General features: G+C 66.6%; 47 protein-coding genes, 2 tRNA genes and 1 other RNA gene (2 of these 50 cut by a window edge). 29 read left to right on the top strand and 21 right to left on the bottom strand.

Annotation, left to right across the window (positions count from 1 at the left end; all coding sequences use genetic code 11):
* Positions 1–65: the 3' portion of a 2OG-Fe(II) oxygenase gene (locus ABL843_RS13500; protein ID WP_418120189.1), read on the top strand. It extends 823 nt beyond the left edge of the window; the window shows 65 of its 888 coding nt (coding positions 824–888); its start codon lies off the left edge, out of view; it ends in the stop codon at positions 63–65.
* A 410-nt stretch (positions 66–475) separates the two neighbouring features.
* Here the strand turns inward: ABL843_RS13500 and ABL843_RS13505 are convergent.
* From ABL843_RS13505 to ABL843_RS13530, 6 genes are all read right to left on the bottom strand, one after another.
* Positions 476–552 (bottom strand) — tRNA-Arg (locus tag ABL843_RS13505).
* A 169-nt stretch (positions 553–721) separates the two neighbouring features.
* Entirely contained in the window at positions 722–4,006 is a 3,285-nt protein-coding gene (locus ABL843_RS13510; protein WP_418120190.1) for an autotransporter outer membrane beta-barrel domain-containing protein, read from the bottom strand.
* Positions 4,007–4,293: 287 nt separating this feature from the next.
* A tRNA-Pro gene (locus tag ABL843_RS13515) sits at positions 4,294–4,370 on the bottom strand.
* Between the two features lie 34 nt (positions 4,371–4,404).
* Positions 4,405–5,109 (bottom strand): glutathione binding-like protein, encoded by a 705-nt coding sequence (locus tag ABL843_RS13520; RefSeq protein WP_369658363.1) that lies wholly within the window; start codon positions 5,107–5,109, stop codon positions 4,405–4,407.
* A gap of 119 nt (positions 5,110–5,228) precedes the next feature.
* Complete coding sequence (locus tag ABL843_RS13525; RefSeq protein ID WP_126019022.1) at positions 5,229–5,498, bottom strand: UBP-type zinc finger domain-containing protein; 270 nt, start codon at positions 5,496–5,498, stop codon at positions 5,229–5,231.
* A 35-nt stretch (positions 5,499–5,533) separates the two neighbouring features.
* Positions 5,534–7,216, bottom strand: a complete 1,683-nt coding sequence (locus ABL843_RS13530) for an FAD-dependent oxidoreductase (RefSeq protein ID WP_221297484.1) — start codon at positions 7,214–7,216, stop codon at positions 5,534–5,536.
* Between the two features lie 172 nt (positions 7,217–7,388).
* Between ABL843_RS13530 and ABL843_RS13535 the strand changes: the two genes are divergently transcribed.
* Genes ABL843_RS13535 through ABL843_RS13545 form a run of 3 tightly spaced genes read left to right on the top strand, consistent with a single transcriptional unit; the run spans position 7,389 to position 11,069 of the window.
* Entirely contained in the window at positions 7,389–8,270 is an 882-nt protein-coding gene (locus ABL843_RS13535) for a GNAT family N-acetyltransferase (RefSeq protein ID WP_418120191.1), read from the top strand.
* Positions 8,267–10,588, top strand: a complete 2,322-nt coding sequence (gene ppk1 / locus ABL843_RS13540; RefSeq protein ID WP_418120192.1) for a polyphosphate kinase 1 — start codon at positions 8,267–8,269, stop codon at positions 10,586–10,588. Before ABL843_RS13535 ends, ppk1 begins: the two co-directional genes overlap by 4 nt.
* Before the next feature lie 19 nt (positions 10,589–10,607).
* A complete protein-coding gene (locus ABL843_RS13545) occupies positions 10,608–11,069 on the top strand; it encodes a SixA phosphatase family protein (RefSeq protein ID WP_171022539.1) in 462 nt (153 codons plus the stop codon).
* Positions 11,070–11,102: 33 nt separating this feature from the next.
* Here the strand turns inward: ABL843_RS13545 and ABL843_RS13550 are convergent, their stop codons facing one another.
* Positions 11,103–12,623 (bottom strand): exopolyphosphatase, encoded by a 1,521-nt coding sequence (locus ABL843_RS13550; protein WP_418120193.1) that lies wholly within the window; start codon positions 12,621–12,623, stop codon positions 11,103–11,105.
* Between the two features lie 260 nt (positions 12,624–12,883).
* Here ABL843_RS13550 and pstS point away from each other — a divergent pair, with 260 nt between their 5' ends.
* From pstS to phoR, 7 genes are read left to right on the top strand one after another with little or no spacing between them, the layout of a single operon-like run.
* The gene (gene pstS / locus ABL843_RS13555) at positions 12,884–13,918 is read left to right on the top strand and encodes a phosphate ABC transporter substrate-binding protein PstS (RefSeq protein ID WP_184638461.1); all 1,035 of its coding nucleotides are present in this window, start codon (positions 12,884–12,886) and stop codon (positions 13,916–13,918) included.
* A 30-nt stretch (positions 13,919–13,948) separates the two neighbouring features.
* Positions 13,949–15,031, top strand: coding sequence for a phosphate ABC transporter permease subunit PstC (gene pstC, locus ABL843_RS13560; protein ID WP_126019034.1), 1,083 nt, complete (start codon positions 13,949–13,951; stop codon positions 15,029–15,031).
* Positions 15,028–15,912, top strand: coding sequence for a phosphate ABC transporter permease PstA (gene pstA / locus ABL843_RS13565; protein WP_019653049.1), 885 nt, complete (start codon positions 15,028–15,030; stop codon positions 15,910–15,912). The genes pstC and pstA overlap by 4 nt, the downstream gene beginning before the upstream one ends.
* A gap of 20 nt (positions 15,913–15,932) precedes the next feature.
* Entirely contained in the window at positions 15,933–16,712 is a 780-nt protein-coding gene (pstB, locus tag ABL843_RS13570) for a phosphate ABC transporter ATP-binding protein PstB (protein WP_021007056.1), read from the top strand.
* A gap of 19 nt (positions 16,713–16,731) precedes the next feature.
* A complete protein-coding gene (gene phoU, locus ABL843_RS13575; protein ID WP_126019038.1) occupies positions 16,732–17,433 on the top strand; it encodes a phosphate signaling complex protein PhoU in 702 nt (233 codons plus the stop codon).
* A 27-nt stretch (positions 17,434–17,460) separates the two neighbouring features.
* Entirely contained in the window at positions 17,461–18,153 is a 693-nt protein-coding gene (gene phoB, locus ABL843_RS13580; protein ID WP_007836652.1) for a phosphate regulon transcriptional regulator PhoB, read from the top strand.
* Between the two features lie 44 nt (positions 18,154–18,197).
* A complete protein-coding gene (gene phoR, locus ABL843_RS13585; RefSeq protein ID WP_369658361.1) occupies positions 18,198–19,535 on the top strand; it encodes a phosphate regulon sensor histidine kinase PhoR in 1,338 nt (445 codons plus the stop codon).
* Positions 19,536–19,554: 19 nt separating this feature from the next.
* Here phoR and ABL843_RS13590 read toward each other — a convergent pair whose 3' ends face one another.
* The 3 genes from ABL843_RS13590 to ABL843_RS13600 all read right to left on the bottom strand — a co-directional run bounded on the left by ABL843_RS13590 (position 19,555) and on the right by ABL843_RS13600 (position 22,983).
* Complete coding sequence (locus ABL843_RS13590) at positions 19,555–20,898, bottom strand: MATE family efflux transporter (protein WP_418120194.1); 1,344 nt, start codon at positions 20,896–20,898, stop codon at positions 19,555–19,557.
* Positions 20,895–22,634, bottom strand: coding sequence for a hypothetical protein (locus ABL843_RS13595; RefSeq protein WP_418120195.1), 1,740 nt, complete (start codon positions 22,632–22,634; stop codon positions 20,895–20,897). Before ABL843_RS13595 ends, ABL843_RS13590 begins: the two co-directional genes overlap by 4 nt.
* A 79-nt stretch (positions 22,635–22,713) precedes the next feature.
* Positions 22,714–22,983, bottom strand: a complete 270-nt coding sequence (locus ABL843_RS13600) for a type B 50S ribosomal protein L31 (RefSeq protein ID WP_126019047.1) — start codon at positions 22,981–22,983, stop codon at positions 22,714–22,716.
* A 183-nt stretch (positions 22,984–23,166) separates the two neighbouring features.
* Between ABL843_RS13600 and ABL843_RS13605 the strand changes: the two genes are divergently transcribed.
* Positions 23,167–24,225 carry an oxidoreductase gene (locus tag ABL843_RS13605; protein WP_418120196.1) on the top strand — a complete coding sequence of 353 codons (1,059 nt, stop codon included), beginning with the start codon at positions 23,167–23,169 and terminating at the stop codon, positions 24,223–24,225.
* Positions 24,226–24,357: 132 nt separating this feature from the next.
* Here the strand turns inward: ABL843_RS13605 and rho are convergent, their stop codons facing one another.
* A complete protein-coding gene (gene rho / locus ABL843_RS13610; RefSeq protein WP_126019051.1) occupies positions 24,358–25,623 on the bottom strand; it encodes a transcription termination factor Rho in 1,266 nt (421 codons plus the stop codon).
* A 187-nt stretch (positions 25,624–25,810) separates the two neighbouring features.
* Positions 25,811–26,143: a thioredoxin TrxA gene (gene trxA, locus ABL843_RS13615; RefSeq protein ID WP_418120197.1), complete on the bottom strand. Its 333-nt coding sequence runs from the start codon at positions 26,141–26,143 to the stop codon at positions 25,811–25,813.
* Between the two features lie 150 nt (positions 26,144–26,293).
* On the opposite strand from trxA, the gene ABL843_RS13620 reads away from it, so the two are divergent.
* The 3 genes from ABL843_RS13620 to ABL843_RS13630 are packed head-to-tail and all read left to right on the top strand — an operon-like array spanning position 26,294 to position 33,386.
* Positions 26,294–28,891, top strand: a complete 2,598-nt coding sequence (locus tag ABL843_RS13620) for a PD-(D/E)XK nuclease family protein (RefSeq protein WP_418120198.1) — start codon at positions 26,294–26,296, stop codon at positions 28,889–28,891.
* Positions 28,888–32,151, top strand: a complete 3,264-nt coding sequence (locus ABL843_RS13625; RefSeq protein WP_418120199.1) for a UvrD-helicase domain-containing protein — start codon at positions 28,888–28,890, stop codon at positions 32,149–32,151. Before ABL843_RS13620 ends, ABL843_RS13625 begins: the two co-directional genes overlap by 4 nt.
* The gene (locus ABL843_RS13630; protein WP_418120200.1) at positions 32,148–33,386 is read left to right on the top strand and encodes a TIGR03862 family flavoprotein; all 1,239 of its coding nucleotides are present in this window, start codon (positions 32,148–32,150) and stop codon (positions 33,384–33,386) included. Before ABL843_RS13625 ends, ABL843_RS13630 begins: the two co-directional genes overlap by 4 nt.
* A gap of 91 nt (positions 33,387–33,477) precedes the next feature.
* On the opposite strand, the gene ffs is transcribed toward ABL843_RS13630, so the two are convergent.
* Positions 33,478–33,574: signal recognition particle sRNA small type (gene ffs, locus ABL843_RS13635), an RNA gene on the bottom strand.
* Positions 33,575–33,737: 163 nt separating this feature from the next.
* On the opposite strand from ffs, the gene dnaX reads away from it, so the two are divergent.
* The 8 genes from dnaX to ABL843_RS13675 all read left to right on the top strand — a co-directional run bounded on the left by dnaX (position 33,738) and on the right by ABL843_RS13675 (position 41,183).
* On the top strand, positions 33,738–35,609 hold the full coding sequence (gene dnaX / locus ABL843_RS13640; protein WP_126019060.1) for a DNA polymerase III subunit gamma/tau: 1,872 nt from the start codon (positions 33,738–33,740) through the stop codon (positions 35,607–35,609).
* 56 nt (positions 35,610–35,665) lie between these two features.
* Complete coding sequence (locus ABL843_RS13645) at positions 35,666–35,998, top strand: YbaB/EbfC family nucleoid-associated protein (RefSeq protein WP_012747441.1); 333 nt, start codon at positions 35,666–35,668, stop codon at positions 35,996–35,998.
* A gap of 17 nt (positions 35,999–36,015) precedes the next feature.
* Positions 36,016–36,606 carry a recombination mediator RecR gene (gene recR, locus ABL843_RS13650; RefSeq protein WP_184638442.1) on the top strand — a complete coding sequence of 197 codons (591 nt, stop codon included), beginning with the start codon at positions 36,016–36,018 and terminating at the stop codon, positions 36,604–36,606.
* An 11-nt stretch (positions 36,607–36,617) separates the two neighbouring features.
* Complete coding sequence (locus tag ABL843_RS13655) at positions 36,618–37,010, top strand: MAPEG family protein (RefSeq protein ID WP_418120201.1); 393 nt, start codon at positions 36,618–36,620, stop codon at positions 37,008–37,010.
* Positions 37,011–37,187: 177 nt separating this feature from the next.
* On the top strand, positions 37,188–38,225 hold the full coding sequence (locus ABL843_RS13660; RefSeq protein ID WP_126019066.1) for an ABC transporter substrate-binding protein: 1,038 nt from the start codon (positions 37,188–37,190) through the stop codon (positions 38,223–38,225).
* 45 nt (positions 38,226–38,270) lie between these two features.
* On the top strand, positions 38,271–39,086 hold the full coding sequence (locus tag ABL843_RS13665; protein WP_184638440.1) for an ABC transporter ATP-binding protein: 816 nt from the start codon (positions 38,271–38,273) through the stop codon (positions 39,084–39,086).
* Positions 39,086–39,922: an ABC transporter permease gene (locus ABL843_RS13670; protein WP_019653029.1), complete on the top strand. Its 837-nt coding sequence runs from the start codon at positions 39,086–39,088 to the stop codon at positions 39,920–39,922. Before ABL843_RS13665 ends, ABL843_RS13670 begins: the two co-directional genes overlap by 1 nt.
* 70 nt (positions 39,923–39,992) lie before the next feature.
* Positions 39,993–41,183, top strand: coding sequence for a low temperature requirement protein A (locus ABL843_RS13675; protein WP_418120202.1), 1,191 nt, complete (start codon positions 39,993–39,995; stop codon positions 41,181–41,183).
* 19 nt (positions 41,184–41,202) lie between these two features.
* On the opposite strand, the gene ABL843_RS13680 is transcribed toward ABL843_RS13675, so the two are convergent.
* Complete coding sequence (locus tag ABL843_RS13680; protein WP_126019075.1) at positions 41,203–42,831, bottom strand: transglycosylase SLT domain-containing protein; 1,629 nt, start codon at positions 42,829–42,831, stop codon at positions 41,203–41,205.
* Complete coding sequence (gloB, locus tag ABL843_RS13685) at positions 42,828–43,616, bottom strand: hydroxyacylglutathione hydrolase (RefSeq protein WP_369658351.1); 789 nt, start codon at positions 43,614–43,616, stop codon at positions 42,828–42,830. Before gloB ends, ABL843_RS13680 begins: the two co-directional genes overlap by 4 nt.
* A 19-nt stretch (positions 43,617–43,635) precedes the next feature.
* On the opposite strand from gloB, the gene ABL843_RS13690 reads away from it, so the two are divergent.
* Positions 43,636–44,394: a class I SAM-dependent methyltransferase gene (locus ABL843_RS13690; protein WP_369662450.1), complete on the top strand. Its 759-nt coding sequence runs from the start codon at positions 43,636–43,638 to the stop codon at positions 44,392–44,394.
* Between the two features lie 40 nt (positions 44,395–44,434).
* Positions 44,435–44,884 (top strand): ribonuclease HI, encoded by a 450-nt coding sequence (gene rnhA / locus ABL843_RS13695; protein WP_126019079.1) that lies wholly within the window; start codon positions 44,435–44,437, stop codon positions 44,882–44,884.
* 22 nt (positions 44,885–44,906) lie between these two features.
* On the opposite strand, the gene glp is transcribed toward rnhA, so the two are convergent.
* From glp to ABL843_RS13720, 5 genes are all read right to left on the bottom strand, one after another.
* Positions 44,907–46,223, bottom strand: coding sequence for a gephyrin-like molybdotransferase Glp (glp, locus tag ABL843_RS13700; protein ID WP_418120203.1), 1,317 nt, complete (start codon positions 46,221–46,223; stop codon positions 44,907–44,909).
* Position 46,224: 1 nt separating this feature from the next.
* Positions 46,225–46,866: a molybdenum cofactor guanylyltransferase MobA gene (gene mobA / locus ABL843_RS13705; protein WP_418120204.1), complete on the bottom strand. Its 642-nt coding sequence runs from the start codon at positions 46,864–46,866 to the stop codon at positions 46,225–46,227.
* 14 nt (positions 46,867–46,880) lie between these two features.
* Positions 46,881–48,038 carry a GTP 3',8-cyclase MoaA gene (gene moaA / locus ABL843_RS13710; protein WP_369658349.1) on the bottom strand — a complete coding sequence of 386 codons (1,158 nt, stop codon included), beginning with the start codon at positions 48,036–48,038 and terminating at the stop codon, positions 46,881–46,883.
* A gap of 58 nt (positions 48,039–48,096) precedes the next feature.
* The gene (locus ABL843_RS13715) at positions 48,097–49,380 is read right to left on the bottom strand and encodes a serine hydrolase domain-containing protein (RefSeq protein ID WP_418120205.1); all 1,284 of its coding nucleotides are present in this window, start codon (positions 49,378–49,380) and stop codon (positions 48,097–48,099) included.
* A gap of 88 nt (positions 49,381–49,468) precedes the next feature.
* The gene (locus tag ABL843_RS13720; RefSeq protein ID WP_418120206.1) at positions 49,469–50,167 is read right to left on the bottom strand and encodes a hypothetical protein; all 699 of its coding nucleotides are present in this window, start codon (positions 50,165–50,167) and stop codon (positions 49,469–49,471) included.
* A 195-nt stretch (positions 50,168–50,362) separates the two neighbouring features.
* Here ABL843_RS13720 and ABL843_RS13725 point away from each other — a divergent pair, with 195 nt between their 5' ends.
* On the top strand, positions 50,363–50,998 hold the full coding sequence (locus ABL843_RS13725; RefSeq protein WP_126019091.1) for a superoxide dismutase: 636 nt from the start codon (positions 50,363–50,365) through the stop codon (positions 50,996–50,998).
* Between the two features lie 70 nt (positions 50,999–51,068).
* Positions 51,069–51,932 carry a ZIP family metal transporter gene (locus tag ABL843_RS13730; protein ID WP_418120468.1) on the top strand — a complete coding sequence of 288 codons (864 nt, stop codon included), beginning with the start codon at positions 51,069–51,071 and terminating at the stop codon, positions 51,930–51,932.
* Positions 51,933–51,966: 34 nt separating this feature from the next.
* Here the strand turns inward: ABL843_RS13730 and ABL843_RS13735 are convergent, their stop codons facing one another.
* Entirely contained in the window at positions 51,967–53,400 is a 1,434-nt protein-coding gene (locus tag ABL843_RS13735) for an aldehyde dehydrogenase family protein (protein ID WP_418120207.1), read from the bottom strand.
* Positions 53,401–53,682: 282 nt separating this feature from the next.
* On the opposite strand from ABL843_RS13735, the gene ABL843_RS13740 reads away from it, so the two are divergent.
* Positions 53,683–55,233: a DUF4214 domain-containing protein gene (locus ABL843_RS13740; RefSeq protein ID WP_418120208.1), complete on the top strand. Its 1,551-nt coding sequence runs from the start codon at positions 53,683–53,685 to the stop codon at positions 55,231–55,233.
* 406 nt (positions 55,234–55,639) lie between these two features.
* On the top strand, positions 55,640–57,671 hold the 5' portion of the coding sequence (locus ABL843_RS13745) for a peptidase domain-containing ABC transporter (RefSeq protein WP_418120209.1). It continues 44 nt past the right edge of the window; only the first 2,032 of its 2,076 coding nucleotides appear in the window; its start codon is at positions 55,640–55,642; the stop codon falls past the right edge of the window.

Here is a 57,671-nt window from a genome sequence, read left to right on the forward strand (position 1 = left end):
ACAAGTGGGTCATGACGAAATGGATGCGGGAGCGGCGGTTCGTGGCTGCAGGAGAGGGCGCTTGACGGCTCCGGGTGGGCTTCGGTCGACCAATAGCGCTCGAGGCGCTGGCGCCGCGAGCCCGTCGCATCAAAAAGAAAACCCGCCGAAGCGGGCTAAATGAGCAGCCATAGGAGGAGGGTAGAGGGAGAGATTGGCTGCCCGGGTGCAGTGTAGCCCTTTTGTTTTCATTGTTGGGCGGCCAAAAAGTGACAGCATGTTGCGCGCTGATGATCAACCCGCAACAGGCGCTGGCCAGGGCTCCGATCGCCTTGGGCTCGGCATCCTTTGCTCGACCGGGATCGAGTGCCGTTGCGCGAAAGCTGCGGGTTGTTATCTCGGCGTTTTCAAGGCCCATCCGGCGCACGGCGGCATGAGACCGTCCGGGACCGCGCCGGCCAGCTTATATCTTGCGAGGCTGCGCGAAGGACTGGATTGGCCTGCCCGGAGGGGATCGAACCCCCGACAACCTGCTTAGAAGGCAGGTGCTCTATCCAACTGAGCTACGGGCAGATTCCAGGCTGAAGAGATGCCTGGAAAATCAATGACTTGAGTGCGATTGCTCTCAAGCGGCAGCGGCGGATTCTACCGAGTTCCGCGTCCTGATTTGGCGTGCGGGGCGGTTTCGAGGCAGGCGACAGACCGCAGTCATGCGTGTCCGACCGCCTGCATCTCCCGGCTCTTACCAGAGCACCTTCACACCCACGCTGGCGTTGATGCCGCTGCTGTTGCGTGCATCGCCGCTCATGTCCCACAGCTTGCCAAGTTCGCCGTACAGGCTGGTGCTGCGGCTCAACTGCCAGGATGCGCCCGCCGCCAGCTCGCCGCTGCTTCCACCAGTGCGCGTGGCGATGTCGGCGAAGCCGGCCGGACCGATGAAGCGCGCCACATCGGTGCCACTGCCCGTGTGATAGAGGTTCAGCCGCGCATAGGGTTGCAGCGGGCCCGCGCTGGTGTCGATCTCGCCCTTGACCCGCACGCCGGCGCGCACCAGCCAGCCGCTGTCACTGTCCTGGCGGATCAGTGCACCGACGATGCTCGCGTCGTCCAGGCTCACGCGCTGGTGCACCAGCTGCAGCTGCGGCTCGATGGTCCAGCCGGCAGCGATGCCGAAGGACTGGCCTACTTCGACGGAGGCCAGCAGGCTGCTGCCCTTGCCACCGCTGCCCAGACCCAGCACCGGCGATGCCGTATAGCGGTGGCGGCCGCCCTGCAGCACACCGTCGATGTAGAGGCCGCTGTCGTTCTTCCAGGTGCCGTAGACGCCGAAGTATTGATTCTTGAGGTCGTTGATGCCGACGCCGAGATCGAGCAGGCCGCTGGCGAAACCGTTGACGCGCATGTCACCGTCGAGCTGACCGACATAGACGCCGGCGCGCCAGTGGGTATCGGCCCAGAGGTCGGTGCCGGCCTGGACGCCGGTGAGGCGGCCCCTGCTGGTAGGGCTCACGGTACCGGTCTGGCTGGTGGTGCGGTCGGTGCTGATGAGGCGGCCCCACGCCTGGCGGTAGCTCTGGCCGGCGACGGCAGGGCCTGCGTCGTTGGCGGCGGGGCGGACGTTATCCCCCATGCGCATGTGCAGGCTGCCGAGCATCGACAGGTTGGCCTGGCGGAACTGCTCGGGAAGCACTGCGTAGAGTGGAACCTCGGTACGGTAGGCCGGCACGACCACGCCGCCGCCTGTGCCACCTCCGTTGGTCGGAGGCACCGCCGCGACGGTCGAGCGCAGATACCAGTTCTCGCCCGCGCCGCTCGCGTCGGCGGCGTACAGCCGGTACTCGTAGGCGCCGGCGTCGACGTGGCCGCCCGCGAGCGCAAAGGCGTTCTTCGTGGTCTGCGCGGTGGTGGTGGCGCCGTTGATCGCGCTGACGACCTCGATGCCGTTGCCGGTGGTCAGCGCGCCGAGGCCGCCGAGGTTGGTGATCTGCACGTTGGTCGTGCCGCTGGCGATGGCGGTCGCGCCGCTGAGCACGAGCTTGTCGCTCGCGCTGCTGCTGTCGCCGAGTGCAGTGCCCAGCCGGAGCGTGCCGCCGTTGCCCACCCACGGGCCGGTGACGGTCAGCGTGGTGCCAGGCGCTGCGCCGGCGAGACTCACCGTGCCGCTGTTGTTCACGGATGCCAGAGTCTGGTTGTGGCCCGCCAGGTCGAGCGTCGCGCCATTGGCGACAACGGTCGCGCTCTTCGAACTGAAGGTGCTCACAGCCCCGGCGCGCACGGTGCCTTGCGTCACGAAGGTGTTGCCGCTGTAGCTGTTCGTACCGGAGAGCGTCAGCACGCCGGCCCCGGACTTGACGACGCCGCCCGTGCCCGTGATGGCGCCGGCGTAGGTGCTGTCGCCGGCCTGGTTGGCGGTGAGGGTCTGGGCGTTCAGCGCCACGGTGCCGCCGGTGCCGGAGAGGTTGGAGGTGGTGAGGTCCCAGATGCCCAGGTCGAGCGTGCCGCCGTTGACCGTGTAGGCGGTGTTCTGCACGAACGCGCCCGCGCTGCCGGCCAGCAGCCGGCCGGCCTGCACCACAGTGCCGCCCGTGTAGGTGTTGGTTCCGCTCAGCGTCGTGGTGCCCGTGCCCCGTTGCTGGACGACACCGCTGCCGCTGATGGCGTCGGGGAAGCTGACGGCATTCGAGCGGTTGATGGCCAGCGTGGCGTTGTTGACGACAGCGCTGGAGATCGAGCCGGTGGTGCCTCCGTTGCCCAGCTGCAGCGTGCCCGCGGTGATCGTGGTGCCGCCGCTGTAGTTGTTGTCCCCCGTCAGCGTGGTCGTGCCGCTGCCGATCTGGTTGACGATGGCATTTCCGCCGATCGGCACCGCGAATTCGTAGCTGCTCGCGTTGTGGTTGAAGTTGATCGTCGACTGGCCGCTGCTGGAGGTGATGTTCTTCGCCGTCACGGCACCGGGGGCGGCAGGCGCACTCCCGACCGGTGCACCGATGTTCAAGGTTGCCACGCCGGTCGCCGTGTTGGCCAGGGAGAGCGTATTGGTGCCGCTGGTGCCTGAAGTCAGCAGGGCGCCGTCGGCCACGGTGACCGTGGCAGTTCCTCCTCCACCGATGGTCAGATTGTTGTTGACGCTGCCGAAGACGGACCCGGGCCCCGTCACGGTCGCGGTAAACACGTCACCCGGTCTGAAACCCACCTGCACCGTGTTGGCCCCGACGAAGCCGCCAGCGGAGACTTCGAGCGTGCCGGCATGGTGGTAGTAGCCGCTGGCCCCGCCGAACTGAATGGCGGAGCCGGTGCCGCTCACCACGACGTCCGTGATGCCTCCGTTCGGGGCGCCGTTGCCGCCCCCCAGGTTGGCGTTGGTGCCGACCGTGATCTTTCCGCCACCCGTCACGTTGATCGCGGTCTGGCCGATGCCCGAATTCAGGTTGCCTACCGACATCGAGGCGCCTTTGCCCACGTTGATGGTGGCCGATCCAGCTCCGGTATTCAGATTGCCGGTGAAGACGGCGGAAGCGCCGTCCAGAACGCTGACCGTGCTCTGACCTGCCCCGGTCGTGAGGGCAATGCCCGACAGCGCGGTGCCGCTGCCCTGGGCCACCACGATCCCGGTCGTGTTGGGGGCGATGCCCACTTGGGTTGCGGCGGCCGTCTGATAGGTTGCGCCAGCTCGGAGGTCCAGCGTTGCCCCGCCGGCCGACCCGACACTGACTGCCACTTTCGACGAGATCTGTGGCAACTGCGTCGTGACCGTGAAGGCCTTGGTGACGGTGATGGTGGAACTCGAGTCGAGGCTGGCATTGGCGTCGTTGATGGCCGTGATCAGTTCCGCCTCGCTGGCGGCGGTGAAGGTCGCTGCCTGTGCGGCTCCGCCGGCGGCCAATGCGGCCAGCGCCAAGGCCGCGCTCGCAGTAACTGTGCGCCTTGAGCCGCTCGCCTTGCCGCCCCGCTTCGAAGACACGTTCTCTGCTGCTGCTACACAGGCGCCCAGTGTCGCATTCCACACCGTTTTGTAACACGAATTCATCCAATCACTCCTTGTTCTAATGGCAGGTTTCCCCAATGAGAAGCCAGAAAGCAATGCTTCTTGAGGCTGGAAAAATCTTACATATGAAACAAGATGTGTGAATCCGGTTTCAGCAGTCTCCCGCAGTGGTCGTGGGTCTTTCTGCCTGCGGGCTGCCCTCACGCGATCTGGGTGTAGGAAGTCGATAGGGGGCTCGGCGCATCGGCCCGCGAACTGTCCGCGTGTCAGGTGACGCAGAATGCAAAACGGTGACAGCAGCTCGAGCCACTGTCACCGTTCACATTTTTTGGTCGGGGCGAAAGGATTCGAACCTTCGACCCTCTGGTCCCAAACCAGATGCGCTACCAGGCTGCGCTACACCCCGACAAGCCTTCTATTCTAGCCCGGATAAAAGGGCCTCAGCGTTTCTCGTACTGGGTCTTGCCGAAAAGAATCTCTCGCTCCTTGTCGCCGGTGATCGGCTGGCGCAGATCGGCAAGCACTTTCACGCCGCGCTGTACGGCCGGGCGGGCGGAAATGCCGTCGAACCAGTCCTTCAGATGGGGGAAATCGGTGAGGGTGATTCCCTGATTTTCCCAACTGCGCAGCCACGGGAAGATGGCGATGTCGGCGATCGAATAGCTCTTGCCTGCGATGAACCTGTTCTTCGACAGCTGCTTGTCGATCACGCCGTAAAGGCGCTTGGCTTCGTTGCTGTAGCGGTCGATGGCGTAGGCGATCTTCTCGGGCGCGTACAGGCGGAAGTGGTGCGCCTGGCCGAGCATGGGGCCGACGCCACCCATCTGGAACATCAGCCACTGCAGCACGTCGTAGCGCTCGCGGTCGCCGGTGGGCAGGAACTTGCCTGTCTTGCCCGCGAGGTACACGAGGATGGCACCCGATTCGAAGAGCGAAATCGGCTTGCCGTCCGGACCATCGGGGTCGGTGATGGCCGGGATCTTGTTGTTGGGGCTGATCTGAAGGAAGTCGGGCGCGAACTGGTCACCCTTGCCGATGTTCACGGGGTGCGCGTGGTAGGGCAGCCCGCACTCCTCCAGCATGATGTGAATCTTGTGGCCGTTCGGCGTTGGCCATGAATAGACCTCGATGGGCGATGCGGGCATGTTGTCTGGCACTCCGTTGATGGGATGTGTTTGATGCGAGCCCGGCAGCATATACGTGCGAATTCAAACGCGTGCCGGCGCGGGAATTCGCAGTCTGGTTGGTGAAATTCGGGGAAATATCAACCGACTTGCTTCTCGTGCACGTTGCACCACATCCAGCTTTCACCGGGCTCGAGCGACCGGATGACGGGGTGACCTTCGGCGTGCGAGTGCCGCGTCGCATGACGGTTCTTCGACGAATCGCAGCAGCCGATGTGACCGCAATGCACGCACAAGCGCAAGTGAACCCAGGTGTCCCCGGTCTTCAGGCAGTCTTCGCAGCCGCGCTGTTGCTGGGCGTGGGGCTGTGCGATCTCGGCGGGCACGTGGTCACAAGGTTTGATTGGCAACTTCGGACTCCTTCTGGTTTGAGCTGATGCGCTGTTCAGGCCACGGCCGAGGCCTGCGACAGGTGCTGGTGAATCAGCGCTACTGCGGCCGCGCCTTCGCCGATGGCGCCGCCCACGCGCTTGACCGAGCCCGAGCGCACGTCGCCCACGGCGAACACACCCGGCACGCTCGATTCGAGCGCCGCGGACGGCCGGGCCGGAAAGCCGCGGCTGGCGGCATCGCCGGTGAGCACGAAGCCATGCTTGTCGACCGCCACACCGCAGCCTTCGAGCCATGAGGTTTCCGGCTCCGCGCCGACGAAGAGGAAGATATTGCGCGCCGCGCAGTCGTGTTCGTTGCCGGAGGTATGACAGCGCCATGTCGCGCCGGTGAGGCCTTCGTCGGAGCCGCCATGAAGGCGAACGAGCTCGGTGTGCGGCTGCAGCGAGATATTGGGCGTGGCCTCGATGCGGTCGATCAGGTAGCGCGACATGCTGGCGGCGAGCGACGGCCCGCGCACCAGCACGTTCACCTTGGCCGCATGGCGCGACAGGAACACCGCGGCCTGTCCGGCCGAGTTGCCGCCGCCGACCAGCGCCACTTCTTGCTGCGCGCAGATCTTTGCTTCGATGGCAGAGGCCCAGTACCAGACGCCGCGGCCCTCGAATTCTGCAAGCCGCGGAACGTCGGGCCGGCGGTAGCGCGCGCCGCTGGCGATGACCACCGTGCGCGCATGGATCGTGCGGCCGTCCGCCAGCGTGACTGCCAGGCTCTCGAGCGCGTTTTCTCGCGAGCAATCCAGCGACGCGACCTTGGCCGGAATCAGCATCTCGACGCCGAATTTCTGTGCCTGGACGAACGCTCGGCCCGCCAGCGCCTGCCCCGAGATACCGGTGGGAAAGCCGAGGTAGTTCTCGATGCGCGCACTGGCACCGGCCTGGCCGCCGAATGCCCGGCAGTCGAGCACGATCACGCGCAGGCCTTCGGAAGCCGCGTACACCGCGGTCGCCAGCCCGGCAGGCCCGGCGCCGACGACGGCCACGTCGTACAGCTCGTTGCGCTCCGCCGTATCGACCATGCCGAGGCAGCGCGCCAGCGCATCGTCGCTCGGGTTGACCAGCACCGAGCCGTCCGGGCATACCGCCAGCAGCTTGCAGGTTCCGTACTGGGCGAGCAGGGCGGCGGCGTCGGGGTCCTGGGCAGCGTCGACCAGGTGATATGGATAGCCGTTGCGGCGCAGGAAGTTCTCGAGCCGGGCCATGTCGGGCGACTGCGGCTGGCCGATCAGGACGGGCCCGCTGGCGCCCGATTCGATCAGCGCCACGCGCCGCAGGATCAGTGCGCGGGTGATGCGCTCGCCAAGGTCGGCTTCGGCGACCAGCAGCGCGCGCAACTGCGCGGGGGACACCAGCAGCGCCTCCACATCCTCGTCGGCGTGGCCGTCGACGAGGGCAGGGCGGCCGCTCAACTGGCCGACTTCGGCCAGGAACTCTCCCGGTCCTTGCCGCACGATCGGCACCACATGACCGAGCCCGTCGCGTTGCGTGACAGCCACGACGCCTTTCAGCAGCACGAACATGCCGGGGCCTGTTTCGCCCGCGGTGAACAGCCTGGCGCCGCGGGCGAACTGTTGCACGGTGCCGAAGCGCGCGATGCGCGCAATCTCCGTGTCACTGAGGACGGGGAAGGTCTGATGAAGGCGGCTGCTGTCGGTGCCGTTGGCGGCGGTTGTGGCCATGTGTGGAACTCCGTTTCGCGAATCCATCGCATTAGACGACGAAGCTGGCCCTGTGGGTTGCAGTCGTTCTGCAGGCGGCGTTGGGCTGTAACAGCGTCACGCGCCTGCAATTTTCCTGACATGCCCGCTTCATCGCAGGTGCGGAGACTCCCTCGGCAGAAAGGGTTTCCCCATGAAAGAACTGCCCAACCCGACGTTTCCGCTTTCGCAGATCGGGCTTCGCGCGGCCTTGTGGCCCGCTCCCGCGGCTGGTGCTCCTGCCGCTGCGGCCCGTACGTCGGTGCCTCAGGCCCCCGCAGTCATCCTGCCGCAGGCCGTCGAATCCAAACAAGGTATCACCGTTGGCTGGGCCCGCCATGTCGACGACGTGCGGGCCGCCCAGCGCCTGCGCTACGACGTGTTCGTCGGTGAAATGGGCGCCCGGGTTTCCTCTCCGGTCGCCGGTCACGACATCGACCTGTTCGATGACTTCTGCGAACACCTTCTGGTGCGCGACGAACTGACCCAGCAAGTCATCGGCACCTACCGCGTGCTCACGCCCGCCCAGGCCCGCCGGGTCGGCAGCACCTACAGCGATACTGAATTCGACCTCACCCGCCTGCGCGACCTGCGCGAGCGCATGGTGGAACTGGGCCGCAGTTGCGTGCACCCCGACCATCGCCAGGGCGGCGTGATCCTCGCGCTCTGGGGTGCCCTGGCCGGCTTCATGCACCGCAACAAGCTCGACACGATGGTCGGCTGCGCGAGCATCCCGATGTCACATAACGGTGTCACCAATGGCGATGCCGCCGCCAGCATCTGGCGCCAGGTTTCGGCCAAGCACATGGCGCCCATCCAATATCAGGTGCAGCCCCGTCTGCCGCTGCCGGTCGAACGCCTCGACAGCACGCTCGACGTGGAGCCCCCGGCGCTCATCAAGGGCTACCTGCGCCTGGGCGCGAAGGTCCTCGGCGCGCCGGCCTGGGATCCCGATTTCAACGCGGCCGACCTGCCGATGCTGATGCGCATCGACGACCTGCCGGCGCGTTACCGCAAGCACTTCCTGGGCGCATGAAGCCGGCGGCCGACCGGCCCGGAACCGGGCCGCTCGCTTCTCCCCCTGGTGCCCTCGGCCAGCAAACCGCTGGCCGCGACGCGTCACGGAATAGTCATGGAACTGTCACAAGAGAGGCTGACACTGTCATATTTCAGCCTGTGTTCCCTCCTGTGTCGCCTGCCTCAGAATCAGTGTCCATGTCTCCCGCCCCCGCAAACCCGTCCCCTGACGTTGCGGCGCCCGCGTTCACGTTGCTGGACCGCGACCACAGCATTCTTTCGTTCAACGAGCGCGTGCTCGACTGGGCGCATCGCAAGGAAGTGCCGCTGATCGAGCGGCTGCGATATCTGTGCATCGTGTCGTCGAATCTCGACGAGTTCTTCGAAGTCCGCGCCGCGCCTCACCTGATTGCAGGCAGCGCCGGCGACCACAAGGGCACTTACACGGTCGAGTCGTTCCAGCGTCTGGCCGAAGCGGCCCACAAACTGGTGGCGCGCCAGTACGCGCTTTACAACGACGAGTTGATGCCGACCTTCGCGACGCACGGCATCCGCATCATTTCCCACGGTGAGCGCAATCCGGCGCAGCGCAAATGGGTCAGCGAGTATTTCGAGCGCGAGGTGCGCCCTCTGCTGATTCCGGTCGGCCTCGATCCGGCCCACCCGTTCCCGCAGGTGGCGAACAAGTCGCTCAACTTCATCGTCAGGCTGGGTGGCAAGGATGCTTTCGGGCGTGAAAACCCGATCCAGATCGTCAAGCTGCCTCGCGTGCTGCCGCGGCTGATCAGGATGCCGGCCAAGGTGTCGGAGGGCAAGACGCTTTTCGTGGCGCTTTCCAGCGTGGTGCGTGCACATCTGAGCGGCATGTTCCCGGGCCGCGAGGTGGGCGACTTCTCGCAGTTCCGTGTCACGCGGCATTCCGACCTTGCCGTGGACGAGGAAGACGTCAAGAACCTGCGTACCGCGTTGCGCCAGGGGCTGCAGCACCGGCACTACGGGCAGGCCGTTCGCCTCGAAGTTTCGGCAAGCTGTGCCGAATCGCTCGCGAGCTTCCTTCTGGCGCAGTTCAATCTGCCGCCAGAGGCGCTGTACCGGGTACACGGCCCTGTGAACCTGGCCCGGCTCACGCAGCTGGCTGACCTGCTCGACGAACCGCAACTGCGGTTTCCGCCGTATCGCGCCTCGTACCCCGTCACCTTGTCGTCCGGCCAGTCGTTCTTCGAGCAGTTGCAGCGAGGCGATGTCCTGATCCATCAACCCTTCGAGAGCTTCGACGGGGTGCTGGCCTTCCTGCGCGAGGCCGTGCAAGACCCGCAGGTGCTGGCGATCAAGCAGACCATCTACCGCACGGGCGCCGACTCGGAAATGATGGACCTGCTGCGTGAGGCCGTTCGTCGCGGCAAGGAAGTCACGGTGGTCGTGGAGTTGAAGGCCCGCTTCGACGAGGAGGCCAACATCAACTGGGCCGAGATGCTCGAGTCGATCGGTGCGCAGGTGGTGTATGGCGTGGTCGGCCTCAAGACCCACGCCAAGATGCTGCTGGTGACGCGGCGCGAGGGCAAGCAGATGCGCCGCTACGGCCATCTTTCGACGGGCAACTACAACCCGCGCACGGCCAGGCTCTACACCGACATCAGCCACCTCACGGCCGATCCGCTGCTGACGGCCGACATGGAAGCCGTCTTCGTGCATCTGGCGAGCCAGAGCCGCTTGCCGAAGCTCAACCGCATGTGGCTGGCGCCATTCGACCTGCACAAGAACGTCATCGCCCAGATCGATGCGCTGGGCCTGGCCGCCGCAGCTGGCCAGCCGACCCGCATCGTCGCCAAGATGAATGCGCTGACCGACGACGAAATCATCGCCTCGCTGGCTCGCGCCGGCCAGAAGGGGGTGAAGATCGACCTGATCGTGCGCGGAGCGTGCACGCTGCCGGCGCAGGTGCCGGGCGTCACCGACAACATCCGGGTGCGCTCGGTGATCGGCCGTTTCCTGGAGCATTCGCGGGTCTTCTACTTCCGCAACGGGGAGGACGAGTCGCTGTACCTGTCGAGTGCCGACTGGATGAACCGCAACATGATGCGGCGCGTCGAGCTCGCATGGCCCGTGACGGACCCCGGGCTGCGCCAGCGGCTGATCGACGAATGCCTGGTGGCCTATCTGCACGACGGCCGCGACGCCTGGGACCTGGGCGCCGACGGCACGTACACGCGCGTCGACCACGATACGCATTCGGGCGAAGCAGGCTCGTCGCCCGTCGTCGAAGCCCATGGCGCGCAGGCGGCGCTCATGAACCGCTACGCATCACGAGGGCATCTCAGAGATGCATCCAGCAACTGAAGATCGAAAGACGATGACCATGGACTTGATCTTCTGGCGTCATGCCGAAGCCGAGGACTGGACCGAGGGTTGCGACGACATGCAGCGCTCGCTCACCGCGCGCGGCGAAAAGCAGGCCAAGCGGATGGCGGCATGGCTGGACCGCCAGTTGCCCGACGGTACGCGCATCATCTGCAGCCCGGCGCGGCGCTGCGAACAGACCGCGCTGGCGCTGGGCCGCAAATACAAGCTGCGCTCGGAACTCGCTCCGGACACCACCGCCGAGGCGCTGCTCGGCGCGGCCGGCTGGCCCAATGGCAAATCTGTGGTGCTGATGATCGGCCACCAGCCATCGGTGGGGCAGGCGATCTCGCTGCTGCTGGGGCTGAAACAGGACAGCTGCCCGGTGCGCAAGGGCGCGCTGTGGTGGATTCGCACGCGCGAGCGCGACGGCGACGTGCAGACCGTCGTGGTGACGGTGCAATCGCCCGAGTTGCTCTGATGGGGAGCGAGAAAGCCCGGCAGTCGGGAGTGCTCAGCAGCCGCTGAGCTCGACCCGCCAGTTGCTGGTCTTCTGCCAGGCCAGCACTTCCTCGCGCAGCAGGTGCGCCGATTGCGGATAGGCCTCGGCCCAGTCCGGAGCGCAGGCGATGGCGAAGGCCCGTGCGCCCAGTGCTGCCAGGTGGAGCGCCTGCGGGTCGGGATCGCGCCGTGCGTGGCACAGGATCACCGCGAGCCGCAGCGACAGCAACTGCATCACGAAGGTTTCATCGTCCAGCGACGCCTCGAGCTTGCGAAGCTTGCCTCGCTGGCCCAGCACCAGCTGGCCCAGCGCATGCAGTTCGTTGACCGCAAAGCCGGGTGCGTCGGTGTTGTCGAGGATGTAGGCGCCATGCTTGTGGTAATCGCTGTGGGACACCAGCGTGCCGATCTCGTGCAGATGTGCGGCCCACCCGAGCTTGCGAAGCGCGCGGCCAGCCCGGTTGGTGGTGCTGCCGCCGCGCGCGGCGGGCGAGAGCTGCACGAAGAGGGCCGCGGCGGTGTCGCCGACACGGCGAGCCTGCTCCGGATCGACCGCGAACCGGCTGGCCAGCCGCGCGACGGTGGTGGTGCGCATGTCGGCGACGCTCTCGTCGCGCTCAAGCAGCTCATAGAGCACGCCGTGGCGCAGCGCACCCTGGGCGACCTTCATTTCGTCGATGGACAGGAGATCGAACACGGCACGCAGCACGCTCAGGCCGCCGCCGATCACGGCCTTGCGGTCTTCGCGCATGCCATCGATGCGCAGCTTGTCGGCGCTGCCGGCCTTGAGCAGGCGATCGAGCAGCCAGTCGAGGCCCTCGCGAGTGACCAGGCCGGGCTCGCCGCCCGCCGCGGCCAGCACGTCGCCGACGGCACCGATGGTGCCCGAGGCGCCATAGGCCACGTCCCACTGGTCACGCGTGTAGCTGCCGAGCGCGTCGTCGAGCACGGCCTTGGCCGCGACTTCGGCGGCGCGGAAGGCGGCCTGGGTGAAAAGACCTTCACCGAAATGCTTCATCGACCAGGCGACGCTGCCGACGCGGTACGACTCCATGCGGTCGGCCGCCAGGGCGCGGCCGATGATCATTTCGGTGGAGCGCCCCCCGATGTCGACCACCAGCCGACGCTCGCGGTCGGATGCATCGTTGTGCGGCAGCATGTGCGCCACGCCCTGATAGATGAGGCGGGCTTCTTCCCGCCCAGGGATCACGTCGATGCCGAACCCCAGAATGGTGCGCGCGCGCAGCAGGAATTCTTCGCGGTTGCGCGCCTCCCGCAGCGTTTGCGTGGCCACGGCCCGGACCTGCGAGCGCTTGAAGCCTGCCAGGCGCTCGCCGAAGCGGGCTAGGGCGTCCCAGCCGCGCTGCATGGCTTCGGTCGTGAGATTGCGGGCACTGTCCAGGCCATTCCCCTGGCGCACCGTCTCCTTGAGATATTCGGTGCGGTGGATCTGGCCGTGGTCGACCTGTCCGATTTCGAGCCGGAAACTGTTCGACCCCAGGTCGACTGCTGCGAGGCGGGTGCCGTTTTGCATTTGATTCTGAAAAGGAGGGCGGTGTCTTTGTGTTTGATCGTAGCGCCGTGACAGGGCGTGCCGCCTTCCGATCGCGCGATGGCGAGTTCCGGAAGGCTAGGGGGCTCGCATGACGGTTATGTGACAGCGTCACATGCAAGACCGGCGAAACAAAGGCATTTTCCCTCGGTAGAGGGGTGTCATATTGATGTCACAGAAGCTTTCTAGAGTCCGTCCCAAGCCCGGAAAGGGACTACTTCTTACTTCTAAAAGGAAGCTTCATGAAAACGACGTTCAAATTTGCAACAGCCGGTCTTGTGGCCGCGGTGTTCTCCATTCCCGCCCTCGCGCAAGACGTGACCGGTGCCGGCGCCAGCTTCCCGGCGCCGCTGTACGCCAAGTGGGCTTCCGACTTCAACAAGGCCACCGGCGTCAAGATCAACTACCAGTCGGTCGGCTCGGGTGCCGGCATCAAGCAGATCGAAGCCAAGACCGTCGATTTCGGCGCTTCGGATGCTCCCCTGAAGGACGACGAACTCCAGGCCAAGGGCCTGATGCAGTTCCCCACCGTCATCGGCGGCGTGATTCCCGTGGTCAACATCCAGGGCGTGAAGCCCGGCGAGCTGAAGCTCAACGGCCAGGTCCTGGGCGACATCTACCTGGGCAAGATCACCAAGTGGAATGACCCCGCCATCAAGGCGCTGAACGGTTCGCTGAACCTCCCCGACGCCGCCATCGCCCCGGTTCGCCGCGCCGACGGTTCGGGTACCAGCTTCCTGTTCACCAACTACCTGAGCAAGGTCAACGCCGAGTGGAAGACCAAGGTCGGCGAAGGTACGGCCGTGAACTGGCCCACCGGTGCGGGTGGCAAGGGCAATGAAGGCGTCGCCGCTTTCGTGAACCGCCTGCCGAACTCGATCGGCTACGTCGAATATGCCTACGTCAAGCAGAACAAGATGACGTACGCCCAGATGCAGAACGCCGCCGGCACCTTCGTGTCGCCCGACGACTCGGCATTCAAGGCCGCCGCCGCCGGCGCCGAATGGAACAAGAGCTTCTACCAGGTGCTGACCAACCAGGCTGGCAAGGACGCATGGCCCATCACCGGTGCCACCTTCATCCTGATGCACAAGGTGCAGGACAAGCCCGCCAACGCGACCACCGTGCTCAAGTTCTTCGACTGGGCCTACAAGAGCGGCGACAAGACGGCCGACGAGCTCGACTACGTGCCGATGCCCGACGCCGTGAAGGCCACCATCGCCAAGGCATGGGGCGAGGTGAAGGACTCGTCGGGCAAGGCCGTCGCGTTCAAGTAAACCTACCCATCAGTCCAGAACGGCGCGCCCATGAGCAATTCTTCGCTCGAGGACGCGCCGCTTTCGTCTTTGCCGGAGCGACCCGTGTCATCCACCTTTCCCGCCGCCACCACCTCTCTCGACCTCGCGGCCGAGCGCGGTCGTGCCACCGCACCTCCGCCGCCTGTGAAGGCGCCGCGTTCCGGCCCCATGGCCGACCGGCTGTTCGGCTGGGCCGCCAAGGGCGCCGCCTTGCTGACGCTGGCGATGCTCATCGGCATCCTGCTGTCGCTGGTTGCAGGCGCCTGGCCCGCCATTTCGAAGTACGGTCTCGGCTTCCTCACGAGCAGCGTGTGGGACCCGGTCAAGGACGAGTACGGCGGCCTGGTCATGATCTACGGCACGCTGGCCACCTCGATCATCGCGCTGGTGATCGCGGTGCCGGTGAGCTTCGGCATCGCGCTCTTCCTCACCGAACTCTCGCCCAGCTGGCTCAAGCGCCCGCTGGGTACGGCCATCGAGCTGCTGGCTGCGGTGCCCTCCATCGTGTACGGCATGTGGGGCCTGCTGGTGTTCGGGCCGATCCTGTCGACCTGGGTGCAGCAGCCGCTGCAGAAGCTGCTCTCCGACGTGCCGTATCTCGGCGCGCTGGTGTCCGGCCCGCCCGTGGGCATCGGCATCCTGTCGGCCGGCATCATCCTCGCGATCATGATCATCCCGTTCATCGCCTCGGTGATGCGCGACGTGTTCGAGGTGACACCGCCGCTGCTGAAGGAGTCGGCCTACGGCCTCGGCTCCACCACCTGGGAAGTCGTCTCCAAGGTGGTGCTGCCCTACACCAAGGCTGGCGTCATCGGCGGCATCATGCTCGGCCTCGGCCGGGCGCTGGGTGAAACGATGGCGGTCACGTTCGTGATCGGCAACATGAACCAGCTCAACTCCCTTTCCGTGTTCGAGGCTGCGAACAGCATCACCTCGGCACTCGCCAACGAATTCGCCGAAGCCGGCGCGGGGCTGCACCAGGCCGCGCTGATGTATCTCGGCCTCGTGCTGTTCTTCATCACCTTCGTCGTGCTGTCGCTTTCCAAGATGCTGCTGGCCAAGATGAAGAAGAGCGAAGGAACCAAGTCGTGAGCACCGCCCAGAACCTTCTCGTGGCCAAGGCGCTGGCCGAAACGCGCCAGGCCAAGTTCGCCGCGCGCAACCGCGTCAACAAGATCGCGCTCACGCTGTCGCTCGCCGCGATGGCCTTCGGCGTGTTCTGGCTGATCTGGATCCTCTGGGAGACGCTGCGCCAGGGCGTGGGCGGCCTGGCCATCGCCACGTTCACGCAGATGACGCCGCCGCCGAACGAGGCGGGCGGTATCGCGAACGCGATCTTCGGCTCGTTCGTGATGGTGATGCTGGCCACCTTCGTGGGCACGCCGATCGGCATCATGGCCGGCATCTACCTGGCCGAGTACAACCCCAAGGGACTGCTCTCTTCGGTCACGCGCTTCGTCAACGACATCCTGCTGTCCGCGCCGTCGATCGTGATCGGCCTGTTCGTCTATGCCGTGGTGGTGGCCTACTTCAAGACCTTCTCGGGTCTGGCCGGGGCCATCGCGCTGGCGCTGATCGTGATCCCGGTGGTGATCCGCACCACCGAAAACATGCTGCAGCTGGTGCCGCCGGGCCTGCGCGAAGCTGCCTATGCGCTGGGCACGCCGAAGTGGCGCGTCATCACCAACATCACGCTGCGCGCCGCCCGCGCCGGTGTGGTCACCGGTGTGCTGCTGGCCGTGGCGCGCATTGCCGGCGAAACCGCGCCGCTGCTCTTCACCGCGCTGAACAACCAGTTCTGGACCGCCGACGTGAGCCAGCCCATGGCCAGCCTGCCGGTCACGATCTTCAAGTTCGCGATGAGCCCGTACGAGAACTGGCAACAGCTGGCATGGGCCGGCGTGTTCCTGATCACGATTGCCGTGCTTGCCCTCAACATCCTGGCGCGGGTACTGACGCGCAACAAACATTGAATCCGGAAGAAGTCAACAACATGCCAAACACCGTCGCACAACCGTCGCGCTCGAAGATCTCGGTCAAGGACCTGAACTTCTACTACGGCAAGTTCCACGCGCTCAAGGGCATCAATCTCGAAATCCCCGAGAACAAGGTCACGGCCTTCATCGGCCCGTCGGGCTGCGGCAAGTCGACCCTGCTGCGTACCTTCAACCGCATGTTCGAGCTCTATCCGGAGCAGCGCGCCGAGGGCACCATCGCCCTCGACGGCGAGAACCTGCTGACCTCAAAGCAGGACGTGGCGCTGATCCGCGCCAAGGTCGGCATGGTGTTCCAGAAGCCCACGCCGTTCCCGATGTCGATCTACGACAACATCGCTTTCGGCGTGAAGCTGTTCGAGAACCTTTCGGCCAGCGAGATGGACGACCGCGTCGAATGGGCGCTGAAGAAGGCCGCGCTGTGGACCGAAGTGCGCGACAAGCTGCAGCAAAGCGGCTCGGGCCTCTCCGGCGGCCAGCAGCAGCGCCTGTGCATCGCACGCGGCATCGCGATCAAGCCCGAAGTGCTGCTGCTCGACGAGCCCTGCTCGGCGCTCGACCCGATCTCGACCGCGAAGATCGAGGAGCTGATCGCCGAGCTCAAGAACGAATACACCGTGGTCATCGTGACGCACAACATGCAGCAGGCCGCCCGCTGCAGCGACTACACCGCCTACATGTACCTCGGCGACCTGATCGAGTTCGGTGCCACCGAACAGATGTTCTTCAAGCCGCAGCGCAAGGAGACCGAGGACTACATCACCGGCCGTTTCGGTTGAAGTCAAAGGAGACAACAACATGACCGAGAAACACCTCTCCAGCCAGTTCGACAGCGAGCTCAACGGCGTTTCGTCGCGCGTGATGGAGCTCGGCGGCATGGTCGAGTCGCAGATCAATCAGGCCGTGTACGCGCTGCTGCAGTTCGACTCGGAAGCGGCCAATCGCGTGATGGAAACCGAGCACCGCGTCAATGCGATGGAAATCGACATCGACCGCGAGCTGTCGTCCATCATCGCGCGCCGCCAGCCGACCGCACGCGACCTGCGCCTGCTGATCGCCATCAGCAAGACCACCGCCAACCTCGAGCGCGTGGGCGACGAAGCCAACAAGATCGCGCGCATGGTCAAGTCGATCATCGAGAGCGGCGCCGCCCGCCAGCTGCCCACGACCGAGCTGCGCATCGCCGCCGATCTCGCCGCGGGCCTGCTGCGCAAGGCGCTCGACGCCTTCGCCCGTCTCGACACCGCCGCGGCGCTGTCGATCCTGAAGGACGACGACCTGATCGACAAGGAGTTCGACGGTTTCGTCCGCAAGCTGGTCACCTACATGATGGAAGACCCGCGCACCATCTCGGCCAGCCTGGACCTGCTGTTCCTGGCCAAGGCCATCGAACGCATCGGCGACCACGCGAAGAACATCGCCGAATTCATCATCTACATCGTCAAGGGTGCCGATGTGCGGCACACTTCGATGCAGGAAATCGAGTCCGCGCTGCAGTAACGGCTGCGGCAAGACTCCCAAGAAAGCATGAAGAAACCCCGAGTCCTGATCGTCGAAGACGAGTCCTCGATCGCCGAGCTGATCGCCGTCAACCTGCGCCACAACGGCTTCGAGCCGATCTGGTCGGAAGATGGCGCCGCGGCCCAGCGAGAGATCGACGCCTTCCTGCCGGATCTGATCCTGCTCGACTGGATGCTGCCCGGCCAGAGCGGCCTGCAGCTCGCGCGCCAGTGGCGCAAGGACCCGCGCACCAAGGCCATCCCGATCCTGATGCTGACCGCGCGCGGCGACGAACCCGACAAGGTTGCCGGCCTCGATGCCGGTGCCGACGACTACATCACCAAGCCGTTCTCCACCCAGGAGATGCTGGCCCGCATCCGCGCGGTGCTGCGCCGCCGGGCGCCGGAAGTGGTCACGGAGCGCGTCGAGATCGGCGAGCTGGCCCTCGACACCTCCACCCATCGCGTGACCTGGCAGGGTGGCGCGCTGAAGGTCGGCCCGACCGAGTTCAAGCTGCTGGCCTACCTGATGCAGCATGCCGAGCGCGTGCACAGCCGTGCACAGCTGCTCGACAAGGTGTGGGGCGACCACGTCTACATCGAGGAGCGCACGGTCGACGTGCACGTCAAGCGCCTGCGTGAATCGCTGGGCGCGGCGGCGCCGATGGTCGAGACCGTCCGCGGAGCGGGCTATCGCCTGACCGCCCAAGTCACGGTTTGAGCGCCGTGGCTTCCTTTGGCCGCGGGCGCGGATAATCGCCCGCCATGCCTTTCCGCATTGCTACTTTTTTAATAGCGTCCCTTGCAGTAGGAGCGGGCGCTGTTGCCATTTTTGGCTGGAAGTTCGGCTGGCTGGGGGCCTGGCTTGGTTCTGTGCTCTGGCTGGCGCTGGATGCATGGCGCGCCGACCGGCTGCTGCGCATCCTGCGCAACGACGCCGCCGGCCTGCCGTCTCGCTGGCCGGGTGTCTGGGGCGAACTCGCCGAGCGCATCCGCAAGCTGCTGCGCGACCGCGAGCAGCAGACCCGGCAGGCCGAAGACCGCCTGCAGGAGTTCCTCGCGGCCATCCAGGCATCGCCCAACGGCGTGGTGCTGCTCGACGAGCAGGGCCGCATCGAATGGTGCAACCAGACGGCGGCCAGCCAGTTCGGCATCGATGCGGAGCGCGATCTGGCACAGCATCTGGCGAATCTGGTGCGCGATCCAGCTTTCGTCGCATACCTTGCGTCCTGGAACTACAGCCGCGACGTCGTCATCGACGGCCCGGGGCTGGGGCATGGGCACCAGCGCAGCCATCCGGTCAGGCTCTCCGTGCAGGTGCACCCCTATGCCGGCAATCGCCGCATGCTGCTCACGCGCGACATCACCGCGCTCGAGCAGGCCGAGGCGATGCGCCGCGATTTCGTGGCGAACGTGTCGCACGAGATCCGCACGCCGCTGACGGTGCTGGCGGGCTTCGTCGAGACCCTGCAGAACCTGCCACTCGATGCGGACGAGCGCGCGCGCTATCTGTCGCTGATGGGGCAGCAGTCGCATCGCATGGAGACGCTGGTGAACGACCTGCTGACGCTGTCGCGCCTCGAAGGCAGCGCGCCGCCGTCCGGCAGCCAGTGGATCCGCATCCGCGCGCTGTTCGCGCAGTGCGAGGACGAGGGGCGCGGACTGTCGGAACGGCTGACGCCCAAGGGGCACCAGTTGTCGTTCGTCGTGGATGCCGAGTCGGAGGTGTCGGGCGCGCCGACCGAACTGCAGAGCGCGATGTCGAACCTGCTGAGCAACGCCATCCGCTACACGCCCGGCGGCGGCGAGGTGGCTGTGAGCTGGAAGGTGCTGCCCGACGGGCGCGGCGAATACGCCGTGAAAGACACTGGCCCAGGCATTGCCGCGGAGCACATCCCGCGGCTGACCGAGCGCTTCTATCGCATCGACCGCAGCCGCTCGCGCGAAACCGGCGGCACCGGGCTGGGGCTGGCGATCGTCAAGCACATCGCCCAGCGGCACGGCGCGGAGCTGCGCATCGAAAGCATGGTGGGCAAGGGCTCCCGCTTCGCGCTGGTGTTCCCGGCGGCACGTGTGCGGGAAGCACGCGTGATGGCGAAGTAGGCCTTCGGGCCTCGTCTCTTTATCTTGCGCGCCGACCCATCGTCCAGCGCAGCAGCACGCCGAACAGCAGGGCGGTCAGGGCCAGAGCCGCGGCGCTCATGATCCAGAACGCCAGGGGCGACTGCATGGCTGCCCAAGGCCCAAGGCCGCGGTATGCGAGCAGATAGCTGCCGCCCAGGCCCACTCCCCACAGCATCGTGCAGTAGATGACCAGCGGCGCCAGCGTGACCCGGTAGCAGCGCAGCACGAACACGCAGAAGGTCTGCACCGCGTCGGCGACGTGGTATGCAGCCACCGCCAGCAGCAGCGCGCCCGCCATCGCGATCACGGCGGGGTTGTCGGAGTACACATTGGCGAGCTGGTCGCGCAGCAAGGCCATGGCCGCGGCATAGAAGAGCGCGCACAGGGCCGTCAGCTGGAAGCCCAGGCGACAGGCGTGCCGTGCCTTGGCTGCGTTACCGGCACCGAGCCAGAAACTCACGCGGGCGCTGGTCGCGATGCCCAGGGACAGCGGCGTCATGTAGGCCACGGCCAGCAGGTTCGATGCGATCTGGTGCGAGGCCGCAGCGGCGGTGCCGAGGCGGGCGATGAAGAGGGCCATCAGCGTGAACGACGTGACTTCGACCAGCACCGCCAGCCCGCCCGGCACGCCGAGCCGGGCGAACTTGCGGATCTGCTGCCAGTCGGGCGCCTCGATGCGCTTCCAGAGTCCGTAGTCGGCATAGAAAGGCTGGTTGCGCAGCAGCCAGATGGCGCAGCCGAGCATGGTCCAGTTCACGCACAGCGTGGCCCAGCCACAGCCCACGAGGCCCATGGCCGGCAGGCCCGCGCCGCCGAAGGTGAACCAGATCGACAGGGGTAGCTTCACCGGCAGCGAGCCCAGTTGCAGCCACGTCACGAGCTGGGGCCTGCCCAGGCTCTGGTTCAGCGTGCTGAACAGGCGGAAGAGCAGGGCGGGCGCCAGCGCGAAAGCCAGCACGGCAAGGTAGGCCTCGACCTCGCTGCGCATCTCCGCCGGCACCTGGGTCCACTGCAAGACCGAGCCCGGCAGCAGCAGGATCGTCATGCCGACCACGATGGCGATGGCCGCAAGGTACAGCGATTGCCGCACAGAACGCCCCACCTCGCTGCCGCGCCCGCCGCCGTGCTGTTCGGCCCAGACAGGCAGCAGCGCCTGCAGAACGCCCATCAGCGACACGTAGACGCTCACGAAGACCGCGGCGCCGACCGACAGCGCAGCCAACGCGTGCTCGGAGTAGCGGCCCGCGATGATGGTGTCGGTCACGCCGAAGGCCATCACGGCCAATTGGCCGACGAGCACCGTGCCTGCGTGCCGCGCGATCAGAGCCCGCTCGCTCCTCACTGCGGCGTGATCTTCTGGTAGAGCAGGAGGTCGTCAGCGGCGCTGCTCGGTCGGCGCAGCGTGCCGGCGAAGCGCCACCGGTCGAACGGAATGATGGTGTGCAGGCGCTCGATCGTGTCAGGGCTCACCAGCAGCCACGGGCAGTCGGTGCCCAGCAGCAGCGGCTGCACGTTGAAGTTGCCGTGATGGCGCAGTGCCGCGATGTGCGGACGGCTCAGCGCCAGTTCCGCGATGCAGCGAGGCTGGCCCACGCGTTCGGCCACGGCGCGGATCTGCGGGACGTAGCTGCGCGCATAGTCGATCGGCGGCAGCCACAGGGTCATCAGCAGCATCCAGCACAGGGCCGTGCCGCCGGCCGGCAGCACCAGCGTCTTCCAGAGGGCGGCGCGGTGGCGTCCCGTGCGCCAGCGCACCAGCCAGCACCAGGCAATAGTCGCTGCCACGGCGAGGACCACGGCAATGGGCGAGAACTCGGGCACGAAGCCAGGCACCAGTCGCGCGACGCTGGCCGCGGGCTTGGGCGGCACGCCCGTCTGCATGGCGATCCAGTAGATCCAGCCCAGCACGGCGAGACCGCTGAAGAACAGCACGTTGAACCAGTCGATCAGCGCCGAGGCGCTGCGCCGGAAGGTGGGCAGGGCGAATGCCGCGAGCGTGGCGAAGGCGGGCAGGGCCAGCAGCAGCGAGCGGTCGGAGTAGTCGGTGCTCCAGGTGGCGGCCAGCGGCACCAGCGCGAACCAGAAAGGCAGGGCGACATGGCGCGCCGTGAGCTGTCGCCGCCAGCGCCAGAGCGTCCAGATGGCCAGCGGCCAGACCGGCCAGGTGAACCAGACCAGCAGCTTGGCCTGGCTGCGCACGTCGCCCAGCAGGGTGTTGCCGATCACGGTGATCTTCCAGGTCGGCAGCTTCAGGCTGAACACCAGCACCGCCGCCAGCGCGGTGATGCCGATCATCGTGAACAGCGCAGCCCGCGTGTAGCCGGGGCCGCTGCTTTCGTCGTCGACGAAGTCTTCGCTGGCGGATTGCGCGGCGAGCCGGCGTTCGTATGCGACGTAGAGCACGCTGCCGATGGCCAGTGCGAGCCCGACCGTGGGTGCACCGCTCAACGTGATGCCGATGGTGCCGACGGCCAGTGCGATCACCGGGCCGTTGCGGCGATAGGGCAGCGCTGCCACGCCATAGAAAAGATGCGAGGCGAAGAAGAGCTGGGCCAGCGCGGGCGTGGTTTCGTGGCCGAGCTGGGCGAGGCCGAGGCAGGCGATCAGTGCCAGCAGGCCGCCGTCGGCGATGGCGCGCGCGTAATCGGTAGGCCGGGCCTCGCCGCCGAAGGCAAAGGCCACGGGCTGGGCGCGCGCGGTGCGGGCCAGGTAATAGACGGCGTACCAGGTGGCCGTGAAGGTGCCCCAGAGCAGGAACGCGAACGCGACGCGAACGGCCAGGTCCGGGTTGATCCATGCGGGGGCGATCTTGATGGCCAGGGCGCCGATCCAGTACGGAATCAGCGCCGGTGTTTCCGGTCGCAGGCCCAGCAGCATCGGATCGAACCAGCGCGCGATGCCCTCGGTGCTGCGGGCCAGCTCGGCCATGTAGCCGAAGGCCGTGATGTCCGCGCTCTTCCAGGGGCCCCGGCCGACCAGCCCCGGCAGCAGGTAAGCCGCACAGAGCAGCAGCAATGCGATGCGCGGCAGCCGGCGCACGGCGCTCTGGGCAACGATCGCGGGGGTGGGCTGGTTCAAGTGGCGGGAAGAGGCAGGATTGGGAAAGAAAAAGGGCAGCGCGGTAAACCGGGCTGCCCTCGACGCAAAAGCGCGTACCTTACTTCGAGGCGGCGCCGGTGGTCTTGCCGAAGCGGTTGCGGAACTTCTCGACGCGGCCGCCCATGTTGTCGACCGACTTCTGCGTGCCGGTGTAGAACGGGTGCGATTCGCTCGTGGTGTCGAGCTTGAACAGCGGCAGTTCGCGACCGTCGTCGGTCGTGCCCATTTCCTTGGTGTTCGCGCACGAACGGGTCACGAACTTGAAGCCGTTCGACATGTCGACGAACAGGACTTCGCGGTAATTCGGGTGGATGCCTTCTTTTGCCATGGTGTTTCCTTTTGCGCTTTTGGAATCAATGCGCGGTCGATGCGAGAGCCACCAGCGTGCCTAGAGTGGCGCGCTGCCTCGGAGGAAACCCGAGGAGCCAGGCGAAGCTGCCTGACCGCACTTTTCGCGAAGCCAGCGATTATCGCATACTGCCCTATTTTCGAGCAAACCGAAGGCTCCCCAATGACTTCCACACCCTTGCGCGCGGGCCTCGTCGGCTACGGATTTGCCGGCCAGACCTTCCACGCGCCCGTTCTTTCGGCCGTTCCGGGACTGGAACTGGCGGCCGTGGCCAGTTCGCAGCCCCACAAGGTGCATGCCGACTGGCCCGGCGTGGCGGTGGTTCCGGACGTGGCCGCCCTCGTGGCCCGTTCGGACATCGACCTGATCGTGGTCGCCACGCCCAACGCCCAGCACCATCCGGTCGCCAAGGCGGCGCTGGAGGCCGGCAAGCACGTGGTGGTCGACAAACCCTTCACACTCGACGTGGCCGAGGCGAGGGAGCTCGAGCTGTTGTCAAATCGCAACGATCGGCTTCTCGCGGTCTACCAGAACCGTCGCTTCGACTCCGATTACCTGACTCTCAAGGATGTCCTTGCGTCCGGCGAACTGGGCCGCCCCGTGTACCTGGAGTCCCATTTCGACCGCTTCCGTCCCGAAGTGAAGGAGCGCTGGCGCGAACAGGCAGTGCCCGGCTCCGGCCTCTGGGTCGACCTGGGCTCCCATCTGGTCGATCAGGCGGTGCAGCTTTTCGGCCGTCCCGACACGATCCAGCTCGACACTGCCGTGCTGCGCGACGGCGCCGTGGTCGAGGACTACTTCCATGCCGTGCTGCGATACGAGTCCGGTCCGCACGTACCGCTGCGCGTGGTGCTTCATTCGACGACGCTGGCGGCTCATGCGGCGCCGCGCTACATCGTCCACGGCACGCGCGGAAGCTACGTCAAGCATGGCGTCGATACCCAGGAAGATGCGCTGCGCGCCGGACAGCGGCCGCCCGCCGTAGGGTGGGGCGACGATCCGCTGGACGGACAGCTTTCGCTGGCCGGACCCGGCGGGACCTTCACCAAGCGGAGCATTCCCACGCGGGCCGGCAACTACGTCGACTACTACGCCGCGGTTCGCGATGCCATCCTGGGTCACGGACCCAATCCGGTCCCGCCCGAGCAGGCTGTCGCCCTGATGGAGCTGCTCGACCTCGGCCGCCAAAGCGCCTTGGAGGGCCGAGCGATTCGCACATAAAAAATGCCCGCACAAGGCGGGCATTCATTCGTGGGGTGCCACTGATCCGGCTCTGCCGGTCAGTAGGCACCGCCCCCGCTAGGGGGTAGGCGTAGCGACACGAAGTGCGCGCAGCCTGGGGGCGAGCAACAGCTACCCGCCGCGACGCATCATGTCGAAGAACTCGACATTGGTCTTCGTCGCCTTCATGTTCTTGAGCATCAGCTCCATCGACTCGATCTCGTCCATGTTGTACATGAGCTGGCGCAGGATGCGGGTCTTCTGCAGGATCTCGGGGGCCAGCAGCAGTTCTTCGCGACGGGTGCCGCTGCGGTTGAGTTGGATCGAGGGGAACACGCGCTTTTCGTACAGGCGGCGGTCGAGGTGGATTTCGGAGTTGCCGGTGCCCTTGAACTCTTCGAAGATCACTTCGTCCATGCGGCTGCCGGTGTCGATCAGCGCGGTGCCGATGATGGTCAGCGAGCCGCCTTCCTCGACGTTGCGCGCGGCGCCCAGGAAGCGCTTGGGGCGCTGCAGCGCGTTGGAGTCGACACCGCCGGTCAGCACCTTGCCCGACGAGGGCACGACGTTGTTGTAGGCGCGGGCGAGGCGGGTGATGGAGTCGAGCAGGATCACCACGTCCTTCTTGAGCTCGACCAGGCGCTTGGCGCGCTCGATCACCATTTCGGCCACGTGGACGTGGCGCGCGGCAGGCTCGTCGAAGGTCGAGGCAATGACCTCGCCCTTCACCGTGCGCTGCATTTCGGTCACTTCTTCAGGGCGCTCGTCGACGAGCAGCACCATCATGTGGACGTCGGGGTAGTTGGCGCTGATGGCGTGGGCGATGTGCTGCATCATCACCGTCTTGCCGCTCTTGGGCGGCGCCACGAGCAGGGCGCGCTGGCCTTTGCCGATGGGGGCGATGATGTCGATGATGCGGCCCGTGATGTTCTCGTCGCCCTTGATGCCGTCGCGCTCGAGCTTCATCTGCTCCTTGGGGAACAGCGGCGTCAGGTTCTCGAACATCACCTTGTGCTTGTTCTGCTCCGGCGGGCCGTTGTTGACCTTGTCGAGCTTGGTCAGCGCGAAGTAGCGCTCGCCGTCCTTGGGCGTGCGCACCTCGCCTTCGATCATGTCGCCGGTGTGCAGGTTGAAGCGGCGCACCTGGCTGGGCGAGATGTAGATATCGTCCGTGCTGGCCGTGAAGCTGGTGTCGGGGCTGCGCAGGAAGCCGAAGCCGTCGGGCAGTATTTCGAGCACGCCATCGGCGAAGACCTGTTCGCCGGCCTTGGCGCGCTTCTTGATGATCGCGAACATCAGCTCCTGCTTGCGCATGCGGCCGACGTTTTCGATCTCAAGCGCTTCAGCCTGCTTGAGGACTTCAGACACGTGGAGTGCCTTGAGTTCGTTTAAGTGCATGGAATGACCCCTCGCGGGGTAATCGAACTGGAAACGGGGGGAGGTTGAACGTGAAGCGAGAAGTGCTTCACCAACCGGGGAACTCGAACCGGTTGCCTCTATGCAGAAGGACCGGTGAACTGGAGGAGATTATGACAGGAAAAACGCGCCGGCCAACGCATTGCGCGCTGGCCGGTTGAAATGTCGCTCAGGCGAGTTGCTGGTCGATGAAGGCCGTGAGTTGAGCCTTGCTCATCGCGCCGACCTTGGTGGCGGCCAGCTGGCCGCCCTTGAACAGCATCAGGGTGGGGATGCCGCGGATGCCGAACTTGGCGGGGATGTCGCGATTCTCGTCCACGTTCAGCTTGGCGATCTGCAGCTTGCCTTCATATGCAGCCGACACTTCGTCCAGGATGGGGGCGATCATCTTGCAGGGGCCGCACCATTCAGCCCAGTAGTCGACCAGAACGGGCTGGCTGGACTTGAGCACGTCGGCCTCGAAGGAGGAATCGGAGATGTGTTTGATGAGTTCGCTGGCCATGTGTGAATCCTTGTGCGCAGAGAGTTTCGGTGCAGCTAAAGTGCTGGTCATTGTGACAGAAACCAAGGGGTGGCGTTCCGCGCGGAGACACTATGGCGGCGATAGCCAAAGCCCTTGCGCGATGCGCTCTCCAACCCCTCGATGGAACCAATGAACGAAGGCCACCCCGTGCAGGCCCTGTGGTGCGATCCAGCCGACGGCATCGTCGCGCGGATCGTCCGCGCGCTCGCCGAACGCCAGTTGCACGCCGCCCGCACCGTGGTGCTGGTGCCCTATGCGCAGCTGATGGGCGTGGCGCGCGCCATGTGGGCGCGCTGCGGCAGCCCCGGCTTCGTGCCTCGCTTCGAAACCACCCACAACTGGGCCCGAAGCGCTGGCGGCTTCGTGCCCACGGGCTACGACATCGCCCACGACATGGCGCGCGACCTGGTCACTGCCCAGGCGCTGCTGTCGCAGGCGGGCTTCCATGCCGAGCGCTTCGCCCTGGCCGGCCGCGTCGTCGAGCTCGCCTATCAACTCGGTCCTCTTGCGGCTGCAGTGACGCCCGAAGAGCGGGGGGGCGAGTGGGCGCGGCGTGCCGCGAGCGTGGCCGATGCCGGCAGCGAGTCGGAGTGGTTCCGCATCGAAAGCGCGCTGATCCGCATCGCCGTCGCGTGGACCTCCACTTCTGGCTACGCCACCGACGTGCTCCAGCGCGAATCCACGCGCGCCCAGGTCGATGCGCTGATCGTTCTGGAGGGCTTCCAGTCCGATCCGCTCACGCAGTCGCTGTGCAAGCTCTGGGGCGACCGCGCCCTTCATCTTTCGCTCGTGCCTTCGGGTGCGCCCACGCGGACATGCGCCTCGCACGTCGCCCTCGACCCCGAGGACGAAGCCGAACTCGCCGCTGCCTGCGTGCTGCGCCATCTCGCCGAAGAGCGCGCTCCCGTGGCGCTGGTGGCGACCGATCGCGCGCTCACCCGCCGCATCAGCGCCCAGCTGAGCGCGCAGGGCGTCATCACGCACGACGAAACCGGCTGGAAGCTCTCGACCACCCGCGCCGCCGCCACGCTGATGAGCGCGTTGCGCGCCTGCGCCCACGACGCCACCAGCGACCAGGTGCTCGAATGGCTCAAGAGCAGTGTCGATGGCGATTCGCCGATCGTCCATTCGCTCGAGGCCCGCCTGCGGCAGGAGGCGATGCGCGACTGGTCGACCTGGTGCGCCTTGATGGCCCGCAGCGAGAAGTCGAAAGACACCGCGCTGCTTGTCTTCACCGAGGCCATCGAGGCCCGCCGTGCGCCCATGGCCCGTGCGCGCCCGCTGGCCGAGTGGCTGCGCGCGCTGCGCGAGCTGCTGGAAGCCAGCGGCCAATGGAGCCTGCTCGAGGAAGACCTGGCCGGCGGCAAGGTGATCGGCGCGCTGTGGCTCGACGCGGGCGCGCACGGCGACGATGAAGACGAATTCCCTGGCGGCCGCCACACCCTGGCCGAGTTCACTGCCTGGGTCCGCGACGTTCTGGAGGACGCGAGCTTCGTACCACCCGCAGGCGACCAGGCCCCGCGAGTCGTGGTGCTGCCGCTCTACCAGCTGCTGGGCCGCTCTTTCGGCGCCGTGGTCATCCCGGGCTGCGACGACCGCCGCCTGCCCGCATCGCCCGAGCCGCCCGGTAACTGGAGTGCCGCCCAGCGCCTCGAACTGGGCCTGCCATCGCGTGAGGCGCTCGAAGCCGCCCAGCGCGCGGCCTGGGCCGCGGCCCTGCACAACCCCTCGTGCGAGCTGATCTGGCGCCATTCCGACGCCAGCGGTGAGCCCGTGCGGCCCAGCCCGCTGGTGCAGGCGCTGCAGCTCGACCACGCACTGCAGCCATCGGCCGACCCGCGTACGCCACGCGAGGTGGCCCTCAGGCCGACCGGATACCCGACGCCCTCCGGCGCGCTCCTGCCGCTGCAGAACATCTCCACCAGCGTGTACGAGGACCTGCGCCGCTGTCCCTATCGCTTCTTCGCGCTGCGCCAGCTGGGCCTGCGTAGCGCCGACGAACTCGATGCCGAGGTCGACAAGCGCGACTTCGGCAACTGGCTGCATGCCGTGCTCGGCCATTTCCACGAGGCACTGGCCGAAGCCCCGACACAGGATGCGCAGGAGCGCATCGCCCTCATCGAGGAGGCGGCCCGTCGCTCTACGCAGGAGCTCGGGCTTTCCGATGCCGAATTCCTGCCCTTTGCCGCCGCATGGCCCGCCGTGCGCGACGGCTACCTGGCCTGGCTCACGGGGCATGAGGCGGCCGGCGCCGTCTTCGCCGAATCCGAGCCCTGGAAGGAGCAGGCGCTGGGCGACCTGCGCCTGATCGGCCGGCTCGACCGCATCGACCGCATGCCCGACGGCCAGGCCTTCGTGATCGACTACAAGACCGAGTCCGCCACCGTCAGCAAGGAGCGCGTGAAGGACCCCACCGAAGATACCCAGCTGGCCTTCTACGCCGCGCTGGTGGCCGACGACACGCTGCGCGCGGCCTACGTGAACGTGGGCGAGAAGGCCGCCGGCACGCAGACCGTCGAGCAGCCTGCCGTGGTCGAGGCGCGCGATGCGCTGGTGGCCGGCATCATCGAGGACTTCAGGCGCATCGGGCAGGGCGCGGCACTGCCGCCGCTGGGCGAGGGCGCCGTCTGCGACTACTGCGCTGCGCGCGGCCTGTGCCGCAAGGACTTCTGGGACGAGGCCGCACCGCCGCCGGGCGTCGAAGCCACCGGAGGCGACGCGCAATGAACGGCGCAGCCTACGAACACAACGGCCGGCACGTCACGCGCGAGGCCTTCTACACGGTCGCCTGCGATCCGCGCCGATCGGTGGCGGTGGAGGCATGCGCCGGCGCGGGCAAGACCTGGATGCTGGTTTCGCGCATCCTGCGCGCGCTGCTCGAGGAGGGCGATGCCGCCTGCGAGCCGCACGAGATCCTGGCCATCACCTTCACGAAGAAGGCCGCGGGCGAGATGCGCGAGCGCCTCGACCAGTGGCTGGAAGATTTCGCCGAACGCCCGCAGGAAGAGCTGGTCGCCCAGCTGGTGATGCGCGGCATGGCGCCGGCGGCCGCATCGGCTGCGGTGCCGCGCCTCAAGGGCCTCTACCGGCGCCTGCTCGAAGGCGGCCGGCCGGTGCAGTTCCGCACCTTCCACGCCTGGTTCGCGGGCCTTCTGCGCAATGCGCCGCTCGCGGTGCTGCGCGAGCTGGGCCTGCCGTCGAACTACGAGCTGCTCGAAGACGATGCCGAGGCACGCAGCCGCACGTGGCGTCCCTTCTTCGAGGCCGTGACCGCCGACAGGCAGGCGCTGGCCGACTATTACGCCGTCGTCGCCACGCACGGCCGCTCGCAGACGGCCAAGGCGCTGGGCGAGGCATTGTCGAAGCGCGTCGAGTTCTCGCTGGCCGATGCGGAGAGCGCCGTACAGCACTTCAGCGCGATGTACCCGGCGCTCGAAGGATTGGACGAACCGACCGAGGCCCTGCGCGGCGAACAGGTCCGCCGCCGCTGGCTCGACCGCGCCGCGGCGCTGGGCCGCGAGAGCAACAAGACGCCGCAGAAGGCCGCCGAAGCCATCATCGACGTGTTCGGCACTGGCGAGCCGGCCGGCGATGCGCTGGTGGCCGCCCTTGCCCATCTGCGCAAGAACTTCTTCGTGGCGACGGAAGACCGCCTCAACAAGAACCTGCAGAAATTCCCCGCCGCGCAGGAGGCCGAGGCCGAGCTGCAGGTGCTGTGCGCCGCGCAGGCCCAGCACGCCGCCTGGCTCTACCAGCAGCGCATGACGCGCCTCACGCGCCTGCTGATCGCCGCCTTCGCCGACGTGAAGCGAGCCCACGGCTGGGTCGACATGAACGACGTCGAGCAGGCGGCCCAGCTGCTGCTGGGCCAGTCGGCCCTCTCGGGCTGGGTGCAGGAGCGGCTCGACGCGCGCATCGCGCACCTGCTGATCGACGAGTTCCAGGACACCAACCCGCTGCAGTGGCAGGCGCTCTACGGCTGGCTCAGCGCCTACACCGGCGCGCAGGGCCGCGCGCCGCGGGTGTTCATCGTGGGCGACCCGAAGCAGAGCATCTACCGCTTCCGCCGCGCCGAGCCGCAGGTGTTCATCGCCGCGAAGAAGTTCGTGCGCGAGGGGCTCGACGGCGAGCTGCTGAACTGCGACCACACGCACCGCAACGCGCAGTCGGTGGTCGGGCTGGTCAATGCGGCAATGCTGGCGGCGCAGGAGGCCGGCGAATTCGACGGGTATCGCGCCCACACCACCGAGCGCCGCGACGACGGCGAGCTGCTGCGGCTGCCGGCCATCGACCGCGACGCGGTCGGCGGCGACGCATCCGAAGCCGCTCCCGCCGACGACGGCATGCTGCGCTGGCGCGACAGCCTCATCACGCCGCGCGTGCTGCCCGAGGAGCAGCTGCTGCAGAAGGAATGCGAGCAGGCCGCCCGATGGGTGGTGCAGCGCATCGCCGACGGCACGCAGCCTAGCCGCATCATGGTGCTGGCGCGCAGGCGCAGCCGGCTCTCGGCCATGCAGGAGGCGCTGCGCCAGCGCCACATTCCCGTGCAGCAGCCCGAGAAGAACGATCTGTACGACGCGCCCGAGGTGCAGGACGTGGTCGCGCTGATCGACGCGCTGGTGTCGCCCGCGCATGATCTTTCGCTGGCCAGGGCGCTCAAGTCGCCGGTGTTCGGCATTGGCGACGATGCCCTGGTGCAGCTCGCGCTGCGCCAGCGCGAGCGTGGCCCCGTGAGCTGGTTCTCGCTGATCCAGAAGGACGAGAGCCTGCCGCCGGTGCTCGTCGAGGCGGGCATCCAGCTCAAGCGGTGGCAGCGCTGGCTGATGACACTGCCCCCCCACGACGCGCTCGACGCGATCTTCCACGATGGCGACCTGCTCGCGAAGTTCGGCGCCGCCGTGCCGGCCGCGATGCGGCAGGGCGCGCTGGCCAACCTGCGCGGCGTGCTGTCGGCCTCGCTGGACATCGATGGCGCACGTTTCGCAACGCCCTATGCGCTGGTGCGTGCGTTGCGCGCAGGCGGCGTGCGGGCGCCGACCGTGACCGCGCCCGAGGCCGTGCAGTTGCTGACCGTGCACGGCGCCAAGGGGCTGGAGGCCGACACCGTGCTCATGCTCGACTGCGACGCTCCGCCGCCGCGCGCCCAGACCATGGGCGTGCTGGTCGAGTGGAAGGGCAGCGACAGCGCACCGACGCGCTTCATCTTTCTCGCGAGCGAGAAGACGCCGCCGGCGTGCGCCGTCACGCTGCTCGAGGAAGAGCAGCGCGCGCGCCATCGCGAGGAGCTCAACGGCCTCTACGTCGCCGTCACGCGGGCGCGCGAGCGGCTGGTGCTCTCGTCGGTGAAGCCGGCACGCGCCAACGAAGGCAGCTGGTGGTCGCGCCTGCAGCCGCTGTGCGAGCCCACCGAGGCCGACGAGCCGCTGGTCGCGCTGCCGACCGAAACCGGGTCGGGCAGCTTTGCAATGAAGCGCATGCCGCAGGCGCCGGAGCCCGCCGAGCAGCCGTCCGCGAAAAAGGCTGTCACCACCACGGTCGACGCGCGCGCCGCCGCCTTCGGGCAGGCCATGCACCGGCTGCTCGAATGGGCCGTGCCGGGCGAGCCACTGGCGGCCGCCCATGTACGAGCCGCCGCCCGCGAATTCCTGCTCGATGCGCAGCAGGCGCGCGGCGCCGCGGCGCTCGCCCACCGCATCCGCGCGGGCGAGGGTGCCTGGGTGTGGGACGATCGCAAGGTCGACTGGCATGGCAATGAGGTCACGCTGGTGCACGAAGGCGAGACCCTGCGCATCGACCGGCTGGTGCGCGAGCGCGGCAGCGGCGTGTGGTGGGTGCTCGACTACAAATCCGCGGCACGCCCCGAAAAGGACGCCGCGCTGATCGCACAGATGCAGCGCTATCGCGCGGCAGTGCAACATGCCTATCCCGGTGCCACCGTGCGTGTCGCGTTCCTCACCGGGCAGGGCGAACTGGTGAATCTCGAATGACTGTTTCCCCGACCGTCGCCGTCATCGGCGGCGGACCCGCCGGCTTGATGGCGGCTGAAATACTGAGCGCGTCCGGCGCGCAAGTGCACGTCTACGACGCGATGCCCTCGGTGGGCCGCAAGTTTTTGCTGGCCGGCCGTGGTGGACTGAACCTCACTCACTCCGAGCCTTTCGACGCGTTCGTGAGCCGATTCGGCGAGCGCCGTGCGCAACTGGAGCCGATGCTCGCGCAGTTCGGGCCGCAGCAGGTGCGTGAATGGGCGAGCGGCCTGGGCATCGAGACTTTCGTAGGCACTTCGGGGCGCGTGTTTCCGACCGACATGAAGGCCGCGCCGCTGCTGCGTGCGTGGCTGCATCGGCTGCGCGCGGCTGGCGTGCAGTTCCACATGCGGCATCGCTGGGTGGGAGAGGGGGCTTTCGATCCGGCGTCGCTGCGATTCACCACACCGGCCGGCGAAGTCATTGCCAGCGCCGATGCCGTTGTGCTGGCGCTGGGTGGAGCGAGCTGGGCGCGGCTCGGGTCTGACGGTGCATGGGTGCCATGGTTGCAGGCGAAGGGCGTGGATGTGGCTCCGCTCGAGCCGGCCAACTGCGGCTTCGACGGCTCGGGCTGGAGCGAGCATTTCTCCAGCCGCTTCGCAGGCCAGCCATTCAAGTCGGTCGCGATCTCGTTCACCGACAGCCACGGCCGGCAGTTCGCGCGCAAGGGCGAATTCGTCGCGACTGCCACCGGCATCGAGGGCAGCCTGATCTATGCGGCCTCGGCCCTGCTGCGCGACGAGATCGCCGAAAAAGGGAGCGCCACGCTGCTGCTCGACCTGTTGCCCGATCGCGGTGCCGAGCAGGTGCTGGCTGCCGTCAAGCATCCGCGCGGTGCGCGTTCGCTCAGCAGCCACCTCAAGAGCAGGCTCGGTCTGGAGGGCATCAAGGCCGGCGTGCTGCACGAAGCCCTGAGCCGCGAGGCGATGCACGACCTGCAGCAGCTTGCGGCGACCATCAAGGCAGTGCCGTTGAAGCTCGTGGCGGCGCGGCCGATCGACGAGGCCATCAGCACGGCAGGTGGCGTGCGCTTCGACGCGCTGGATGCCCAGCTCATGTCGAAGGCGCTGCCGGGCGTGTTCGCGGCTGGGGAAATGCTCGATTGGGAAGCGCCTACCGGTGGCTATCTGCTGACGGCATCGATGGCCAGCGGCGCGATGGCGGCGCGCGGCGCGATCCAGCGGCTCGGCCTTTGAGGGCCTGGCATCGCTGAAACTTTTTCGCTGGAGATTTGCTTGTGCGGGCTCCGTTTCATTTCGCAGGGAATGAAACGAAACCGCTGAAGAGGTTGACGAGCCTTACCCCTGGCACTGACTACGCAGTTAGGGCTGCTTGGTTCCCCACCTGACCCGGTTGGCCACTTCACCATGCAGGGAGGCCCGTCAGGGCTTATTGTAACCCCCCCAGGCTGCGCGCACTTCGTGTCGCTTCGCCAACCCCCTGCTGGGGGCGACACCGGAGGACCGGCAAAGCCGGTTCCTCGGTGTCCTACGAAAGCCCCGCCCCAGTATCGGGATGGGTGCTCCGCGCCTTTTAGAATGCCCGCAATGTCTTATCTCGTGCTCGCCCGCAAGTTCCGTCCGAAAACCTTCGGTGAGATGGTCGGCCAGGGGCATGTGGTTCAGGCGCTCGAGAACGCGCTGACGACGCAGCGCCTGCACCACGCCTATCTCTTCACCGGCACCCGGGGTGTCGGCAAGACCACGGTTTCGCGGATTCTGGCGAAGTCGCTGAACTGCCAGGGGCCGGACGGGCAGGGCGGCATCACGGCCACGCCGTGTGGCGTCTGCCAGGCCTGCCGCGACATCGATGCGGGCCGCTTCGTGGACTACACCGAGCTCGACGCGGCCTCCAACCGCGGCGTGGACGAGGTGCAGTCGCTGCTCGAACAGGCGGTCTACAAGCCAGTGCAGGGGCGCTTCAAGGTCTTCATGATCGACGAAGTGCACATGCTCACGAACACCGCGTTCAACGCGATGCTCAAGACGCTCGAGGAGCCGCCCGAGTACCTCAAGTTCGTGCTGGCGACCACCGATCCGCAGAAGGTGCCGGTGACGGTGCTTTCGCGCTGCCTGCAGTTCAACCTGCGGCCGATGGCGCCCGAGACGGTGCTCGAGCACCTCACCGCCGTGCTGCAGACTGAAAGCGTGCCGGCCGAGCCGCAGGCGCTGCGCCTGCTGGCGCGCGCGGCGCGCGGCTCGATGCGAGATGCGCTCTCGCTCACCGACCAGGCGATCGCGTTCGGCAACGGCGAGCTGGTGGAGGCCGGCGTGCGCCAGATGCTCGGCAGCGTCGATCGCGGCCATGTGTTCCGCCTGATCGAGGCGCTGGCTCAGGGCGACGGCAAGACGGTGGTCGAAACTTCCGAGGCATTGCGCGTCGACGGCATGTCCGCCGCCTCCACGCTGGAAGAAATGACGGCCGTGCTGCAGGCCATGGCGGTGCTGCAGGCCGTGCCCTCGCGCGCTGAAGCGGCCGACGCCGCCACCGACCCCGACGCGGCCGACACTGCGCGCCTCGCTGCGCTGATGCCCGCAGACGAAACCCAGCTGCTCTACAGCCTGTGCCTGCACGGGCGTGGCGAGCTGGGGCTGGCTCCCGACGAGTACGCCGCGCTGACCATGGTGCTGCTGCGGCTGCTGGCCTTCAAGCCTTCCAGCGCGGCCGCTTCGACGGCTACCCCGGAAAAAAAAACTCTGAATGAAGCCGAGGCCGCGGCGACGCAGGCTCCGGTGCGTGCGGTTCCGCCTGCTCAGGCTCCCGCCCCAGTGGCTCGCCCGCCAGTCGAAGCGCCCGCGGCGGCCGTGCAGGCCCCGGTCCCGGCACCTGCGGTCCAGGCCGCCACCCCGGTTCCCGCAGGCCACCGCCTCGCAGTGGTCGACGAGCCCCGGCAGGCCGAGCCTCGCTCCGGCGGCGCCAACGGCGATGCTCCCGCCAAGGTCGTCGGCGTGCCTATCCGAGTGCAGCCGCCTCCGAGCGCCCGCGACACCCCGCGCCCCGACGAACCGCGCAGCGCTTTCACGCCGATTCCGACCAGCGAGGACGGCGACTTCTGGTACGCCACTGTTACCCAGCTGGTCGCTGCCGAGGCCATCACCGCGCTGGCGCGCGAGCTCGCCCTGCAGTCGCAGCTTGTCGGCCGCGACACCGACCAGTGGCTGCTGCGCATCGAGCGCGAAACGCTCAACCAGCCGTCCGCCCGCGAGAAGCTCACCGCGGCGCTGAACGGCGCCGGCCACAACGTCAAGCTCGCCATCGAGGTCGGCGGCGTGATCGACAGCCCCGCGCGCCGCAACAAGCAGGCGGCCGACGAGCGCCAGCGCCTGGCCGAGGAAGCCATCATGAGCGACCCCGAAGTCCAGGCGCTGATGCGCGATTTCGACGCGAAGATCGTCCCCGGCACGCTCAAGCCGGCCTGAGTTCGCGTCTCCCGTATCCTTCACCCACTTTCCAACCCGACAGATCAGGACCAACGATGTTCAACAAAGGACAACTGGCCGGCCTCATGAAGCAGGCGCAGGCAATGCAGGACAACCTCAAGAAGGCCCAGGAAGAACTGGCCACCATCGAGGTCGAAGGCGAATCCGGCGCAGGCCTCGTCAAGGTCGTCATGACCTGCAAGCACGACGTCAAGCGCATCACCATCGACCCCAGCCTGCTGGCGGACGACAAGGACATGCTCGAAGACCTCGTGGCCGCCGCCTTCAACGCCGCCGTGCGCAAGGCGGAGGAAACCAGCGAGCAGAAGATGGGCAAGCTCACGGCCGGCATGCCCGGTCTTCCCCCCGGCATGAAGCTGCCGTTCTGAGCCGGCGGCCCGGATAGATGGCAGACGCCAGTTCGCTCGACGCCTTGGTCGAAGCGCTGCGCCGCCTGCCCGGTGTCGGCGTCAAGTCGGCCTCGCGCATGGCGTTCCACCTGCTGCAGCACGACCGCGAGGGAGCGCAACTGCTCGCGCGCGCCCTGCAGCAGGCAGCGGGACAGGTGCGGCATTGCGAGCGCTGCAACACCTTCACGGAAGCGCCGATCTGCAGTGTCTGCCTCGACACGCGGCGCGACCCGACCAAGCTCTGCGTGGTCGAGACGCCGGCCGACCAGGCCGCGCTGGAACGCACCGGCGCCTTCCGCGGCTATTACTTCGTGCTGATGGGCAAGCTCAGTCCGCTCGATGGCGTAGGTCCGAAGGACATCGGGCTGCAGAAACTCTTCGACCGCGCGCGCGACGGCACGGTGAGCGAAGTCATCCTCGCCACCAACTTCACGGCCGAAGGCGAGGCCACCGCGCATGTGATCGGTGAAGGGCTGAAGCAGCGCGGCCTGAAGGTGACGCGCCTCGCGCGCGGCGTGCCGGCCGGCAGCGAGCTCGAGTACGTCGATCTCGGCACCATCGCGCACGCGCTGGTGGATCGCAGGTAGGGCAACCGCACATGACTTTCTCGCTGCTCACGGTCGCCTACTGGTGCGTGCTCGTTGCTTGCGTGTTGCCGTATGCCGCGGCATGGATCGCCAAGGCCGGCAGCTTTGCACCGCGCGACAACCAGCATCCGCGCGAATGGGCCGCGAAGCAGAGCGGCTGGCGCGCTCGCGCCAACAGCGCGCAGGCCAACAGCTTCGAGGGCCTGCCATTCTTCATCGGCGCGGTGATCATCGCGCACCAGCTCGGCGCGGCGCAGGCGCGCCTCGACATGCTCGCGATGGCCTACGTGGTGCTGCGCGTGATCTATCTCGCGCTCTACATCAGGGGCATCGGAAGCCTGCGCAGCGCTGTCTGGGCGCTCGCGTTTCTGGTCAATATCGCGATACTTTTTCTGGCTCGCTGAAGCCTCGGCGAAGGCTTCTCTGCGAGGCCTTCATGCTTACGTGGAAACCCGCACGGGATGACCCCGATGCAGTTGCCTGTTGCGGCCCCTAAGCTCGATTCAGTTTCTTACGAATCACAGAGCCCAGAAGCAACAGTTCAGGCAACAGCTTCAGGCAACAGTTCCAGGCCAGTTTTCATGCTTCATCGCCGTACCCTCATTTCTGCTTCCGCCATCGCCGCCGCAACCATCGCGTTGCCGCGTGTCTTTGCGCAGCAGGCCAAACTGGAGAAGACGAAGATCTCCATCGCGGTGGGTGGCAAGGCGGCGTTCTACTACCTGCCGCTCACCATCTCCGAGCAGCTCGGCTACTTCAAGGCCGAAGGACTCGACGTGGAGATTTCCGATTTCGCCGGCGGCGCGCGCGCGCTGCAGGCAGTGGTGGGCGGATCGGCCGACGTGTGCTCGGGCGCCTACGAGCACACCATCAACCTGCAGGCCAAGAACCAGTTCTTCCAGGCCTTCGTGCTGCAGGGGCGCGCACCACAGATCGCGGTGGGCGTGTCGACCAAGAACATGGCCGGCTACACCGGCATCCAGGATCTCAAGGGGAAGAAGATCGGCGTCTCGGCACCGGGCTCGTCGACCAACATGGTGGCCAACCTCGTTCTGTCGCGCGGCGGGCTCAAGGCCAGCGACGTGAGCTACATCGGCGTGGGCGTGGCGGCCGGCGCGCTCACCGCGCTGCGCTCGGGCCAGATCGACGCCATCAGCAACACCGACCCAGTGATGACGATGCTGGAGCAGAAGGGCGACGTGAAGATCATCAGCGACACGCGCACGCTCAAGGGCACGCAGCAGGTGTTCGGCGGCACGATGCCGGCGGCCTGCCTCTATGCGTCGTCCGACTTCGTCCAGAAGAATCCCAACACCTGCCAGGCGCTGGCGAACGCGATCGTGCATGGGCTCAAGTGGCTGCAGACGGCTGGGCCGGGCGACATCATCAAGACGGTGCCCGAGACCTACCTGCTCGGCGACCGCGCGCTGTACCTGGCTTCTTTCGACAAGGTGCGCGAGTCGATCGCCACCGATGGCCTCGTGCCCACCGACGGCCCCAAGACCGCGCTGAACGCGATCGCGAGCTTCGACACCACCGTGAAGGCCGACAAGATCGACCTCGCCAGGACCTACACCAACGATTTTGCAAGGCGCGCCAAGGACAGGTTCAAAGCCTGACCGCCGCATGTCCCGCGACCCGGCTCAGGCCGGGTTTTTTCTGCCATGTCCGAACACGCACTCGAACTCCTCTCCATCAGCTGCACCTTTCTGTCGAAGGACGATCCTGGCCAGCGCTACACGGCGGTAGCCGACACCACGCTGCGCGTGAAGGCCGGGGAGTTCGTCTCGGTGGTCGGTCCCACGGGCTGCGGCAAGTCGACGCTGCTGAACGTGGGCGCCGGGCTGCTGCAGCCTTCCTCGGGCACGGTGAAGGTCTTCGGCCAGACGCTCTCGGGCATCAACGCGCGCGCGGGCTACATGTTCCAGACCGAAGCGCTGATGCCGTGGCGCAGCGCCATCGACAACGTGATGGTGGGCCTGCAATACCGCGGCGTGCCCGAGGCGCAGGCGCGCGAGCAGGCCGGGGCATGGCTCTCGCGCGTGGGCCTCTCGGGCTTCGGCGACCGATATCCGCACCAGCTCTCCGGCGGCATGCGCAAGCGCGTGGCGCTGGCGCAGACGCTGGTGCTCGACCCCGACATCATCCTCATGGACGAGCCCTTCAGCGCGCTCGACATCCAGACGCGCCAACTCATGGAGAACGAGGTGCTCGAGCTCTGGAGCGCGAAGAAGAAGGCGGTGCTCTTCATCACACACGACCTCGACGAGGCCATCGCGATGAGCGATCGCGTGGTGGTGCTGTCGGCCGGCCCGGCTACACATCCCATCGGCGAATTCGCCATCGATCTTCCGCGTCCGCGCGACGTGGCCGAGGTGCGAACGCAGCCGCGCTTCGTCGAGCTGCACACCCAGATCTGGGAGGTGTTGCGCGACGAGGTGCTCAAGGGCTATGCGCAGCAGCTCAGGAAGGCCGCGTGATGGCACGGCCCGGTCTGAACGAACGCAATGCGCGCTTCTGGCAACTGGCGTTGCTGGCGCTGATCCTGGTGGCGTGGCATGTCGCCTCGCGCAATCAGCAGATCGCCTTCTTCCTCGGCGAGCCTATCCAGGTTGCGGGGCGCATCTGGAGCTGGTTCCTGCCGTTCGAGGTTCCGGCCAACGCACTCTTTCCCGAAGGACTGAAGGGCAACGCCGACATCTACCAGCACCTGGGCACCACGCTGCTGGAGACGGTGCTGGCCTTCGGCATCGGCACCGTGCTCGGGCTGGCCTGCGGGCTGTGGCTGGCGCTCGCGCCCACGGCGAGCCTGATTCTCGATCCGTACATCAAGGCCGCCAACTCGATGCCGCGCGTGATCCTCGCGCCCATCTTCGCGCTGTGGTTCGGGCTGGGCATCTGGAGCAAGGTGGCGCTGGCGGTGACGCTGGTGTTCTTCATCGTGTTCTTCAACGTCTACCAGGGCGTGCGCGAGGTGAGCCCCGTGGTGCTGGCCAACGCGAAGATGCTGGGCGCCAACCAGCGGCAACTGCTGCGCACCGTGTACCTGCCGAGCGCGACCAGCTGGGTGTTCTCCAGCCTGCACACCTCGGTGGGGCTGGCCTTCGTGGGCGCGGTGGTGGGCGAATACCTGGGCTCGGCGCGCGGCGTGGGCTACCTGATCCTGCAGGCCGAGGGCACCTTCGACGTCAACACCGTGTTCGCCGGCATCGTGGTGCTCACGGCCTTCGCGCTGGCGCTGGACGGGATCGTCGGGGTCATCGAAAGGCGCCTGATGAAGTGGCAGCCGAAGACGGGCGAGACCGAGAAGCTCTAGTTCGGCCCCGTGCGATGATCGCGCGCGGCAGCCTCAGGGCGCCGCAACGATTCATGGGGGTAAACGAACAATGAGCCACGACAACAACCACAAGCGGGCCACGACCCTGCGCTCGCGCAGCGAGGCGGCACGGGTCTCCAACGAAGAGCTGTTCTTCGACCTGGTCTACGCCTTCTCCGTCACGCAGCTTTCCCACTACCTGCTCGACCACCTCACGCTGATGGGGGCGCTGCAGACGCTGGTCATGTGGTTCGCCGTGTGGCTGGGCTGGCAGTACACGGCCTGGACCACCAACTGGTTCAACCCTGGCACGCTGCGCATCCGCGGTGTGCTCTTCGCGATCATGCTGCTGGCGATGGTGATGGCCTCGGCGCTGCCAGGCGCCTTCTCCGAGCGCGGGCTGGTGTTCGCGCTGTGCTTCGTGGGCATCCAGGCGGGGCGCACCTTCTGCATGCTGATCGCCATCGGCCCGAACGATCCGCTCACGCCCAACTTCCGCCGCCTGCTGGCCTGGAACTGCGTGGCCGGCGTGTTCTGGATCGCCGGCGGCTTCGCCGAAGGGCAGGCGCGCCTTGCGTTGTGGTTCGGCGGAGTGCTGTGCGAGTACATCGCGCCGATGATCGGCCTGCGCTTTCCGGGCCTGGGCCGTTCGCTGACCAGCGACTGGACCATCGACGGCGGCCACCTCGCCGAGCGCTGCCAGCTCTTCGTGATCGTCGCGCTGGGCGAGTCGGTGCTGGCCACCGGCATCGCCTTCGGGCACCACGTCGAATGGCATGGCGTCGACCTGTTCGCGCTGCTCGTGGGCTTCGCGGGCAGCCTGGCGATGTGGTGGATGTACTTCGACACCAGCGCCAGGGAAGCCACGCACGTCATCGAGCATGCGCAGGACCCGGGCGCCATCGGCGCGAAGTTCCACTACACGCACGTGATCCTGGTGGCCGGCATCATCGTGTGCGCCGTGGCGGACGAGCTGACGATCGGCGAGGGCTCGCACCACGCCGAGCTCAAGTACCTGGGCGCGCTGATCGGCGGCCCGGCGATCTACCTGTTCGGCAATGCGCTCTTCAAGCGCGTGGTGCGCGGCTTCCTGCCGCAGTCGCATCTCTTCGGGCTGGGCTTCCTGGCGGTGCTCGCGGTGTTCGCCTCGCACCTGACGGTGCTGCTGGTGGGAACGCTCACCACCGCCATCATGATCGGGGTCGCCGCGATGGAGGCTATCGTGCGACGCAGGGCACAGCAGGCCGCAAAGGCCCACTGAGCCTCCGTCAGCCTGCTTCTCAGCGCTTCTTCTTGGAGGGCGTGCCGCCGCGCTTCTCGCGCACGACCTGCTGCTTGCTGCTCGCAGGCACCTTGACCACGCTGCCGGCGCCACGCGGGGCTGCAGACTTGGAAGGCGCGCCGCCGCGGCGGGCCGGGGCAGGCGCTGCTGCATGCGAGGTTGCGCGGATGCCGGTGCCGGCGCGGGCAGCCACCGTGGCGCGAACGGGCAGGTACACCACCACGCTGTAGCCGCGCTTGAACGCGTGGTTCGGCTTCACGTCGTTCCACTCGGCCACGCTGGCGGGCTTGAGGTTGTAGCGGCGCGCGATGCTCGCGACGTTGTCGGCGCGTCCAGCCTTCACCGTCGTGCGGCGCGTGACGATCTCGGGCTGGAAGCTCAGGTGGCCGCCATCGGCCACCACCGCCGCCACGTCTTCCTTCACGCGGGCGCCGCGCGGCACGATCAACGTCGAGCCGGCCTTGATGAGCATCCGCGGCGGGATGTTGTTGATGGAGCGCAGGTCGTTCTCGCTCATGCCCGAGCGCTGGGCGGCGTCGGCCACCGTCATGGTGTTGGGCACGACCCAGGCGGTCCAGCTGGCGTACTGGCCTTGCGAGTAGGCGTCGAAGTTGCGCTGGAACACGGCGGCGTTGTCCCAGGGCAGCAGGATCTGCGGCGTGCCGGCGGCGATCAGCACCGGCTTGTGGGCTGCGGGGTTCAACGCGCGGAAGTCTTCGAGCCGCACGTCGGCCAGCTTGGCGGCGAGCTCGACGTCGAGGTCGCGCGTGAGCGTGACGGTCTGGAAGTAGGGGTGGTTGGCGATCAGCGGCAGCTCGGTGTTGAAGGCCTGCGGATTCGCCACGATGTTCTTCACCGCCTGCAGCTTGGGCACGTACATGCGCGTCTCGGCGGGCATGGTGAGGTCGCTGTAGGTGGTGGGCAGGCCCAGGCGCTGGTTCTTGGCGATGGCGCGGCTCACGCTGCCTTCACCCCAGTTGTAGGCGGCCAGCGCGAGCTGCCAGTCGCCGAACATGCCGTAGAGCTTCTGCAGGTAGTCGAGCGCTGCGCGGGTGGAGGCCACCACGTCGCGGCGGTCGTCGCGGAAGATGTTCTGCTTCAGGTCGAAGTCGTTGCCGGTGGCCGGCATGAACTGCCACATGCCCGCGGCGCGGGCGCTGGAGATGGCCTGCGGGTTGAATGCGCTCTCGATGTAGGGCAGCAGCGCCAGCTCGGTCGGCATGTTGCGGCGCTCAAGCTCCTCGACGATGTGGAAGATGTACTTGTTCGAGCGCTCCGTCATGCGCTGGATGTAGTCCGGCCTGCTGGCGTACCACTGCTCGCGGTCGCGCACGAGGTCGTTGTCGAGGTCCGGCATCTTGAAGCCGCGGCGGATGCGGTCCCACATGTCGACTGGCGGTGCGAGCGTGACGACGCTCTGCGAATGGGCCTGGCCGCTGGTCAGCGGGGAGAGCGCGTCGCGCGGATAGACGGGGGCCGCGCTGCCGGCGACCTTGGAGCCGGTGCCGCCGGCACGCGCCGACGAGGAGGGGGAAGAGGAGGAGGAAGAGGTGCTGTTGTCGTTCGTGTTCGCGCAGCCGGCGAGCACCAGTGAACCTGCAAGGCAGGTGGCAGCGATCAGTTTCATCGGAAGTCGTTTTTCCATTGGCGCAGTGCCGCGAACACGTCGGCCTCGGCTGCATCGGCAGCCAGCTCGGCGTGGGCACGCACCGCTCTAAGGACAGTGGCTTCGCGGCTGCGAAGAAAGGGGTTGACCTGGCGTTCGACCGCCAGTTGCGACGGCAGCGTGGGCTGCCCCTTCGCGCGCAGGCTCTCGCAGCGCGCGTTGTAGTGAGTCAGCTCGGCGTTGGCCGGTTCCACCGCCTGCGCGAAACGCAGGTTAGAAAGTGTGTACTCGTGGGCGCAGCACACGCGCGTGTCGCCGGGCAAGGCGGCGAGCGCGTCGAGCGAGGCCAGCATCTGCGAGGGCGTGCCCTCGAAGAGGCGCCCGCAGCCGCCGGAGAAGAGCGTGTCGCCGCAGAAGAGCAGCGGCGCGTCTTCGCGCGAGGCCTGCCCGGCGGGCAGGAAGTAGGCGATGTGCCCGGCTGTATGGCCCGGCACGTCGATGACCTCGAAGCGCAGCCCGAGGGCCTCGGCAATGTCGCCTTGCGCCAGCGGCGCGAAGGGCTCGGGAATGCGCTCGCGCGCGGGGCCCCATACCTTTGCCCCGGTGGCTGCATGCAATGCGGCCACGCCGCCCGTGTGATCGGGATGGTGGTGCGTGACTAGAATCGCGGCCAGCCGCAGCTTGTCGCGCGCCAGCGCGTCGAACACCGGTTGGGCATCGCCCGGATCCACCACGATGGCGTGGGACCCGTCGTGCAGCATCCAGATGTAGTTGTCGGCGAAAGCGGGCAGCGGAACAAGGGTCATGAGCGGTCAAATTATAGGTTTGCAGGATTGGTTCGCGACCCCCCCGGGGCGGTACCTGCTGGCTTGGGAGCAGGCCCAGTTCGATCAGGCGGTGGCCGATGTATTCGGCTATCACGCGCTCCAGCTGGGCGCCGCCGAGGTCGATGGCCTGCGCGCCAACCGCATGCCGCACCGCTGGCTGGCTCTCGACGACCCGGCCCGCGGCGGCAAGGCGACGCTGCTCACGGACTTCGCTGCGTTGCCTTTCGCGGCCAACAGCCTCGACCTGGTGGTGCTGCCGCACGCGCTCGAGCTGAGCCCCGACCCGCACGCCACGCTGCGCGAGGTCGAGCGGGTGCTGGTGCCCGAGGGCCGCGTGGTCATCTGCGGGCTCAACCCGACCAGCCTCTGGGGCATGCGGCAGCGCCGCGCACATGTCTACCGCAGGCTGGGCATCGGCGATCTCTACCTGCCCGAGGGCGGCGAGTTCATCGGCTACTGGCGCATGCGCGACTGGCTGCGCCTGCTGAGCTTCGAGGTGGAGTCGGGCCGCTTCGGCATCTACCGGCCGGCGGTGCGCAGCGAGGCGTGGCTGGAGCGCCTGCGCTGGATGGACTCCGTCGGCGAGCGCTGGTGGCCGATCTTCGGCGCGGCCTACTTCCTGGTCGCGGTGAAGCGGGTGCGCGGCATGCGCCTGCTGAGCGCCGACTGGCGCCGCGCCGGTGCCCGCGCCACGGCGCCGGTGCCCATCGCCGGCAAGGTGCATCGCGACGGGCCCGGCAAGAATTGGAAGAAATGAAGATCGATTGGAATCGAATGAAGAAGAAGGAAACGTCAGCTTGAACGAAGTCGTGATCTATACCGATGGCGCATGCAAGGGTAATCCCGGGCCCGGCGGCTGGGGCGCGTGGCTCAAGTCCGGCACCAGCGAGAAGGACCTGTTCGGCGGCGAACTCAACACCACCAACAACCGCATGGAGCTGACCGCCGTCATCGAAGGCCTGGCCGCGCTCAAGCGGCCCTGCAAGGTGCTGCTCTACCTCGACAGCCAGTACGTGCGCAAGGGCATCACCGAATGGATCCGCGGCTGGAAGGCCAAGGGCTGGGTCACCGCGAGCAAGGAGCCGGTGAAGAACGTCGAGCTCTGGAAGCGGCTCGACGCGCTGGTGAACGAAGGCGGCCACCAGATCGAGTGGCGCTGGGTCAAGGGCCACTCGGGCGATCCGGGCAACGAGCGCGCGGACATGCTGGCCAACAAGGGCGTGGACAAGGCGCTGGGCCGGATCTGACGCCGGGCCCGTTCTCCGGCGGCTAGATCACGCCGTCGAACATCATCACGTCGACTTCCTCGCCGGGCGCTACGCTGCCTTGGTCGTGGCGCAGCACCACGAGCCCGTTGGCCTCCAGCATCGAACTCAGCACGCCCGAACCCTGGTTGGCCGCCACGCACACCTCCGGCAGCGCGCCGGGCACGGCCTTCACGAAACCGCGTTGATATTCGGTGCGGCCCGGCTTCTTTCGGATCGGGCCCGTGCTGCGCGCGCGCAGCAGCGGCGGCGGCGCGGCTGCCGCTTCGTGGCAGCCCATCATGCGCAGCAGCGCAGGCCGCACGAAGGCCAGGAAGGTCACCATCGTTGCCACCGGATTGCCCGGCAGGCCGAACAGCACGGCCGGCGGCTTCGATGCACTTTCCTCCGCGGGAATGAGCCCCACCGCCAGCGGCCGGCCCGGCCGCATCGCCACGCGCCAGAAGGCCATGTCGCCCAGCTGCTGCATCACGGCGCGCGTGTGGTCGGCCGCGCCCGCGCTCACGCCGCCGCTGGTGACGATGGCGTCGGCCTCGCGCGCTGCGCGCCGCAGCGTGGCGGCGAGCGTGGCCGGGTCGTCGCGCACGAGGCCGAGGTCGAGCACCTCGCAGCCCAGCCGCGTGAGCAGGCCGATCACGGTGTAGCGGTTGCTGTCGTACACGGCGCCCTCGCGCGGCGCGTCGCCCAGGCTCAGGATTTCGTCGCCGGTCGAGAAGCAGGCCACCCGCAGCCGCCGCAGCGCGGGTACGCCCGGCAGGCCCAGGCTCGCGACCATGCCCAGCGCGGCGGGCGAAAGGCGCTCGCCCTTGCGCAGCGCGGGCTGGCCCTTCATGAGGTCTTCTCCGGCGAACCGGCGGTTGTCGCCGCGGCGCAGCACCCGGGCGGGGAAGCAGACGCGGTCGCCATCGACCTTGCAGAACTCCTGCGGAATGACGGTGTCGAGGCCCACCGGCATCATCGCGCCGGTCATGATGCGCACCGCATCGCCGGGCCCCAGCGCGCCGCGCCATGCGGCTCCGGCGAGCGCCGTGCCCACCACGCGCAGCGTGATGGATGCGTCGCTGGGCGCCTTGTCGGGCAGCACGGCGCCGTCGAAGGCGTAGCCGTCCATGGCGGAGTTGTCGTGCGGGGGCACGCTGACGGGCGAGACGATGTCCTCGGCCAGCACGCGGCCGAGCGCTTCAGAGAGCGAGACGCTCTCGCGCCCGGTGACGACGGCCGTGGCCGTCAGCTGGGAAAGAAAGGCGTGGACGGCCTCGACGCTCAGGTCGGCGTCGTCATGGCCCGCGAGGGCGGAAGCGAGTTCTGCGATGCGGCTCATCTCATCGGTTTTCGAGGACGTGCAGTTCGGCCAGGGTGTTGGCGTTGAAGAACGCATCGGGCGCGTCGCCGGGCCGGTCGAAGGGCACTTGCACGGTGCGGTGCTGCGCGATCCAGGCGTGGACCTTGCGGCCGCCGGCGGCGGTGTAGCGAAGCAGGCTTTCGCGAAGGCTGGCGCGCAGCAGGCAGAAGACGGGCTGGGGGCGCAGTTCCACCGTGCCGCCGCCATCGGCGGGCTCGGGCGCCACCACCATGGCGATGTCGGCCTGGCTGGCCGCCGCCGCTTCGGCGAGGCGGGCGGCGAGGTCCGGCGGGAAGAGGGGCGTGTCGCAGGGCACCGTCAGCAGCCAGGGCGTGGCGCAGTGCTCCAGCCCGGCCAGGAAGCCCGCCAACGGGCCAGGGTAGTCCGCGAGGCTGTCGGGCCACACCGGCGCGCCGAAGGCTTCGTACTCGGCGAAATTGCGGTTGGCATTGACCATGAGCGTGCCGACCTGCGGCGCCAGCCGGCGCATCGCATGCAGCGCCAGCGGCTCGCCGTTGAAAGGCTGCAGGCCCTTGTCGACACCGCCCATGCGCGAGCCGCGGCCGCCGGCCAGCAGCAGACCCGTGATGTTGGCGGACGCGATGCTGGCGTGCGCGGGCATGGCGGGCGCCTGCCTCATCCGCCGATGTAGCTCATCTCGACGCGGCGCGGGCCCTTGGAGCCGGCGTCGCCGTTGCCGCTGTCGCCATCGGGGCCGCGCAGGGCGCGCAGCTCGGAGTAGCGGTCGGCTCGGCCCTGCCAGATGTGGCCGATGGCCGAAGCGATGTCTTCGTCGCTGGCGTTGCCGCGCAGCAGCGGGCGCAGGTCGTGGCCGGCGCTCGCGAAGAGGCACAGGTACAGCTTGCCTTCGGTGGAGAGACGCGCGCGGCTGCAGTCGTGACAGAAGGCCTGGGTGACGCTGCTGATGACGCCGATCTCGCCGCCGCCGTCGGCATAGGCCCAGCGCTTGGCGGTCTCGCCGGGCGTGGTGGCGCCCAGCGGTACGAGCGGGAATTCGGAATGGATGCGCGTGACGACGTCGGCCGACGGCAGTACCTCGTCCATGCGCCAGCCATTGGTGGCGCCAACGTCCATGTACTCGATGAAGCGCAGCACCACCTTGCCGGCGTGATGGGTACGGAAGTAGCGCGCCATCGGCAGGATCTCCTGCTCGTTGGTGCCGCGCTTGACCACCATGTTGACCTTGACGGGGCCCAGGCCCGCGGCCAGCGCCGCGTCGATGCCCGCGAGCACGTCGGCCACCGGGAAGTCGACATCGTTCATCTGGCGGAACACCGCGTCGTCGAGGCTGTCCAGGCTCACGGTCACGCGCTGCAGGCCGGCGGCGCGCAGGCCGGCGGCCTTGCGCGCGAGCAGAGAGCCGTTGGTGGTGAGCGTCAGCGCCAGCGGCTCGCCCGCGGACGTGCGGATCTCGGCGAGCTGCTCCACCAGGCCCTCGATGTTCTTTCGCAGCAGCGGCTCGCCGCCGGTCAGCCGGATCTTGCGCGTGCCGTGCGCGGCAAAGAGGCGGGCCAGCCGGGTGATTTCCTCGAAGCTCAGCAGGGCGCTATGCGGCAGGTACTTGTAGTCCTTGTCGAACACGTCCTTGGGCATGCAGTAGCTGCAGCGGAAGTTGCAGCGGTCGGTCACGCTGATGCGCAGGTCGGTCAGGGGCCGGCCCAGCCGGTCGAGCAGCATGCCGGTGGCGGGCACGGCGACCTCCGGCACGGCCACCGCGGGGCGTGCTCGGCCGATGCTGGAGATCGGAATGACGGTGCTGCTGCTGTTCTTCATGGCTTCACGGGGCGGGTCCTGATTTTGCGCCAGGCCCCAAGGGCCTGCGGAACACAGGCTACTTGATCACGGCCGCATAAATCATGTCCCGGGTCAATGTTCTGTAATGTGTCCTGAATTTCGGCGACTGCAGCATCAGCACCACGAACATCTCGTTCTTCGGGTCGACCCACATGTAGGTGCCGCCCGCGCCGCCCCAGTTGTATTCACCGCCCGCCGAGGGGTAGGGCGCCTCGCCGTCGTTGCGGCGCACCGCGAAGCCCAGGCCGAAGCCGTAACCCGGGCCCGGCAGGTAGAGCGGGCCGGGCACGATGCCGGCGCCCGCGTTGGAGTGGTCGGCGGTCATCAGGGCGATGGTGCGCGGGCCGAGATAGCGCCTGCCGTCGAGCGAGCCGCCATTGATCAGCATCTGCAGGAAGCGGGCGTAGTCGTTCGCGGTCGACACCAGCCCGCCGCCGCCCGATTCGTACTTGCGCACGATACGCGGATCGTTGAATTCGGCGCCCACGCCGAAGCTGCGGTCGTTGGGCAGCGGCTCGGCGATGCGTGACTGGCGGGCCGGCTCGGGCACGTAATAGGTGGTGTCCTTCATGCCCAGCGGATCGAATAGCCGGGCCTTCTCGAACTGGTAGAGAGACTGGCCCGAGACCACCTCGATCACCCGGCCGAGGATGTCGGTCGACTGGCTGTAGTCCCAGGTCGTGCCCGGCTGGTAGGCCAGCGGCAGCTTCGCCAGGCGCTGGGAGAACTCGGCCAGCGTGGGGTCGCCGGCGCCCAGGTTGGCGGCGTTGTAGGCCTGCTTCACGAGGCCAGGGCCGAAGAAACCGTAGGTCAGGCCTGAGGTGTGGCGCATCAGGTCGTGCACGGTGATGGGGCGGCGCGCGGGCACGGTCTCGAGCACCGGCTTGCCGTCGGCGCCGGGCTTCTCGACACCCACCGTCATGTTCGCGAATTCGGGCAGGTAGGTTGAGATCGGGTCGTCGAGCTTCAGGCGGCCGTCCTCCACCAGCATCATCGCGGCCACCGTGGTGATGGGCTTGCTCATCGAATAGATGCGGAAGATGCCGTCGCGCGGCATCGGCGTGCCGGCGGCGCTGTCGAGCTTGCCGACCGGCTCGAACCACGCCACCTTGCCCTGGCGGGCCACCAGCAGCACAGCGCCCGGGATCTTGCCGGCCGCCACGTCGGCCTTGAGGACGTTGCCGAGCATCTGCAGGCGCTCGGTCGAGAGGCCGACCTGCTCGGGCGTGGCCGTGGGCAGTTGCTGCGCCGCCGCAAGCAGGGGAAGGGCCAGGCCCAGGCCGAGCACTGCGGCGCGCAGCTTGCGCTTCAGGAATTTCATGGTGTCGTCTCCGTCTTGTTGTGGTGGATGAAAAAACGAAAACCGTGCGCGGCGGTCCCGGAGCCGCCCGTGCCTGACCAGCCCGGCGCTATCCGCGGCAGAGCTTCAGGTTCGTGCGCGTGGCGCGGACCACGGGCAGGTAGATGTCGGCGTCGGCCGGTGGGTAGTTTTCCTTGATGCCGTCGTCGGTGCGGGCGGCGTCCTCGGCCAGCGGCTGCAGCGTCTTGAGGCAGGCGGCGCGGTCGTCGAGCTTGTACTGCGTGAGCGCGAGGTCGTTGCGCAGCCAGGCCTTGGTGATCCAGTCGAGTGTCCTGTCGCAGTCCGAGAGAACGGGCGCGAGGGTGGTCTGCGCGGCGGCGTAGTCCTTGGCGTCGTACTGCCGCTTGAAGGTTTTGCGCGTGCTGCTCACGGCCTTGTCGGTGCAGGAGGGGGCAGGGCGGATGTAGGTGCCTTCGAAGACGGCGCGCATGCCGCAGTAGCTGCGGCACTCGTCCGAGCCATTGGTGGTGACCTGCAGCTTGTCGGCATTGGCCGCGAAGTTCACCACGCATCCCGTGTCGTCGAGCTTGGCCTTGCCGCGCGCGATGGTGCCGTCGAGCGCGCAGGTGTGGGCGTTGGCGCCGATGGTGGTGATGTCGAAGTGGCCGTTGGGCTTGATGCGCAGCGAGCCGCTGCCGCCCTCGTAGATGTAGTCGCCGGCGGGCGGCGTGGCGCCGTTCTGCGCGGCGGCGAGGCCGCAGCCAAGGAGCAATGCGAGGGGAAGAAGGATGGATCGTGCGAGCTTCATCGTTGGAGATCTCCCGGAAAACATGCCGTAGGGCAGTGTATCGATCGTTGCCGAAAGCTTCCCGGATTGGCGGGTTTGCGTCATTCGAGGTCTCTATGTCTTGACATGGACAATGAGAATTCCTATCATTTGAGTGCCCGAGTACGCACACGTCGACAACGCAAAGGGCTCTTTCAACCAAGGAGCTTCCCGACCGTGCCGTACACCCTGCCAGCCTTGTCCTATGCCTTCGACGCGCTCGAACCCCACATCGACGCGCTGACGATGGAAATCCACCACGGCAAGCACCACCAGACCTATGTGAACAACCTCAACGCGGCGTTAAAAGACACGCCGCACGAGGGAACGCCGGTCGAAGAGCTCATCGCCGGTGTCGAGCAATTGCCCGAAGCGCTGCGCGCGCCGGTGCGCAACAACGGCGGCGGGCACGCCAACCACACCCTGTTCTGGACCGTGATGGCGCCCGTCGGCCAGGGCGGCGGTGGGGTACCCACCGGAGCGCTTGCCAAGGCCATCGACGCCGACCTGGGCGGCTTCGATGCCTTCAAGGACGCATTCACCAAGGCCGCCCTCACGCGCTTCGGCAGCGGCTGGGCATGGCTCTGCGTCGGTGTCGGCGGCAAGCTCGCGGTGGAAAGCAGCGGCAACCAGGACAGCCCGCTGATGCGCGGCATCGGTTCGGGCAACACGCCGATCCTCGGGCTCGACGTGTGGGAGCACGCCTACTACCTCAAGTACCAGAACCGCCGCCCCGAGTACATCGCGGCCTTCTACAACGTCGTGAACTGGGCCGAAGTGGCCCGGCGCCACGCTGCCGCCACCGGCGGTTGAGGAGCAACCCATGAACGAGCCGCGACAGGGCGCCATCGCGCAAGGCAGGCAGTCGAGGCCCGCCAGACCGATGCGCGAACGGATCGGCTTCGCCATCGTCGCGGCCGGCGTGCTGATCGGCGCCTTGCAGTTCTGGCAGTTCGTGCGATCCGGCCCGCTGGTGTGGAACGCCTTGCTCGGCGGCTCGGTCGCGGCGCTGGCGACCGCGCTCGGCACGCTGCCGGTGCTGTTCTCGCAGAAGCTGCCCGAGCGGCTGCAGGACACCCTCTTCGGTTTCGGCGCCGGCGTGATGCTGGCGGCCAGCGCCTTCTCGCTGATCATCCCGGGCCTGGAGGCCGCGAAGAACGCGGGCACCTTCGGCGGCGGAAGCTGGGCGGCGGGCGGGGTGATCGGCTGCGCCATCCTGCTGGGCGGCATCGCGCTGATGCTGATGGACCGCGTGCTGCCGCACGAGCATTTCATCAAGGGCCGCGAAGGCAATGCCGCCAAGCAGCTGCGCCGCACCTGGCTCTTCGTCTTCGCGATCGCGCTGCACAACGTGCCCGAGGGCCTGGCCATCGGCGTGGGATACGCGGCCAACAACGGGCTGCGCGCCGATGCGCTGGCCACCGGTATCGCGATCCAGGACGTGCCCGAGGGGCTGGTCGTCGCGGTGGCGTTGCTGGCCGCGGGCTACAGCCGTGGGTTCGCCGTGCTGATCGGCATGCTCTCCGGGATGGTCGAGCCGCTGGGTGCCGTGCTGGGCGCGGCCGTGGTCGGCCAGTCGGCGATGCTTCTGCCCTGGGGGCTGGGCTTCGCGGCGGGCGCGATGCTCTTCGTGATCAGCCACGAGATCATTCCCGAGTCGCACCGCAAGGGGCACGAAGCCTTCGCCACCAGCGGGCTGATGATCGGGTTCGTGCTCATGATGCTGCTCGACACAGCGCTAGGCTGACGCACCCGCCCGCGCGGCGCGCCAACCAAGGCCCTCAGCCGTGCTTGACGGCGACGGTCTTCAGGGTGGTGAATCCGTACAGCGCCTCGAAGCCCTTCTCGCGGCCATAGCCCGACGACTTCACGCCGCCAAAGGGCAGTTCGACGCCGCCGCCGGCGCCGTAGTTGTTGATGAACACCTGGCCGCTCTTCACACGCTTGGCCATGCGGAACTGGCGCGCGCCGTCGGCCGTCCATACGCCGGCGACCAGGCCGAAATGCGTTGCGTTGGCCAGTGCGACAGCCTCGTCCTCGTCGGCGAACTGCATCGCCGCCAGCACCGGGCCGAACACTTCTTCCTGTGCGAGACGGTGGTTCACCGGCACGTCGCGCAGCAGGGTGGGGGCCTGGTAGAAGCCGGTTTCGGGCGCTTCCTCGACCACGATGCCCTGCGACACCATCGGGATGCCGGCGTGCTGCGCGTCGCTCAGGAAGTCCCACACGCGCTGCTGCTGCGTCTGGCGGATCAGCGGGCCCACGTCGAGGTCCATGGCCGCTGGGCCGACGCGCAGCGCCTCGAAGGCGTGGCCCAGGCGCTCCAGTAGCGGCTCGTAGATGTCGCGCTGGATCAGCACCCGCGAGCCCGCCGAGCAGGTCTGGCCGGCGTTCTGCACGATGGCGTTGATCACCACCGGAATGGCCGCGTCCAGATCGGCGTCCGCGAAGATGATCTGCGGGCTCTTGCCGCCCAGCTCCAGCGTGACCGGGCAATGCCGCTCGGCCGCCACCTGCTGGATCAGCGTGCCGATCTTCGGGCTGCCGGTGAAGCTGATGTGGTCGATGCCCGCGTGCCGTGCGAGCGCGTCGCCCACCTCGTGGCCGTAGCCCGTCACGATGTTGAGCGCGCCGGCCGGAAAGCCGACCTCGGCCGCCAGCTGCGCCACGCGGATCAGCGAGAGGCAGGCGTCTTCCGCCGGCTTCACCACGCACACATTGCCCGCCGCCAGTGCGCCGCCCACGCTGCGCCCGAAGATCTGCATCGGGTAGTTCCAGGGAATGATGTGGCCCGTTACGCCGTGCGGCTCGCGCCAGGTGAAGACGCTGTAGCCGTCCTGGTAGGGAATGGTCTCGCCGTGCAGCTTGTCGCAGGCGCCGGCATAGAACTCGAAGTAGCGCACCAGCGCCACCGCGTCGGCGCGTGCCTGCTTGACGGGCTTGCCGCAGTCGCGCTGCTCGATCAGCGCGAGCTCGTCGACGTGCTCGGCGATCTTCTGCGAGAGCTTGAAGAGCAGGCGGCCGCGGTCGGCGGCGCTGACCTTGTGCCAAACGCCATCGAAGCAGTCGCGCGCGGCGCGCACGGCGGAGTCGATGTCGGCGGCATTGCTGCGCTGGATTTCGTCGAAGGGCTGGCCGTCGGAGGGGTCGATGACCGGCAGGGTGCGGCCGGAGGAGGACGGGACGTCCGCGTTGGCGATGTAGTTGAGCTGCATGGGGCTGGATTTTGCGCGGAAGCAGCTATGCCTTAATCAAAGGCGCTGGCCGAACTCCCAAGCCGGCTCGCGAGAGCATTCCACGGAAATGCATTCTTTTGTGTTAACTCTGGAGAGGCGGCGAAAGAGAAACTAGAAAGTTGTGCCAAAAATTCATGCCGCAAAAATGCCGCAGCCGCGATAGAGGCGATACAACCGGATACGATACCCTAGGTCAAACATTTGACCTCTCAAGGCTTTAACAAGAACCGGATTGCTGACCAGCCACATCAGGAGCAGAGGATGAAGTGGCAAGTGTTGGCTCCGCTGAAAGGGAACACTGTGGCAATAATCAATGGTACCGCCGGTAACGACACCTTGGTCGGTACGGATACGAGCGACATCATTCATGGGGGCGCCGGAAACGATCTCATCGACGGCGGTGCAGGCAACGACGTCCTTTATAGCGATGAAGGCAACGATGTCATCTGGGGTGGGCCTGGCAATGACATGATTTACGGGAACAACACCGGCGTCGTCATTGCGAGCTACAGCCTGGATCCCAAGGGCGTCACTGTCAACCTGCGCACAGGCATCGCAACTGACGGTTGGGGCGATCAGGACATGCTGTCGCAGATTTATGCCGTTGCAGGCTCGAACTTCAACGATACGCTTACAGCCGCCGGCGCAACTAGTTCAGTGTTGTTGTCCGGCCTGGGAGGGGACGACAAGATCACCGGGGGCTGGGGTAACGACCTGTTGATGGGTGATGACGGAAACGACACTATTGACGGCGGAGATGGTATATCGGGTTTCGCCAACTTCATTCATGGCAGCGTCTATCGTCTCTATCAAGCTGCTTTTGCGCGCGAACCCGATGTTGGCGGTTTGCAAGGGTGGGTTAATTCCATCAAAGGAGGCGCGAATCTTAAAACGGTCGCTGCAGCTTTCGCGCAGTCATCGGAATTCCAGAACACCTACGCAGGACTTGACAATACCCAATTTGTCACGCGTATGTATCAAAATGTGCTCGGACGTGCTCCGGATGCCGGCGGGCTCGCTTCTTGGCTTCGTTCACTCAATGCGGGAGCCTCACGTTCAGAAGTTCTGCTTGGGTTCTCCGAGTCCGGCGAATTCAAGAGCAATACCTCCCTTGACGTTGACGCATTCATGACATCGCGTTTCAGTGCAGAACATCAAGGCGAGGTGTATCGCCTCTACAAGGCCATTCTGAATCGGGAGCCCGACAGTGGTGGCTTTGTAGGATGGGTAAACCTTTTGGACACCGAAGCGACCAACATCCAGACAGTGGCTGATGGGTTCATGAAGTCCTCGGAGTTTCAGAAGGTCTACGGCTCGTTGGACAACACTCAGTTTGCGACTCTGCTCTACAGGAACGTGTTGGGTCGAGAGCCCGATCAAGGCGGCCTTGCGGGTTGGGTTGATGCTCTGAATCGGGGGGCGAACCGTGCCGACGTTGTGATCGGTTTCTCGCGGTCTAACGAGTTCATCACGAACACCGCGCCCGATCACGCCAGTTACATGGCCAACAGGTTCGGAAGTTGGAGTGACGAACTGCAAGGTGGCACTGGAAACAATATCCTGATCGGAGGGCGCGGTGCGGACAAATTCAGCTTTGATTTTAATAAGCCTGGCAATGATCAGATTTACGGTCTTGAGAATGTCGATATTCTGCGTTTCTCCGGATTTGGCTACGGCAGTGCGGCGGACGTCTTGAACCATATGACTCAGAATGGTCAAAACGTAGTCTTTTCAGATGGTAGCCAGAGCATCACGTTCCATCACACGACGCTCGCACAGCTTTCGCAGACAACCATCCAGTTGACTGCATGACGGGTATAGCGCAGTTCTTGCATTAGTAACCCCGAAGGACTGCGCTTGAGTTGGGAACAGAGTTGGAACGGTCTTGCAGCAAGACGTATACGGAAAAGAACGAAAGAGTCGATTGCGGGTTTCGGAGGAGCCTCTCGGTCTGAATTCGACAACTCGCGCTGAGTTGGAGTCCTTCCCTGCGCGTCAAGGCCTTTCTGCCTTGCAGCCAGTGATTGCGTTCTTTTCACTTGAGATGAGCGTTCAGGCACTCGGTCAAGCCATGGGGTGGCGGCCGGATACCCCTATCAGGATCGAGGACCTGCAAGGAGCAGCAGATCGCTTGGGTTTGCGATCGAAAAAGCAGGAGGTCGATATACATCGGCCTCGTAGGTGGCGACTACGACGATCCCCGCGCGGAGGGGATGCTTTGGCGATCCCTAGTTTGATCGTCAGTCCTGACGGCCATGTCGTCACGGTTGTGGCGCGCCGCCAAAATTCTCCTGCATCGCCGACTCCGCAAGCAGAGTCCAATGAGCTTGCATCGGCGCAAGCCATTCAGGAACTGCTTTTGTGGATGCCTGAAACCTCGACCTTCAAGTGGTTCTCGGCTGAAGCGTTAGTGCAGATGCATGGCAGCAACGGGGTGCTTTCGACACTCCGTTTTCATCAGCCTTTACATCTCGCGCAGGTTGACGGCAGTCCGCAAAGGCGTTTCGGACTGGGCTGGTTTGTCCCCATTCTTTGGCGTTATCGCAAACCACTTGGACAAGTGCTCCTCGGTGCATTCCTGCTGCAGTTGGTTGCGTTGGCCACGCCGCTATTCAGCCAAGTAATCATCGACAAGGTGCTTATGCACAAGAGCCTTGCCACACTGCATGTGCTAGGCATCGGGATGGCAGGGCTGATCGTATTCGAGGCAGTCATCAACACGCTGCGTGGCTACATGTTGGCGCATACGTCGGCGCGCCTTGATGCGGGGTTGTCGAGCAATCTCTTTCGTCATCTGATGAGTCTGCCCATCCACTACTTCGAACAGCGAAGGGCTGGAGACACCCTTGCAAGAACGCGCGAATTGGAGAATATTCGCGGATTCTTTACGGGTGGGGCTCTGACGACGCTAGTCGACGGCCTGTTCATTTTCATCTTCATCGCGGTGATGCTGCTGTACAGCATCAAGCTCACCGTCGTGACGCTCGTGGGTCTCCCCATCCTGGCTCTCGTTACCCTGGTAGCTCAGCCGATCTTTGCGCGGGCGTTGCAGGCCAAGTTCGATCGCAATGCCGAGGCTGGGAGCTTCATGGTGGAAAGCATTCATGGCATTCAGACGCTGAAGAGCTTGGCGTTGGCCCCAATGTGGCAGCGAAAGTGGGAACTGCTTGCCGCCCGGCAAGTGGCCGCGGGATTCGATGTCAGCAAACTGGGAAATGCTGCGCAAAGCATCTCGCAGGCGGTCCAGCGCATGCTGACGCTCGCTGTGCTTTGGGTGGGCACGAGCCTTGTGATGGATGGCGGGCTCACTGTTGGAGGCCTTATCGCTTTTCAAATGCTTGCGGCGCAAGTGCTGCAGCCCGTGTCGCGCCTCGTGGGGCTTTGGCAGAATTTTCAGCAAGTGAAGCTCTCGGTCGACCGCATGGGTGATCTCATGAATGCCCAATCCGAGCCCGTCAATTCAACCGCCCAGGCAATGCCACTGCTCAAGGGGCGCGTGGAACTGCAAATGGTCTGCTTTCGCTACCAGATTGATGCGCCCCTCGTCCTGCGTGACCTAAGCATGATTCTCGAACCAGGGGATGTGGTGGGCATCGTGGGGCGCTCAGGGTGCGGAAAATCGACGCTTACTAAGCTCATCCAGCGGCTTTATGGGGCGGAAGCCGGGCGCATACTGATCGATGGGCATGACATCGCACATGCTGATCCACAGCAGCTTCGCCGTCAGATTGGTGTGGTTCTGCAGGACAGCTTTCTGTTCAGCGGGACTATTGCCGAGAACATTGCGGTTGCTCACCCGGGGTTGGCTTTCGATCGCATTGTTTTTGCGGCTCAACAAGCCGGGGCACACGAGTTCATCAGTGCATTGCCGCAGGGCTATCAGACGTCAGTCGGCGAACGCGGCGCTCTTTTGTCTGGAGGGCAGCGCCAACGCATTGCCATTGCGCGCGCGTTGACCGGCGACCCCAGAATCCTGATTTTCGACGAGGCCACCAGCGCACTGGATGTCGAAAGCGAGCAGGCTATCCAGGCCAACATGGTGCAGATCTGCAAAGGTCGCACGGTGATCATGATTGCCCATCGTCTTTCAACCCTGCGCCACTGCAGCCGAATCGTCGTATTGGATGAGGGCCGGGTGATCGAGCAAGGACCACTGCAGGATCTGATCGCGCAGCAAGGGGAATTTTCGCGACTGTGGGCAATGCAGCAGCAGGAGCCGATGTCAATGGCACGGAAGAGCCCGCTTTCTG

This window comes from Variovorax sp. 350MFTsu5.1 (assembly GCF_048302515.1).
Taxonomy (GTDB): domain Bacteria; phylum Pseudomonadota; class Gammaproteobacteria; order Burkholderiales; family Burkholderiaceae_C; genus Variovorax; species Variovorax guangxiensis.

Bases quoted from the DNA above. Each gene is read 5' to 3' on its own strand.
- ABL843_RS13510 (WP_418120190.1), bottom strand. From the start codon at position 4,006: ATGAATTCGTGTTACAAAACGGTGTGGAATGCGACACTGGGCGCCTGT.
- ABL843_RS13520 (WP_369658363.1), bottom strand. From the start codon at position 5,109: ATGCCCGCATCGCCCATCGAGGTCTATTCATGGCCAACGCCGAACGGC.
- ABL843_RS13530 (WP_221297484.1), bottom strand. From the start codon at position 7,216: ATGGCCACAACCGCCGCCAACGGCACCGACAGCAGCCGCCTTCATCAG.
- ABL843_RS13535 (WP_418120191.1), top strand. From the start codon at position 7,389: ATGAAAGAACTGCCCAACCCGACGTTTCCGCTTTCGCAGATCGGGCTT.
- ppk1 (WP_418120192.1), top strand. From the start codon at position 8,267: ATGAAGCCGGCGGCCGACCGGCCCGGAACCGGGCCGCTCGCTTCTCCC.
- ABL843_RS13545 (WP_171022539.1), top strand. From the start codon at position 10,608: ATGGACTTGATCTTCTGGCGTCATGCCGAAGCCGAGGACTGGACCGAG.
- ABL843_RS13550 (WP_418120193.1), bottom strand. From the start codon at position 12,623: ATGCAAAACGGCACCCGCCTCGCAGCAGTCGACCTGGGGTCGAACAGT.
- pstS (WP_184638461.1), top strand. From the start codon at position 12,884: ATGAAAACGACGTTCAAATTTGCAACAGCCGGTCTTGTGGCCGCGGTG.
- pstC (WP_126019034.1), top strand. From the start codon at position 13,949: ATGAGCAATTCTTCGCTCGAGGACGCGCCGCTTTCGTCTTTGCCGGAG.
- pstB (WP_021007056.1), top strand. From the start codon at position 15,933: ATGCCAAACACCGTCGCACAACCGTCGCGCTCGAAGATCTCGGTCAAG.
- phoU (WP_126019038.1), top strand. From the start codon at position 16,732: ATGACCGAGAAACACCTCTCCAGCCAGTTCGACAGCGAGCTCAACGGC.
- phoB (WP_007836652.1), top strand. From the start codon at position 17,461: ATGAAGAAACCCCGAGTCCTGATCGTCGAAGACGAGTCCTCGATCGCC.
- phoR (WP_369658361.1), top strand. From the start codon at position 18,198: ATGCCTTTCCGCATTGCTACTTTTTTAATAGCGTCCCTTGCAGTAGGA.
- ABL843_RS13600 (WP_126019047.1), bottom strand. From the start codon at position 22,983: ATGGCAAAAGAAGGCATCCACCCGAATTACCGCGAAGTCCTGTTCGTC.
- ABL843_RS13605 (WP_418120196.1), top strand. From the start codon at position 23,167: ATGACTTCCACACCCTTGCGCGCGGGCCTCGTCGGCTACGGATTTGCC.
- rho (WP_126019051.1), bottom strand. From the start codon at position 25,623: ATGCACTTAAACGAACTCAAGGCACTCCACGTGTCTGAAGTCCTCAAG.
- trxA (WP_418120197.1), bottom strand. From the start codon at position 26,143: ATGGCCAGCGAACTCATCAAACACATCTCCGATTCCTCCTTCGAGGCC.
- ABL843_RS13620 (WP_418120198.1), top strand. From the start codon at position 26,294: ATGAACGAAGGCCACCCCGTGCAGGCCCTGTGGTGCGATCCAGCCGAC.
- ABL843_RS13625 (WP_418120199.1), top strand. From the start codon at position 28,888: ATGAACGGCGCAGCCTACGAACACAACGGCCGGCACGTCACGCGCGAG.
- ABL843_RS13630 (WP_418120200.1), top strand. From the start codon at position 32,148: ATGACTGTTTCCCCGACCGTCGCCGTCATCGGCGGCGGACCCGCCGGC.
- dnaX (WP_126019060.1), top strand. From the start codon at position 33,738: ATGTCTTATCTCGTGCTCGCCCGCAAGTTCCGTCCGAAAACCTTCGGT.
- ABL843_RS13645 (WP_012747441.1), top strand. From the start codon at position 35,666: ATGTTCAACAAAGGACAACTGGCCGGCCTCATGAAGCAGGCGCAGGCA.
- recR (WP_184638442.1), top strand. From the start codon at position 36,016: ATGGCAGACGCCAGTTCGCTCGACGCCTTGGTCGAAGCGCTGCGCCGC.
- ABL843_RS13655 (WP_418120201.1), top strand. From the start codon at position 36,618: ATGACTTTCTCGCTGCTCACGGTCGCCTACTGGTGCGTGCTCGTTGCT.
- ABL843_RS13660 (WP_126019066.1), top strand. From the start codon at position 37,188: ATGCTTCATCGCCGTACCCTCATTTCTGCTTCCGCCATCGCCGCCGCA.
- ABL843_RS13665 (WP_184638440.1), top strand. From the start codon at position 38,271: ATGTCCGAACACGCACTCGAACTCCTCTCCATCAGCTGCACCTTTCTG.
- ABL843_RS13670 (WP_019653029.1), top strand. From the start codon at position 39,086: ATGGCACGGCCCGGTCTGAACGAACGCAATGCGCGCTTCTGGCAACTG.
- ABL843_RS13675 (WP_418120202.1), top strand. From the start codon at position 39,993: ATGAGCCACGACAACAACCACAAGCGGGCCACGACCCTGCGCTCGCGC.
- ABL843_RS13680 (WP_126019075.1), bottom strand. From the start codon at position 42,831: ATGAAACTGATCGCTGCCACCTGCCTTGCAGGTTCACTGGTGCTCGCC.
- gloB (WP_369658351.1), bottom strand. From the start codon at position 43,616: ATGACCCTTGTTCCGCTGCCCGCTTTCGCCGACAACTACATCTGGATG.
- glp (WP_418120203.1), bottom strand. From the start codon at position 46,223: ATGAGCCGCATCGCAGAACTCGCTTCCGCCCTCGCGGGCCATGACGAC.
- mobA (WP_418120204.1), bottom strand. From the start codon at position 46,866: ATGCCCGCGCACGCCAGCATCGCGTCCGCCAACATCACGGGTCTGCTG.
- moaA (WP_369658349.1), bottom strand. From the start codon at position 48,038: ATGAAGAACAGCAGCAGCACCGTCATTCCGATCTCCAGCATCGGCCGA.
- ABL843_RS13715 (WP_418120205.1), bottom strand. From the start codon at position 49,380: ATGAAATTCCTGAAGCGCAAGCTGCGCGCCGCAGTGCTCGGCCTGGGC.
- ABL843_RS13720 (WP_418120206.1), bottom strand. From the start codon at position 50,167: ATGAAGCTCGCACGATCCATCCTTCTTCCCCTCGCATTGCTCCTTGGC.
- ABL843_RS13730 (WP_418120468.1), top strand. From the start codon at position 51,069: ATGCGCGAACGGATCGGCTTCGCCATCGTCGCGGCCGGCGTGCTGATC.
- ABL843_RS13735 (WP_418120207.1), bottom strand. From the start codon at position 53,400: ATGCAGCTCAACTACATCGCCAACGCGGACGTCCCGTCCTCCTCCGGC.
- ABL843_RS13740 (WP_418120208.1), top strand. From the start codon at position 53,683: ATGAAGTGGCAAGTGTTGGCTCCGCTGAAAGGGAACACTGTGGCAATA.